Below are 57,212 nucleotides of genomic sequence, written 5' to 3'. Positions count from 1 at the left end.
TCACCCGTCAGCCAGAGGCGGAGATAATCCTTGGGCAGCAGCACCCAGCGGACTTTCGCGAAGGTATCGGGCTCGTTGTTCTTCACCCAGGCAAGCTTCGGCGCGGTGAAGCCGGGGAAGACGATATTGCCGGTGATTTTCCTGAAGCGCGGATCGGCGTCGAGCGCGGCGGCTTCCTTGTGGCTGCGCGTGTCGTTCCACATGATGCAGGGGCGCAGCACCTTGTCATCCGCATCGATCAGCGTCGCGCCGTGCATGTGGCCGGAAAGGCCGATGCCGCGCACGGCGGAGAATTCCGCGGGGTGGGTGGCGCGAAGGCTGGCGATCGCCTCCTCCGTGGCGCGGATCCAGTCGGCCGGATCCTGTTCCGACCAGCCGGCATGCAGGCGCGCGGTCTCGACATCCTTGCCGGAGGCCGAGCCGACGACCCGCTGGTCCCCATCGATCAGCATGGCTTTCACGCCCGACGTGCCGAGGTCGATCCCGAGATACATGGCTGTCTCCTAGTTTTCCTCGTCCGGGCCGGCCGGGAGGTTGTCCTTGATGAAGATGTCGAGGCGGATGCGCTCCTGCGCGGCATTGACCGGCAGGCCATCCGCCTTGGCGCGCAGCACGCGGATGGCGCTGCGCACCTCATGGCCGGCATCCTGGTTGAGCACGGCATCGACGACGCCGCTTTCCAGCGCCGCCCGGGTCTCGCCCGTCAACTCGTGCACGATCACGCAGAGATCGCTCCTGCCGCTTTCCGCGAGCGCTGCAAGCAGGCCGCGATTACCGGCGCCGAGGCTGTAGATGCCGGCAAGGTCCGGCACATTGGCGAGGCAATCGGCGATCAGCGAGAAGGAAAGCTCCGGATCGTCCTGCCCTTCCAGCACCGGCAGGATGGCGCGGGCCTCCGGCATGGCCGACATGGCGGCGAGAAAGCCTTCGAGACGCTCGCCATGGTCGCGCACGCGCATGGAGCCGGCGAGCACCGCGACCGGGCCGGGCCGGCCGCCGAGGAAGCGGCCCATCAGGCTGCCGGCGGTGCGGCCGGCGGCGATGTTGTCGACACCGACGAAATGATCGCGGCCGGAAGCAGCAAGGTCGGAAACGAGGGTGACGACGGGAATGCCGGCCTCATGCGCGCGGGCGATGGCGTCGGAGACCTCCGGCGCATCCACGGCAACAGCGGCAATGCCGGAAACGTCTTCGGCGATGGCGGCATCGATGGCCTTCGCCAGCGCCGCCGCGTCGAAGGCCGGCACCGTCGCCACGGAAAGGCGGGTGCGCTCGGCGGCGGAATGGAGGCCGGCGCGGCGCACCTCCGCCTCCAGCCCGCGCATGAAGGGATTGTCGCCCTCCGGCAGGATGAAGACGAGCGGGTAGACGCGGCTCTTGGCAAGGTTCGCCGCCGCGACGTCGCGCACATAGCCGAGCGCGGCGATCGCCGCCTCCACCCTCGCGCGCGTGACGCCGCGCACGCCCGGCCGGTCGTTCAGGACGCGGTCGACCGTGGCGAGGCTGACGCCCGCCTTGTCGGCGATATCGTGAACCGTGGGTCTCATCTCTCCTCCGTGGCGAGAGCCTTAGAGGATTTTTTGATGTACGTAAATCAGAAATTTTCAGGCAAGGTCCGGAGGCCGGTTTTACGGGCCCTAGAGACGCTTGCTGAAGGCGTGGGTAAAGAGGAGATCGGCGGGGTTCTCGCCGGCCTTCGCCAGGGCGACGTCCATGAAGGTGTCGGTGACGCGCACCAGCGCGAGGCCGCCGAGGAAGGCGGCGATGGGCTTGAAGATATCGTAGCCCTCGCGGTTGTAGATCATCGGCGTCGGATGCTCGTGGCCATGGAAGATGCCGGCGACATTGTAGCCCTTGAGGGCGGCAAGGAGGGCGGCGCGCTCCTCGTCGCTCCACCAGTGCGCGGGACCCGCGCCGGTCGGATCGAAGGTCTTCGCCGCCGGGTCCCAGTGCTCGGTGGAGAAATGGTCCCAGCCGTAATGCTGGAAGAGCACGACGGGCCGGCCGTCTGCGGCATAGGTTGCAAGGTCCTGCTGCAGCCAGTTGAGGCCGCTGATCGCCCCCTTCGTATCGTCTCCGCCGAAGCGCTGGAGCTGGATGAGGTGCAGCCCGCCCCAGTCCCAGGAATAGTTGTCCGAATCGAGATCGTAGTTCGTCACCGGCACCGGCGCCTTATAGAAGACCGTGGAGCGATGGTTGAGCTCGACATAGTCGCGCAGCTCCCGGCGATACCAGTCGACATGTGGCGGCACGCCGTCCTGGTCGAGGTCGTGATTGCCGAGGCCGTTATAGACCGGGTAGTGCACCCGATCCGGCCCGGTGCCCTGCTGGTAGCGGCTGGTGAATTGCTGGAGCTGCCACCCCTCGCCCGGCACCTTCACCTGCCCGCCGCCATCATCCGTCATGTCGCCGCCAAGCACGAGGCCGAGGGGCGCGGCGATGGGCGCGCCGGCGCTCGCAAGGCCGGAGGGCTTGCCGTCGATGACCGCCGGCCAGACGAGGCCGCCGACCGCATTGACCGCCGCGACATGCCGCAGCAGCGCGGCATCCGTCTTGCCCTCGGCCGCGCAATCCGGACTGAGGCCGTCAGCGGAAACGAGGCAGGCATGGACATCGCAGGAGAAGAGGAAGGTCGCGTCCGTCACGGGACGCTGCGCCCCGGCGGCAATCGCGAGCCTCGGCAGGGCGAGGGAAAGGCCGAGGCCGCCCGCGGCTGTCAGGAGATGGCGGCGGGTGGGATTGAACGGCATGCGGGCCTCCGGGCATCGATCACGCCGCCATTCTGGCGGACGGACCGATGTCCCGGCAAGAGGGTTTCGGGCGGGCTCAGTGCCCGCCCCCGCCCCCGACACCCGATTGCGGTTTGCTGATCGCGAAGGCGCAGACGACGAGCGAGCCGAAGAGGACGGTCAGGAGCAGGAAGATATCGATGAAGGACAGGATATAGGCTTGCTGCTGCACCATGCCGGCCATCTGCTTGATGGCGATGGTCGGCCCGTCGAGGCCATGGGCGGAGAAGTTCGAGGCCATGTTGCGCAATTGCTCGACGGCGACCGGATTGCCCCACTGCACATGCTCGGACAGGCGCAGATAATGCTCCTGCGAACGCTGGGTGAGGATGGTGTTGATGACCGCAAGGCCCACGGCGCCGCCGAGGTTTCGCGTCAGGTTGAAGAGGCCGGACGCATTGCGGATGCGGTCGGGCGGCAGCGTGCCGAGCGCCACGTTGTTGATCGGCACCATGCAGATCATCAGCGAGACGCCGCGCAGGATCTGCGGCACAAGCAGCTCGTAGAAATCCCAGTCGGCGGTGAGCTGCGTCATCGACCATGTGCCGAGCGCAAAGCCGCCGAAGCCCATCATCATCATGACGCGCGGATCGAGCCGCGAAGACATCATGCCGGCGATCGGCGCGGTGCAGAACATGGCAAGGCCCGAGACGAACATCGTCTCGCCGATCATCAGCGAATCGTAGCCGCGGATGCGCCCGAGATAGAGCGGATAGAGATAGGTGAGGCCATAGAGCCCGATGCCCATGACGAAGGAGAAGACCGAGCCGAAGGCGAAGTTGCGGTTGGCGAAGGCGCGCAGGTCCACCACCGGGAACGGCACCTTGAAGGCCCGCCAGAAGAAGACGATGGCGCCGATGGCGACGGCGACAGAGCCGAGCACGATATGCTCGTCGCTGAACCAGTCTTTGTTGTTGCCCTCTTCCAGCACGTATTCGAGCGAGCCGAGGAACACCGCCATGGAGATGAGCCCCCACCAGTCGAAGCGCTTCATCAGGCCGAATTCCGGCTTGTCGAAATCGATCAGGTTGAAGGTCAGGACCGTGACGATGATGCCGGGAATGATGTTGACGAGGAACAGCCAGTGCCAGGAGAAGGCATGGCTGAGATAGCCGCCGACCGTCGGGCCGATGGTCGGCGCGAGCGTCGCGACGAGGCCGATCATCGGCGAGACGACGGAACGCTTGGAGGGCGGGAAGATGGTGAAGGCCGCCGCGAAGACCGACGGGATCATGCCGCCGCCGATGAAGCCCTGGATGGCGCGGTAGACGATCATCTGGTCGATATTCGTCGCGGTCGCCGCAAGGGCGCTGGCGATGGTGAAGCCGGCGGCCGAGAAGCTGAACAGCACGCGCGTCGAGACGATGCGCGCCAGCGTGCCGGACAGCGGGATCATGATGACTTCGGCGATCAGGTAGGAGGTCTGCACCCAGGCGATCTCGTCCGCGCCCGCGCCGAGGCCCGCCTGGATCTCCGACAGCGAGGCCGAGACGATCTGGATGTCGAGGATCGACATGAACATGCCGAAGACCATCGCGAAGAACGCGATGACGCGGCGGACGGGAACCTTGTCGGCATGGGCGGGCGCGCCCGCAAATGCGCCGGCAGTCGGTTGAGCGGTCGCGGCCATAGCCCGCGCTCCCTTGCTGGAGCATCCTGCGGCCGGGTGTCGTCACCCGGCCGCAGGATGCGGTAAACGTTGGATCCGAAAGTTACTCGGCCGTCGCGGCGACCGCCGAGCCCGCGGGGGCCGTGCGGCTGTCGACATCGACGACCACGCTCAGGCCCGCACGAAGCTTGCCGCTGTCCAGCGCTTCCTTCGGAAGGGCGATGCGGACCGGCACGCGCTGCGTGACCTTGGTGAAATTGCCCGTCGCGTTCTCCGCCGGCAGCAGCGAGAAGACCGAGCCGGAAGCCGGCGCGATCGAGGACACGGTGCCGAGGATGTCATCGTCCTCATAGGCGTCGACATGCAGGTGCACCTTCGAGCCGGGCACGAGATGGGCGATCTGCGTTTCCTTGAAGTTCGCCTCGACATAGAGGTCCGTCACCGGAACCAGCGCGGCAAGGCGCTGGCCGGCCGAGACGAGATCGCCGACCTGCACGGAGACATTGCCGACGACGCCGTCATAGGGCGCCTTCAGCACGGTGAAGCCGAGGTCGCGCGCGGCCTTGTCGCGGGCAAGCTCGAGCGTGCGGATGCCGCTCTCGGATTCGGCGCGCTGGGCCTGGAGGACAGCGATATTCGCCTTTGCGGACACGATATTGGCATCCGCGCCGACGAGGTTCGCCTTGGCCTGGTCGAGCGCCACCGTGGCGCTGTCGAGCGAGGCGGTTGTGCCGACGGCCTTGGCATTCAGTTCCTTGGCGCGCTTTTCGGCGACTTCCGCGCCGTTGAGCGCGGCCTGGTAGGCGGTCTTCTGGGCTTCCGCCTGGGCAAGGCTCGCCTTCGCGCCGTCGATCTGCGCGTCGATGCGGTCGAGCGCGAGCTTCTGGGTGGCGATCTGCGCCTCGGCCTGCTCCTTGGCAAGACGATAGTCGCCGTCGTCGAGCGTGACGAGCGGCTCGCCCGCCTTGACCGTCTGGTTGGCGACGACATTGACCGCGGCCACATAGCCGGAGACCTTCGGCGAGATCGAGGCGATGTCGCCCTCGATATAGGCGTCGTCGGTCGAGATCATGAAGCGACCATGCGTCCACCACTGGTAGCCGTACCAGCCGGCGGCGGCGAGCAACGCAAGACCGAGGATCGGCAGCATCATGCGGCGGCCGCCCTTCTTCTTCTCGGGCTGCGCGGCCACGGCCTCGGGCGCCGCGGCCTCCGCCGTCGTCACCGGCCGGGCCTCCGCGGTCTCGGCCTCAAAATCGTCGTTGACCGGGCGAACCTTCGCCGTGCCGGCGCCATGGGAAGTCGACATGCGCATGCCACCATTCTCGGGGTGAAATTTAAAAATTAACTGAACTGAACCGTTCGGTTCGATTTGACATAGTCCTCTTTTTCCCGCATATCAAGTGAAATCGAACCGGGTGGTTCGAAATACTTCACATCAGGCTTTGCGCACGGGAACGGAGATGCATACGACGGAAGACAAGATGGCTGCCCCCCATGCGGGTCGCCGCGTGGCGGGCGAGGACCCCGCCAAGCGCGAGCAGATCCTCGACGGGGCCAAGCGCGTGTTCATGGAGCAGGGCTTCGAAGCGGCCAGCATGAACGACATCACGCGCGCCGCCGGCGTCTCCAAGGGCACGATCTACGTTTATTTCGAGAACAAGGAAGACCTGTTCGGCTACATGATCGAGCGCGAGCGCAACCGGATCACCGAGACGGTCCGCCACGTGCTCGACGGAAAGAAGCCGATCACCGAGACGCTGGCCGATTTCGGCGTGCTCTTCGCCACCCACATGACGGCGGACCAGACGATCCGCGCCATGCGCATGGTGATCGCCGCCAACCATCGCCTGCCGATGCTCTGTAGTCGCTTCTTTTCCGCGACGCCGATCAATCCCGTCTCGGTGCTGCAGGAATATCTCGACCGCCAGGCGGCCGAGGGCATCATCGCATGCGAGGATACCACGCATGCCGCCAAGCAGTTCATCGAGCTCACCACGGTCGGCCTCTTCAAGCCGCGCATCTTCGGCGCGATGGAAGAGGTGCCGTCGCGGGCGACGATCGAGAAGAACGTCACCTCCGCCATCCGCATGTTCCTCGCCGCCTACGGCGCGAAGCCTTGAGAAGCGCCGGAAACCCGCGCATCGGATGACGAAATCGTGATATTCGCCGGAACGGCGGCCCGCTCGCTTGTCAGCGGCCGGATTCTGCATAAATACGGAAGTCCATACCCGTATTCATGGAGAGGAAAGACCGGATGGACAGCATTCTTGCGCTCGTGCAAGACCCGGCCGCCTGGATCGCACTCGTCACGCTCGTCGTGATGGAAGTGGTTCTCGGCATCGACAACCTCATCTTCATCTCGATCCTGACCAACAAGCTGCCCGCCGAACATCGCGTGCAGGCCCGCCGCATCGGCATCGGCCTTGCGCTTGTCATGCGTCTTGCGCTGCTCGGCACCGTCGCCTGGATCGTCCAGCTGACGACGCCGGTCTTCACGCTGTTCGACCACGGCTTCTCGTGGAAGGACATGATCCTGATCGCCGGCGGCCTCTTCCTCGTCTGGAAGGCGACGAAGGAGATCCACCACAATGTCGACCCGGTCGACCACAAGGAGGACATGGTCGGCGGCGCGGTCACCACGTCGTTCGCCGCCGCCATAGGCCAGATCCTGATCCTCGACCTCGTCTTCTCGATCGACAGCATCATCACCGCCGTCGGCATGACGCCGCACCTGCCGATCATGGTGGTCGCCGTGCTCGTGGCCGTCGCCGTCATGCTGCTGGCCGCGACGCCGCTCGCCAACTTCATCGAGAAGAACCCGACCATCGTCATGCTGGCGCTGGCCTTCCTGCTGATGATCGGCACGACGCTGATCGCCGAAGGCATGGGCTTCCATGTGCCCAAGGGCTACATCTACGCCGCCATGGCCTTCTCGGCACTCGTCGAGTTGCTGAACATGCTCTCGCGCAATGCCCGGCAGAAGAGCAGGGGCGCGGGCCATTGAAACAGGAACGGCGGGGCCTTCACCCCGCCGGTTTGTTTTGGGAACCGTCGAAGACGGGCCGGACGGGTTGGGAGCTCGCCTGCCGTTTCGTCGGCCACGGGGAGAAACCGGAAAAATCCCCGTGTTCTCCATCTCCGTCGTGTCCGGTTGACACGGCCCGCCTTCTCTTGGCAAATCTTCGGACGGGTGGATTGTTCCGCGAAAGTTTTGGACGGTTGCGCTGATCGCAGCGGAACCGGCAGGGCCTCAAGGGAATTCATGCCGCGCCTCACCCCGCCGCACGGACTGACATATGACCCTTGAGCAGACCTCCGCCTTCGTCGTCATCGGGCTCATGATGGCGGCGTTCATATGGGGAAGGTTCCGCTACGATCTCGTCGCCTGCTGTTCGCTGCTGCTGGCGCTCGCCGTCGGCATCGTGCCCTTCGACAAGGCGTTTTCCGGCTTTTCCGACGATATCGTCATCATCGTCGGCAGCGCGCTGATGGTGAGCGCGGCGGTCGCCCGCTCCGGCATCGTCAACCTCGCGGTCAAGCGCTTCTTCCCGAACCTCACCTCCAAGCGCAGCCAGCTCGCCCTGCTGCTGGTCTCCGTCGCGGTGCTCTCGGCCTTCATCAAGAATATCGGCGCGCTCGCCATCATGATGCCGCTCGCCTTCCAGTTTGCCCGCAAATCCGGCACGCCCGCCTCGAAGTTCCTGATGCCGATGGCCTTCGCCGCCCTCCTCGGCGGCCTGATGACGCAGATCGGCACCTCGCCCAACATCGTCGTCTCGCGCCTTCGCCAGGAGATCGGCGGCGAGAGCTTCACCATGTTCGACTTCACGCCGGTCGGCGCGACGCTGACGGTCTGCGGCATCCTCTTCATGCTGTTCTTCAACCGCATCGTGCCCGAGCGCACCAACAAGAACGCCAGCATCGAGGAATCGCTGGAAGCGGCCGCCTATTCCTCCGACGCGACGGTGGTGGAAGGCTCGCCCGCCATCGGCAAGTCGCTCAACGAGGTGCTGCGCAACGGCGACGGCGACGTGATCGCGACCTCGATCATCCGCGGCCATGTGCATCTGACGCCCCTGCCGGACGTGCGCCTCATGGCGAACGACACGATCCTCATGGAAGGCACCGCGAGCGCCCTCGACAAGGTCGTCTCCACCGCCGGCCTGACGCTCTCCGGCCAGCCGATCCGTGCCGGGCGCGGCGAGGCCGGCGAGATCAGCGCCATCGAGGTCGTCGTCGGCAACGAGTCCCGCCTCATCGACATTTCCGCGCGCTCCATCGCGCTGTTCCATTCCTACGGCATCAACCTGCTCGCCGTCAGCCGGCAGGGCCAGCGCCTGCGCGAAAAGCTTTCCGAGGTGCGCCTTCGCCCCGGCGACGTGATCGTGGTGCAGGGCAACAACCGGGCGCTGCCGACGCTGCTGCCTGAACTCGGCCTGCTCCCCCTCGCCCAGCGCGAGATCCTGCTCGGCGCGCCGCGCAAGGCGATCATCCCCGTCCTGGTGCTGATCGCCGCCATGGCCTCCACCGCGCTCGGCCTCGTGCCGGTCGCCACCGGCTTCTTCGCCGCCGCCGTTGCCATGGTGCTGTTCCGCGCCGTGCCGCTGCGCGAGGCCTATGCGGCGCTGGACGGGCCGATCCTCGTCATGCTGGCCGCGCTCATCCCCGTTTCCGACAGCCTGCGCACGACGGGCGCCAGCGAACTCATCGCCGGCTGGCTCGGCGACATCGCCGTGCATCTGCCGCCCTTCGGCGCGCTCACTCTCATCCTGCTGACCGCGATGGCGGTGACGCCCTTCCTCAACAATGCCGCGACGGTGCTGGTGATGGCGCCCATCGCGGCGAGCTTCGCAGGAGCCCTGCACTACAGGCCAGAGGCCTTCCTGATGGCCGTGGCGATCGGCGCGGGCTGCGACTTCCTCACCCCCGTCGGCCACCAGTGCAACACGCTGGTCATGGGCCCGGGCGGCTACAAGTTCGCCGACTATCCGCGCGTCGGCCTGCCGCTCTCCGTCCTCATCGTCATCGTCAGCGTACCGACACTGCTCTACGTCTGGCCGGTGCAGTAGCCGGGCCCGAGTTTTTCTTGACGCGCCGGGCTGAATATGGTCTCACCCAGCCCAATGGATAGCCTTTTGCCGCCATTCGAAACGGCGAAAAACCGGGCTCTCCCCTCCTGAAATGTCAAGACAGGCCCAACCATGAGCACTTCCGGCGTTCGCGTCCGCATCGCACCCTCTCCGACCGGCGAGCCGCATGTCGGCACCGCCTATATCGCGCTGTTCAACTACCTCTTCGCCAAGAAGAACAACGGCACCTTCATCCTGCGCATCGAGGACACGGACGCCACGCGTTCGACGCCGGAATTCGAGCAGAAGGTGCTGGACGCGCTGAAATGGTGTGGCCTGGAATGGTCGGAAGGCCCCGATATCGGCGGCCCCTACGGTCCCTATCGCCAGTCCGACCGCAAGGATATCTACCGTCCCTATGTCGACAAGATCGTCGCCAACGGCCACGGCTTCAAGTGTTTCTGCACGCCCGAGCGGCTGGAGCAGATGCGCGAGGCGCAGCGCGCCGCCGGCAAGCCGCCGAAATACGATGGCCTGTGCCTCCACCTTTCCGCCGAGGAAGTGACGAAGCGCGTCGACGCCGGCGAGCCGCATGTCGTGCGCATGAAGATCCCCACCGAAGGCTCGTGCAAGTTCGTCGACGGCGTCTACGGCCCGGTGGAGATTCCGTGGGATGCGGTCGACATGCAGGTTCTGCTGAAGGCCGACGGCATGCCGACCTACCACATGGCGAACGTGGTCGACGACCACCTGATGAAGATCACCCATGTGGCGCGCGGCGAGGAATGGCTCGCCTCGGTGCCCAAGCACATCCTCATCTATCAATATCTCGGCCTCGAGCCGCCGGTCTTCATGCACCTGTCGCTGATGCGCAATCACGACAAGTCGAAACTCTCGAAACGCAAGAACCCGACCTCGATCTCCTACTATTCGGCGCTCGGCTACCTGCCGGAAGCGCTGATGAACTTCCTCGGCCTGTTCTTCATCCAGATCTCCGAAGGCGAAGAACTGCTGACCATGGATCAGCTCGCCGAAAAGTTCGACCCGGAGAACCTTTCCAAGGCCGGCGCGATCTTCGACATCCAGAAGCTCGACTGGCTGAACGGCCGCTGGCTGCGCGAGCAGCTCACCGAAGAAGACTTCATGCAGCGCGTGCTGGAATGGGCGATGGAGAACAACCGCATCCGCGACGGCCTCAAGCTGTCGCAGTCGCGCATTTCCAAGCTCGGCGAGCTGCCGGACCTTGCCGGCTTCCTCTTGAAGTCGGACCTCGGCCTGACGCCGGAGGCCTTCGCCAAGGTGAAGTCGACGCCGGAAGAAATCCTCGAAGTGCTGAACCAGGTGCAGCCGGACCTCGAAAAGATGCCGGAATGGACCGTCGAGAGCATCGAGGCGGAACTGCGCGCAAGCGCCGACCGGCTCGGCAAGAAGCTCAAGGTCGTGGTGGCCCCGCTCTTCGTCGCCGTCTCCGGCTCGTCGCGCTCGCTGCCGCTCTTCGACTCGATGGCCATCCTTGGCCGCTCCGTCGTGCGCCAGCGCCTGAAGGTCGCCGCGCAGGTCGTGGCCTCCATGGTCGGCAGCGGAAAGTAAGGAACGAACAAGAATGAACGACAAGACAGAAACCGCCCTCTCCTCCGATCCGACGGAAGTCCGCCGCCAGAAGCTCGCCCAGCTGCGCGAGACGATCGGCGACGTCTATCCGGCGCATTTCCACCGCACGATGACCAATGCGGAGCTTGCGGAAAAATACGAGGGCCTGGAGCTCGACACGGAGAGCGGCGACATCGTGACCGTCGCCGGCCGCGTCTATTCCTCGCGCAATTCCGGCATGTTCATGGATATCCATGACGCCTCGGGCAAGATCCAGATCTTCAGCCACAAGGACACGACGCCGGAGGAGGCCCGCAACCTGCTGCCGATGATCGACCTCGGCGACATTATCGGCGTGACCGGCGCGGTGCGCCGCACCAAGCGCGGCGAGCTGACGATCAATGCCCATGAGATCGTCATGCTGACGAAGTCGCTTCTTCCCATGCCGGAGAAGTGGAATGGCATTGCCGACATCGAGATCCGCTATCGCAAGCGCCACCTCGATATCATGAGCAACGAGGAGTCCAAGCTCCGCTTCCAGCAGCGCTCGAAGATCGTTTCCGGCATCCGCCGCTTCATGGAGAACGACGGCTTCATGGAAGTCGAGACGCCCATGCTGCATTCGGTCTATGGCGGCGCGACGGCCGAGCCCTTCAAGACGCACCACAACACGCTGAAGCTGGACATGTTCCTGCGCATCGCGCCGGAACTGTTCCTCAAGCGCACGCTGGTCTCCGGCCTCACCGACAAGGTGTTCGAGATCAACCGCAACTTCCGTAACGAGGGCGTGTCGACAAGGCACAATCCCGAATTCACGATGATGGAGTGCTACTGGGCCTATGCCGACTACGAGGACATCATGGACCTCGTGGAACGCCTGTTCGCCGAGCTTGCGGTGAAGATCCACGGCTCGACCGAATTCGCCTATGGCGACAAGGAAATCTCCTTCAAGGGTCCGTTCAAGCGCGTGCCGATGCCCGATGCGGTGAAGGAAGTAACCGGCATCGACTTCCTCGCCATCAAGACGGACGAGGAAGCCCGCGCCGCCGCCAGGGCCGCCGGCTTCGAGATCGAGAAGGACTGGACCTGGGGCGAATGCCTCGCCTTCATTTTCGAGGAGAAGGTCGAGCCGGCGCTGATCCAGCCGAGCCACGTCACGCATTTCCCGAAGGACATCTCGCCCTTCGCCAAGGAAGTGCCGGGCGAGCCGCGCCTCGTCGAGCGTTTCGAGACCTATTGCAACACCTGGGAACTCGGCAACGCTTTCTCCGAGCTGAACGACCCGGAAGAGCAGCGCGCCCGCATGGTCGAGCAGCTTGAGCAGGCCCATGCCCGCGGCGAGAAGGCCAAGCAGCTCGATGACGAGTTCCTCGACGCCATCGACCAGGGCATGCCGCCCGCCGGCGGCCTCGGCATCGGCGTCGACCGCCTGATCATGCTGTTGACCAACGCGCCGTCGATCCGCGACGTCATCCTCTTCCCGGCGCGCCGGGCGAAGGCGGACTGACACGCTTCGTTGCGGAAGGGAGGACGCGTCCTCCCCTTCGTCATAGTCGAGCTTGACCCGACCATGCATCCCCACGGCATGGCCTCGCTCGTGACGTGGATCCTCGGGTCGAGCCCGAGGATGACGGCAGTGAGTGAGGCGAGGCTCACCGCAAGAGAGCGTCTTCATAACGAAAAAGGCCGCGGGTTGCTCCGCGGCCTTCTTGCTTAACGACGCCCTGTCCCTTCTCCTTCGTCATGCTCGGGCTCGACCCGAGCATCCATCCGCACGGCATGACCACGCCGATGGAAGAGGAAGCGCGGCCTCACGCCTCGATGGAGACATCCCCGATGGGCCGCGAGCAGCAAGCGAGGATATAGCCCTCCTCGATCTCGTCATCGAGAATGCCGCCATTGTGGCGCATGTCGACTTCGCCCGAGACCTTCATGACGCGGCAGGTGCCGCACAGGCCGCCCTCGCAGGCCGCGCCGATGCGCACGCCCGCCGCGCGGGCCGTCTGCAGGATGGTCTGGCCGGGTGGGCATTTGGCTTCCTTGCCGGCCATGGTGAAGGTGATGGTGGCGACCGCGTCGGCATCCACCTCCGCCTCGCCGGCGCCGGCGCGGATGGCGATCTCTTCCGGGGCGGGCGCGGCGGCCGGCTGGAAGCTCTCCTCGTGGTAGCGCTCCATGTCGAAGCCGCAGACCTTCAGCATGTCGCGAACGCCGCGCATGAAGGGCTCCGGCCCGCAGCAGAAGATGGTGCGCTCGCGGAAATCGGGCGCCATCAGCGTCAGCCGCGCCGCATCGATGCGGCCGCGCAGCCCGTGCCAGCCGTCGCGCGGGTTATGTCCCTCGACGACGAAGCCGAGCGAGAGCTGCGGCATGTGCGCGGCGATATATTCGAGCTCCCCCTTGAACAGGAGATCCTCCGGCTTGCGGGCGCAGGTGACGAAGGCGACGTCGGACTGCGGCGCACAATCGGCCATCCAGCGCGTCATCGACATCATCGGCGTGATGCCGGAGCCGGCGGAGATGAAGAGGTATTTCTCGCCCGGATGGCGCACGAAGGAGAAGTCGCCGAGCGGCCCGAAGGCCTTCAGCTTCACGCCGGGGCGCAGATTGTCGAACATCCAGCGCGTGCCGATCGAGTTCTTCTGCGCCTTCACCGTCACGGAGACGGCATAGGGGCGGGAGGGCGTCGAGGACAGCGTATAGGTCCGCATTACCGGCTCGTCTTCCGAGACCGGCAGTTCGAGCGTGACGAACTGGCCCGGCAGATACCGGAACCAGTTGTCGCGATCGGAGCGGAAGGTGAATGTCATCACGTCCGCCGTCTCCACCGTGGCGGCGATGCATTCCAGCAGGTTCTGCCGGTCGTTCCACGGATGGAGTTCGTCGAAGTGGCGGAAGTGGCTGGCACTCATGTCATGCTACCCGCGAGAGCGTCTGCTTCGAGCCGTCGAGCCGGTCGACCATGAAGTTCGAATACCATTCGACGAACTGCATGACGCCGCCTTCGTCGACGGGCGAGTACGGGCCGGGCTCGTAGGCCGGGGAGCGGATGCCGAAGGCGTTTTCCTCGACGATCCGGCGGTCCTGGTCGTTGGTCTCGGTCCAGACATGGGTGAGCTCGTCGAGACGGTAGTCGACGCCTTCCACCGCATCCTTGTTGACCAGCCACTTGGTCGTGACCTGGGTCAGTTCGGGACCGAGCGGCAGCACGCGGAAGGTGATGGCATGGTCGGCCAGAACGTGGTTCCAAGTCGTCGGATAGTGGAAGAGCAGCAGCGCGCCGATATGGCTTTCCAGAACGTCGCTGGAGAGCGGGCGCTGCACGGCGCGGGCGCCGGACATGGTGTAGCTCTCGGCGTCCTGGATGAGCGGCATGCGCGCGGCGCGGAACTGGCCGGTCGGCGACATGCGGAACTGGCTCGGCAGGCCGGCGGCCTCGCACTTGGCCCAGTGGCCGGAGATTTCCGGATCGTCCTGCGCGCCCTGCACGCCGGTCGCGCTCGGCGCTTCCGGATAGGTGCGGCAGAGCTCCGGATGGTTGGCCGCGCAGTGGTAGCACTCGCGGTTGTTCTCCCAGACGAGCTTCCAGTTGCCCTTCTCGACGATGGTGCTTTCGAAGGCGATCTTCGTCTCGCCGAGACGGTGGCGGGCGATATAGGGCTCGACGAGCGAGACGAAGGGCGCGAAGTCCGGCGCTTCCTCGGCGAGACAGATGAAGATGTAGCCGCCGACCGTCTGGCAATGGACCGGCTTCAGGCCATGCTCGCTCTTGTCGAAATTCTCGTCCATGTGGCGGGCGAAGAGCAGCGAACCGTCGAGTTCATAGGTCCACTGGTGATAGGGACAGACGAGCTTGGCGGCGCTGCCCCTGTGCTGCGAGCAGACGCGCGAGCCGCGATGGCGGCAGGCATTGTGCAGCGCGCGCACGGTGCCAGCGCGGTCGCGGGTGATGACGACGGGATAGTCGCCGACCTGCACGGTGAAATAGTTGCCGGCCTTCGGGATCTCGCAATCGTGGCCGACGAACAGCCAGTCGCGGTACCAGATCGTCTCCAGGTCGAGCTTGTAGTAATCGGGGTCGGTGTAGAAGGCCTGCTCGAGGCTGTAGCCTTCGCGCCGGTTCTTGAGCTTGCGGAGCACGTCGCTGCGAATGTCCATGCCGGGATCCTCAGATATCCAAATTCGCCGAGGCGTACGGAAGGAGACGGCCCCCGGGCGCCAGGCCCGGAACTGCACGCTTCCCGGCCGCCCGCCGCAGCCGTCACGATCGTTCCTCCAGGCTGGTTTCCGGGCTGAGGAGCGTCCTTTCGGGACTGTCGCGGCGCCTTCCGGGTTCCTCCTCCGTCGGCCTCTCCACGCCTCCAACACCGTTGCGGGGGCAGCGCCGGAATTCAACCGGCTTCCCAATTTTCGCGCCCTCTGCCGAGGGTGACGCCTTGAGTAGACCTATCTAAGCGCAACTACGCCCGAACGGCATGCCGGAAAACGACACGGCCTCTTGATTTGACGACAGGCCACAACCATGGAGATCGATACCTCCGGCCTCTATTTCACCTGATATCTCATATGGATAGGCTTCAAATCCGGGAGCTTTTCCCGCTCTTTCGACCCACCGGCACCGGAGCGACGACCCTTGTCATATTGCGACCATATTCCTTACGGGTTTGCGACGTCGCGGGTTGAAACAAATACTTAACGACGTTTCCATAAACTTTTGCCGGACAGGACGCGTGGATGGAGTGCCCGAGGCGTGCAGCAGACGAAATTCCGGTACTACGACGCCGTCGCCTTCAAGCGGGCCAATCCGCCCCGATCCGCCGTGCACACGGAGTTCCTGCGCACCGGCCGCATCGACCGGAGCATCGCCTGGAGCCCGAGCGAGAAGCGCTATCTCAGCTACCAGGAAGTGGCCGAGCGCACCGGCCGCAAGCTGGAGCGCGCCGGCGACATCACCCATGAGCGCATCAACGGCTTCCATCGGTCGATCCGCTTTCCCAAGCTGGTCTTCCACCGCACGCTGGCCGGGACGCCGCATCTCGGCTATTGCCACATCACCGTCGCCAACAGCCGCTTCGCGGAATTCGAAAACGTGCAATGGGCCTTCTACATGGCCAATTTCCTGGCCGAGATCGGCGACGAGGACCAGTTCTTCGCCGGCATATCGCGCAAGCCCGGCCGCATGTATTTCGCCGTCGCCATCGCCCCGACGCAGGAGGAAGGTCGCCTCACGATCGACCGCACGGTGCGCGGCAACGGCGTGATCTTCCGCACGGACGATCCGAAGCTGGCGATGAAGAACGTGCTGATGCTCGGCGCGCGCGACGAGGCGCTGCGCAAGGTCATCCAGACGCTGTAGTCCATTCACGACGCCCGGTAGAGCATCCATTCCTTGCCGGCCGGCACCTCGTCGCCGCGGCCGTAGACGACCGTCTGGTCGCCGCCCGCCGCCTTCGCCTCGGCAAGCGCCCGCTCGCAGGCGGATGTCAGGTCGAGCGCGCTTTCCGCCCGGTCCGACATGCAAAGCCCCGTCGACAGCGTGAGGTTGCCGAGATTGCGCCCGGTGCGCGGATCGCGCAGCGCCACGGTCTGGAAGGCCGCGCGCAGGAGATCGACGAGCCGCGTCGCCTCGCCCTCGTCCGCCGTCTGGAAGAGGAAGCCGAAGCGCAGGCCGTCGAAGCGCACGGCAAGGTCGCTTGCCGGGAAGGCCTGGCGGATGAGCCCGCCGTAGAAGGTCACGAGATGGTCCGAAAGCGCCTCGATCTGGCCGGACGTGAAGCGGCGCTCGGCATCGACCTCGGCGATCGCCACGCCGCAGAGCATGGGCAGCTCGGGATTGGCATAGACGCGGGCGAGCGCCTTGTTGAAGGCGCGGCGGTTGCCGAGCTTCGTCGGCGGATCGACGAATTTCATCGCCTCGAATTCCGCCATCTCCTTCTGGATGCCGTCCATCACGGCCGATTGCGCGGCGACCTTCTCCGCCATTTCCGCCGTGTGGCTGACGCGCAGCTCCGTCGCCCGCTGCAGGGCTTCGAGCGAGCTGCCGAGCGCGCCCTCGCCAAGGCCGCCGGCATTGCGGATGACCTGCGAGGCCTCGCCGATCAGGCGGCCATAATCGTTGAGCGAGGACCGTTCCTGGCTGAGCAGGTCCATGAAGTTGCTCATCTCGTTGCTGATGGCGCCCGCCGAGCGCTGCAAAACGCTCGCCTCGTGCTGGTGCGGCAGGTACTTGCGGCCGAGCTCGTCGAGCGCCGCCTGGGTCTTGTACTTGCCGAGCGCGATGAAATCGCGCACGAGATCCGGATTGCTGCCCGCATAGGCCTCGTAGACCAGCTCGTAATTGCGCGGCAGGCCGTCGATGCCCATCTGCTTCATCGCCGCTGCGATCCGGAGCGTGATATCGGTCGTCGAGGATTTCTTCTGAGCCATGGGACGGGAACCTGCCTGCGGGAATTCTCAGCCTTCCATAACAGGCGGCTCTTTCGACCGCTCTAATCCGGTCGCTCGAATTTTAGCCAAGCGCTTCGGCCTTGGCATTGCCGGCCAAAGCCCTGTAAAGGAAGCCGAAAGCGACGGAAGGACGACATGGCGGATATCGTTGATACGCGGACGGATGCGGAGACGGCGCTGGCGCGCGCCGTGGAAATCCTCGGGCGGGGCGTGCCCGTCGCCATTCCGACGGAGACCGTCTACGGCCTTGCCGCCGACGCCACCAATCCGCAGGCGATCACCCGCATCTATGAAATGAAGGGCCGCCCGCGCTTCAACCCGCTGATCTGCCACATGGCGGATCTCGCCATGGCGGAGCGGCACGCGGTCTTCGACCCGCTGTCGCGCCGCCTCGCCGAAGCCTTCTGGCCCGGCCCGCTGACGCTGGTCGTGCCCGTCCGCCCCGAAAGCCCCATCCATCCGCTGGCCCGCGCCGGGCTCGACACCGTCGGCATCCGCGTGCCGACCGGCATCGCCAGCCGCCTGCTCGCCGCCTTCGACCGGCCGCTCGCCGCCCCGAGCGCCAACACCTCCGGCCGCATCAGCCCAACCACCGCCCGCCACGTCGCCGACGATTTCGGCGACCGGCTGGAACTGGTGCTCGACGGCGGCGCGGCGAAAGTCGGCCTCGAATCCACCATCCTCAAGGTCGAGGGCGAGACGATCCGGCTGCTGCGGCCCGGCGGGCTCGACGCCGCCGAGATCGAGCGCGTCATCGGCCGCCCCGTCACGCGCAACGACAAGGCTGGCGCGACGATCGTGGCTCCCGGCATGCTCGCCTCGCACTATGCCCCCGATGCGCCGGTGCGGCTCGACGCAAGCGACGTGAAACCCGGCGAGGTGCTCATTCGTTTCGGCGGCAAGGCGCTTCCCGGCGAGGCCGAAGCCGCGCTGGTGCTCGACCTCAGCCCGGCCGGCGACCTTGCCGAAGCCGCCACCAACCTCTTCGGCTACATGAAGAAGGCCGATGCCGTGGGCGCGCGCTCCATCGCCTTCTCGCCGATCCCGGCGACCGGCCTCGGCGAAGCGATCAACGACCGCCTGCAGCGCGCCGCCGCCCCGAGAAACTGAGAGAAACAAGATGGTCCAGGCAAAGCTCTCCCCCGATCTCATCGCCCGCTTCGCGGACATCACCGGCCCCGGCTATGCGCTCTCCGACGACAGGGACATCGCTCCCTATCTCGTCGAAAGCCGCGGGCTCTATCACGGCACATCGCCGCTGGTGCTGCGGCCGGGCTCGGTGCGGGAAGTCTCGGCGATCCTCGCGCTCGCCACCGAAACGCGCACCGCCATCGTGCCGCAGGGCGGCAATACCGGCCATGTCGGCGGCAGCGTGCCGCGCGAGGGGGCGGCGGACGTGGTGCTCTCGCTCTCCCGCCTCAACCGCATCCGCGACGTCGATCCGGTCGGCAACGTGATCGTCGCGGACGGCGGCTGCGTGCTGGCGGAGATTCACAAGGCGGCCGAGGCCGTCGACCGGCTCTTCCCCCTGTCGCTCGGCTCGGAGGGTTCCTGCCAGATCGGCGGCAACCTCTCCACCAATGCCGGCGGCACCGCCGTGCTCGCCTATGGCAACATGCGTCACCTCTGCCTTGGCCTCGAGGTCGTGCTGCCGACCGGCGAAGTCTGGAACGGCCTTCGCCGGCTGAAGAAGGACAATACCGGCTACGACCTGCGCGACCTCTTCATCGGCGCGGAAGGCACGCTCGGCGTCATCACCGGCGCGGTGCTGAAGCTCTTCCCCCGCCCGCTCGGCCACGAGGTCGCCTTTGCCGGCCTGAAGTCGGTGAAGGACGCGCTCGCCCTTTTCGAACGCGCCTCCAGCCGCTGCGGCACGGCACTCACCGGCTTCGAGCTGATGCCGCGCCTCGGCGTCGATTTCACCACGCGGCACATTCCCGGCGTGCGCGATCCGCTCGCGACGCGGCACGACTGGTACGTGCTGATCGACATATCGACCTCCGACGCCGCCGAGACGGCGACGCGCATGATGGAGGCGCTGCTGGCCGAAGGCGTCGAGGCGGGGCTGGTGGAGAACGCCGTCATCGCCTCGAGCGAAGAGCAGCGCAAGGCCCTGTGGCACATGCGCGAGAGCATGTCGCCGGCGCAGAAGCCCGAGGGCGGCTCGATCAAGCACGACGTTTCCGTGCCGGTCTCCTCCATCCCGGATTTCATGGCCGAGGCGGATGCGGCCGTGATGGCGGCGATCCCCGGCGCGCGCATCTGCTCCTTCGGCCATATGGGCGACGGCAATATCCACTACAACATTTCCCAGCCCGTGGGCGCGGACAAGCAGGCCTTCCTGGACCGCTGGCGCGAGATCAACCATCTCGTCCACGGCATCGTGCTGAAATATCACGGCTCGATTTCCGCCGAGCACGGCATCGGCCAGTTGAAGCGCGACGAGCTTGCCGCCGTGCGCGAGCCGATCGAGATGGACCTGATGCGAAGGGTCAAGCACGCCTTCGACCCCGCCGGCATCATGAATCCCGGCAAGGTCGTGGCCGGCTGATCAGGACCCGCCCGGGCGCAGCTGCGCCAGCGACATCATGAGGTCGGCGCTGATGCCGGAGGAGCCGGAGCTGGTCAGCACCGAAAGGGCGGGATCGGTATTCGTCTGGTTGTCGAGGTCGTAGAGGACCGAGAACTTCACGATCATCTTCGAAACCGCTTCGGGGTCCTGCAGGTCCTTGAGCTCGAGATGGCGCTTGATCATCTCCGCCTGCGCATCGATATCGGCGCTGCCGATCTCGTCGGGCAGCTGGTAGATCACCTTGAAGACCTCGAACAGCGCGTCGTCGGCGAGGATGTCGTAGGGGCTGGTGATCGTCTCGGCCTTGCGCTGGAAATAGAGCGCGAGGCGCACGCCGGCATTGTCGTCGCCGGCCTCTTCCTCCAGCATCTGCTGCACATGGCTGTCGATCGTCTCGTAGATGCCGCGGCGCGACTGGATCTCCGCGTCGTCCGGCTGCGTGACCTTGCCCTCGGCATTGAAGTTGAAGGAGGCGACGATCTTGCGATAGGCGCGGTCCGCCTGCTGGTTGGCGAAACTCTTCGGGTCGTCGAGGTCGGAGGTGAAGATCTTCTGCATGAAGGTGGCGTCGACGCTTTCCGGATCGATGCCGTTCGCCGTCAGCACGAAGGAGACGAGGCGGTCGTCGGCAAGGAAATCCTCGACGGACTCCACCTTCTGCATCTGCGTGGAGTAATATTTGGCCTCCTCTTCCGCCTTCTTCTTGTCATCCTCCGTTCCGAAACGGGATTTCACCGTCACATAGGCGCGGGACATGACGAGGATTTCGGCTTCCGACTGTGCCAGCTTCGGCGCGGTGATATTGCCGTCCGAACCGAAATTGAACGCCTTGGCGAGCTGGACGAAACGATCGTCCTTGAGCTGGTACACATAGCTCTTGGGATCGTTGAGGTCGCTTTGCATCACCTTCTTGATGGTGAAGGCGGAAACCTTCGCCGGATCGATGCCGAAGGCCTTCAACGCAAAGTTATAGATGGAGGCTTCGCCGACGAAGTCCTTCACGGTCTTCACCGCGCCGATCTGGCTCTTGAACTGCTTGATGGCGGTCGCGTCGGCCTCGTCGTCCTTGTCGTTGTAATGGATCATGTAGGCGTTCGTGGCGGTGGCGGTCTGCGCCGCCGTCTGCGCGGCCTGGCCGGCGGCGAGCGTGCCGTCCTCCTGGAAGTTGAAGGCGGCGCGCAGCGCGACGTATTTCGCCTTGTCGGCACCGCCGAACAGGTTGATGTAGCTGGTCGCGTTGTCCGGGTCGGGGTCGCTCGTCAGGATATTGGCGATCGTGGAGCTGACGACGGACGCCTTGTTGAGGTCGAAGGCGACCTTGATGTAGTTCAGCAGGCGCGGGTCGTTGACGAGCTCGCTCGCCGTCGTCACGCTGCCGATGCGGCTTTCGAAATAGTCCTTGTTGATCAGCGCCGCCTCGGAGGTCACGCGCGGATTGGAGAGCGTGTAGAGCTGGTTCGTGGCCGCCTTCTGGTCCGCGTCCTGCACGGTGCCGGCCGTCGCCGTCCCGTCGCTGGCGAAATTGTAGGCTTCCGCCAGCGCGCGATATTTCTCGGCCGTGACGATGATGGCGCTCTGCCGGCTGATTTCCGCCTTGAGCTCGGCGATCCGCGCCTTGTTGGCATCGTTGGAAGGAAGGGTCGACAGCTCGCTGTTCGCAGCCTGGATCGCCGCCACGGCATCCGTCTCGCGGGCGCCGAACTCGGTGCTGAAATAGCTGGCCGGATCGTCGGGATCGCTGCCGAGGACCCCGCGCACCACCTCCCGCGAATAGGTGTTCGGGTCGATGCCGAAGGCGGTGAACACGTAGTTGCGCAGGCGGTCGTTGTTGATGAGCTGGTCGGCACTCGTCACCGTGTCGATGACGACATTGTAATAGCGGGTCTCCTCCTTGAGCGCCGCGCCGGCATTGGCGGCGGTGGCGGAATAGAGGCCGATGATGGAATCGAGCTGCGTTTCGGTCTGCGCCGTCGCGGTCGAGGGCGTGAAGCTGAAGGCGCTGGCGAAATCGCGGTAGCGCGTGTCCGTCAGCTTGTTGGCGAAGCTGTTGGCATCCGTCAGGTCGCTGTCCAGCACCTGGCGCATGAAGGCCTTCGCATAGGTCATCTCCTCCAGGCCATAGGCCTTCATGGCATAGGAATAGAGCCGGTAGTCGTCGAGGAATTCGTCGACCGAGGAAACCTTGCCGATATTCTCCCTGTAGTAATCGGCATCGCGCGCGTTGGTCGCCTCGGCCGCGGTGCGGTTCAGCGACTTCAGCATGTCCTTCGCGATGAGGTTGTAGCTCGTATAGGTCGACAGCATCGGGAAACCGTTCCTTCCAGTCACCGGCCGCGCGCGCAGGGGCCGATCGGCGCCATTGTCGCCCGCGAGGCTTGTCCCGGCCTGTCGGGCCATGGCTCGAATGCGCCGGCCCGCGTTCACCTCTCCTAAACCCTGACCCGTGCGGTTTTGCTAACCATCAGGAACTGCAAAGTTTTCTTAACCGCGATTTTTAAGCGGCATGGAAGGGGGCGCGCCTATTCTCCCCCTCAGAGGACGCAAAGTCCCGATGAGAAGACCGGACACCGGCTCTCAAGGAAAACAAGGGCGAAAGACATGCTGAATACCGTTTCCAAGCCGGCCTGGGCCGGCAGCACGCTCCGGCTCGATCCCAAGCGCTTCCCGCAGCAGGTGACCTTCGAGCTGCGCACCGAGGGAACCGACGCCACGATCACCCTCGACGAGCGCGGCGCCGTGCTGCGCAAGGTGCTTCCCTCCAGCGGCCTGCCGCTGTCCATCGCACTGCCGGCCCGCGCCTTCAAGGGCGTCGCCGCCCGCGCCATCGACCATGGCGACGGCGACGTGACCGTCACGCTCGAGTTGCATCACGACGACCCGGACCTCTGCATCCCGCTTCTGGTGGCGCACGATCTCTGCGACATCGCCGCCGACTGGCGCAGCTGGGCCGAGGCCTACCGCATTCCCATGCTGATGGTGGAAGCCGACGGCGTCGCCCGCCCGCTCGACGACAACCTGACGGTCGGCAGCCGCCCCGCGAAACCGCGCCGCCGCCATTCCTACTTCGCGGATCGTCGCCCCCGCTTCCTGGTGCGCCGCACGACCGGCAAGCTCGGCGTCCAGATGAAGATCGACGGCCGGGAGATCATCGCCCGCCGTTGAGCCTGCGATGACGATTTGACCTCCGGAAAGCCGGCCGTTCCCTGCGGCCGGCTTTTCCGCGTCCGGCTCAGGCGAAGGGAATGGCGACCGCCAGCGCGAGGAAGATGGCGAAGCCGACGACGTGGTTGAACTTGAACAGCGCAAGGCACTGCACCGGATCGTCGATATCGAGCGATCGGATCTGCCAGGCGAGCATCAAAGCGGCGGCCGCAAGGCCGAGCCAGCCGATGACGCCGACGCCGGCCAGCCAGAAGGACAGCGCGATGAGCGCCACCGTCAGGCCGTAGAGGCCGACGAGCCATTGCCGGGTCTTCTCGCCGAAGAGGCGGGCGGTGGAGCGCACGCCGATCAGCGCGTCGTCCTCCTTGTCCTGGTGGGCATAGATCGTGTCGTAGCCGATGGTCCAGGCGATCGCGGCGATGTAGAGCGCGACGGGCGCGAGCGACAGCGCGCCGAAGACCGCCGCCCAACCCATCAGCGCGCCCCAGGAAAAGGCCATGCCGAGGAAGAACTGCGGCCAGTCGGTGAAGCGCTTGGCGAAGGGATAGACCGCGACGATCAGCAGCGAGGCCACGCCGAGCCCGATGGAGAAGAGATTGAACTGCAGGAGGACGACGAGGCCGACGAGCGCCTGCAGCACGATGAAGATCTTCGCCTGGCGGCGCGTGACGCGGCCGGACGGCAGCGGGCGCGAGCGGGTGCGGGCGACCGCCTGGTCGATATCGTGGTCGACGAGGTCGTTATAGGTGCAGCCCGCCCCGCGCATGGCGACCGAGCCGATGAAGAACAGCAAGAGATGCGCGAGGAACCGCAGCCAGTCGAAGCTGCCGGCCGCCGCCGCGACATTGGCCGCCAGCGCCGCCGACCAGAAGCAGGGCCACATCAGCAGCTGCCAGCCGATCGGCCGGTCCCAGCGGGCAAGCTGCGCATAGGGCCAGGCCCCGCGCGGCAGGACGCGGTAGACCCAGTTATCGGAAGGCGCGTCGGAAACGCGGCCGGAATCGGAGGAGGTGCTGATCATGCACCTAGATCGCAAGCGGCCACGCCCCGGTCAAGCCGGCGCATGGCCGCAGATGGGATTCAGCGCAGCGTGAAATCGAAGCGGTAGGTGGCTGCAACGCCGATCAGGAATTGATCGCGCTCGCCGCGCTGCTTGACGAGGCTCGAATCCGCCGCCGGGCCCATGAGGCGCTTGTATTCGGCGAAGGCGCTGGTCTCGATCTTCTCATTGACCTGCCAGGTGATCGCCGCGCCCGCGCCGACCGACTGGATGCCGCCGCCCGGATCGTAGGCGGCAAGGCCGGAGGCCGCGACCTGGCTCGGCTTCACCCGGTAATAGGCGTCCATATAGTCGTTCGACGCGACGGTAAGGCGCGGACCGGCGGACAGGCGCACGTCCGGCGTGATATCGACGAAGGCGTCGGCCGCCACATCCGCCACGATGCCGTGGTGGCTGCGGATGCCATGGCGCACCTCGCCGCGCACGCGCAGCCAGTCCGTCGGATAGGCTTCCGCGAACGCACCGAGTTCGCCACCCAGCTTCACCGGCGTCAGGCCCTTGAGGTCGGCGCTGTCATCCTCGTCGCGCGGCATGACCAGCTTGCCGGTCGCCCCTGCGCGAAAAGCGCCGTTGTCGATCAGCGCGAAGGAGGGATTGTCGTTGCGCGAGGAGAAGCGCACCGTGCTGCCGGCCTTGCCGAGCGAGATCAGCGGCGTGACCTGGAACAGATGGCCCTTGGCGCCCTCATAGCGCGGCGCGGCGAAGCCGGCGGCCCCCACCTTCAGATACCAGTCGCCGGACCAGAAGTGCTCGCCGTCGCCTGCAAGGGCGGAAATGGGCGCAAGAAGAAGGGCGGCCGCAGTCATTGCGGCCGGGAAACGGATACTCAAGACACAATCCTCGCTTTGCCGGCGCACCCGCCGCGGGGCGCCGAAACCTTTGATTGCACGAACATTAGCCACGTTTCATTACCGATTCGCTAACCATTCGCCAGCTTTCGAAGGTGAAACGATTCGTTCGAATTCCCGGCACCGAGCGGGAATTCCTTCATCGTACCACCGAGGAAAAGGGCGCCGCAATGCTCCCGAGCGCCGCGGCCCTTGACCTTTCGCCCCCGTCCCCTTAACCCGCCAGCAACAAGCATCAGGTCGAGGGTACGGGCATGAAGGTTCTGTTGATCGGATCGGGCGGACGCGAGCACGCCCTTGCCTGGAAGCTGGCGCAATCGCCCCTCCTCACCACGCTCTACGCCGCCCCCGGCAATCCCGGCATCGCCGAATGCGCGACGCTGGTCTCCCTCGATATCGAGGACCATGCGGCGGTCTCCGCCTTCTGCCGCGAGAACGGCATCTCCTTCGTCGTCGTCGGCCCGGAAGCCCCGCTCGTCGCGGGCCTTGCCGACGTGCTGCGCGCGGCCGGCATCGATGTCTTCGGGCCTTCGGCGGCCGCCGCCCAGCTCGAAGGCTCCAAGGGCTTCACCAAGGACCTCTGCGCCAAATACGACATCCCGACCGGCGCCTACCAGCGCTTCACCGACGCCGCCTCCGCCAAAGCCTATATCGAGGCCGAGGGCGCGCCGATCGTCATCAAGGCGGACGGGCTTGCCGCCGGCAAGGGTGTGACCGTCGCCATGACGCTGCCCGAGGCTCTGGCGGCCGTCGACGACTGCTTCGACGGCGCTTTCGGTGCGGCCGGCGCGGAAGTCGTCGTGGAAGCCTTTCTCGACGGCGAGGAGGCGAGCTTCTTCTGCCTTTGCGACGGCGTGAACGCCTTGCCGCTCGCCTCCGCGCAGGACCACAAGCGCGTCGGCGACGGCGATACCGGCCCGAACACCGGCGGCATGGGCGCCTATTCGCCGGCCCCGGTGATGACCCCCGGCATGGTCGAGCGCACGATGAAGGAGATCATCGAGCCGACGATCCGCGGCATGGCGGCGGACGGCCATCCCTTCCAGGGCGTGCTCTTCGCCGGCCTGATGATCACCGCCAAGGGCCCCGAGCTCATCGAATACAACGTGCGTTTCGGCGATCCGGAGTGCCAAGTGCTGATGATGCGGCTCGAAAGCGACCTGCTGCCGATCCTCCACGCTGCCGCCATCGGCCGGCTTGACAAGGTTTCCGCCGAATGGCGCAACGACCCCGCGCTCACCGTGGTCATGGCCTCGAAGGGCTATCCCGGCGCCTACGAGAAGGCGACGCCGATCCTATCGCTGCCGGCCGACGACGCCGCGACGAAGGTGTTCCATGCCGGCACAGCGCTGAAGGACGGCCAGCTCGTGGCGACCGGCGGGCGCGTGCTGAACGTCACCGCCGTCGCGCCGACCGTCGCCGAGGCGCAAAAGGCGGCATATGCGGCGCTTGACCGGGTGAAATGGGAAAACGGCTTCTGCCGCCGCGACATCGGCTGGCGCGCGGTCGCCCGCGAAAGGGCCTGACGGCAACCGGCGAAAAACGCCGTTTCATCAAATTTTACCATTTCCCCTGACGGGCTCGTAACCGACGGGCGCTATTCTCCCCTCACCGATGAGGAGAACCGTCGATGCGTATCCTGTTGCCGACCCTTGCCTTCGCGCTTCTTGCCGCCCCCGCCTTTGCGGGTTCGATCCGTCCCGTCGAGGATGCCGTCTCGGCGGACAGCATCGAGACGATCCGGTGCGGCGACTGCCCGGCGCTGAAGCCCAAGATCAAGGCCGCGACCTATCATGTCGACGCCATTGCGCCCGGCACGCAGAAGGTCGAGGTCCGCGAGGAGAACGGCGAGCGCAAGATCTTCCGCACGGAAGCCTGGATGGGCGGCTCGCCCGTGGTCTTCGTCAGCAAGGCGCCGGCAGAGACCACGCAGGCCGCAAGCACGGACACCGAAGAGAATGCGGTGACCGTGGATGCCGGCACCCAGACCGGCGCGCTCGACGAAGGCGCGGCACGGCATGCGAAAACGGCCGCGATCGCCTCTTCACGCGAGTTTGATCCGGGAAAATTTGAACTTCGGCTGGATTGACCCCATATTAGGGAGGCCCTGCCTCTCAGTCCCTCCAGGCTGACAGGAATCCGCGAAAGCGGACGTCTGCGCCCCTGACCTCAAGCAGGGGCGCACGCGTATCAGCCGCTCTCCCCCATATCGCTGACGAGCCGGTCGACCTCGCGGTCGGAATAGACGGCAATGCCGCTGCGCCGCAACAGCGCCGCCGTCACGCCCTGCCCGGCATGCCGGCTACCCGAAAACGAACCGTCATAGACGAAACCGGAGCCGCAGGACGGGCTGCCGTCGATCAGAAGCGCATGGCGGCAATCGTTCTTTCGCGCGACGTCGAGCGCGATGCGCGCGCCGTCGATATAGGCGGCGGACACGTCCCCGCCGGAAATTTCCAGCACCCGCGCCCGTCCGTCGAGCACGTCGTCGCCATCGAGCCCGTTCTCGATTTCCGCCGGCGGCCGCGGCACCTGGAAGCCGCCCGCAAGCTCCGGACAGAGCGTCACCAGCCGCCCCTCCGCCATCCAGCGGTCGACGGCCGCATGGACGAGCGGCTTGGCCGACCCGTTGTAGCGGACCGGCAGACCGGCAAGACAAGCGCTGATGAGGATCCTGCCGGCCATCAGCGCCCGCCCCTTACCCCGTGATCCTGGAGAAATCCGCGACCGTGCCGGTCGCCGCGCGGATGGCGGAGAGCAGCGCGAGGCGGTTGGCGCGGATGGCCGGGTCCTCGTCATTGACGAGGACGTCGTTGAAGAACTGGTCCACCGGCGCGCGGAGCGTCGAGAGGGCTTCCATGGCCGCGCGGAAATCCTCGCCGGCGACGGCCGCGGCCGCATCCTTCGAGGCGGTTTCAACGGCCGCGTGAAGCGCCTTCTCGGCATCCAGCTTCAGAAGGTCGACCGAGACGGCGCCCTCGACGACGGTGCCCTTCTTCTCCTCGGAGGCGAGAAGCTGCGTCGCGCGCTTGGTACCGGCGAGCAGGTTCTGTCCCTCCTCCGAGGTGATGAAGGCCGTCAGCGCCTCGACGCGGCGGGCAACCGTCAGGAGATCGTCGGCCTCCGGCGTCAGCACGGCGTCGATGAGGTCGTGGCGCGCGCCCATGTCGCGGAGATAGACCTTCAGGCGATCATGGAAGAAGGCAAGCAGATCTGCGCATTTCTCATCAAACGCCGCACGCTCCAGAACGCTGGTCTGCGTGCCGCCACCATAACGCTTGGAGACCAGAACGCCGCCGTCATAAGCCTGCGCATCGGCCCAGGCGCCGAAGGCAGAGCCGAGCGAAAGGCGAAGGCCACCCTCCAGCAACATGCGAATGACGCCGAGGGCGGCGCGGCGCAGCGCATAGGGGTCCTTCGAGCCGGTCGGCTTCTCGTCGATGGCCCAGAAGCCGATCAGCGTGTCGAGCTTGTCGGCGAGCGCTACGGTGAGGCCCACCTTGCCGCCCGGCACGCGGTCGGAAGGGCCCTGCGGCTTGTAATGATCTTCGATGGCTTCGGCGACAGCGGCGTCCTCGCCCTGCAGGAGCGCATATTTGCGGCCCATGATGCCCTGCAGTTCCGGGAATTCGCCGACGGCTTCCGTGCGCAGGTCCGCCTTGGCGAGCACCACGGCGCGATCGACGAGAGCGGCATCGGCGCCGGTGACCTTCGCAAGCTCGGCAGCGAGCTTGCGGATGCGCGTGACGCGTTCGCCCTGCGTACCGAGCTTGGCATGGAAGGTGACGTTCAGCGCGTCGAGCTTGGCCATGCGCTGGTCGAGCGGCTTTTTAAGATCGAGACCGAACTTTTCGGCCGAGGCCTTCAGCGTGTCGAGGTCGGGCAGGTCGTGCTGGTCGCGCAGCCAGAAGTGCTTGGCGTCCGAAAGGCGGGCACGCACCACCTTGCCGTTGCCATGCACGATCTCCTTGCCGCCGTCCTTCGCCTCGATGTTCGAGATCAGGATGAAGTGGTTGGAGAGCGTATCGGCGCCCGGCTTGCGGGTGACGAAGCATTTCTGGTTGGTCTTGATGGTGAGGCGGATGATCTCCGAGGGGATCGCCAGGAACTCCTCGTCGAAGGTGCCCATCAGCACCTGAGGCCATTCGACGAGGCCGGAGACCTCCTCCAGCAGGGCCTCGTCCTCGACCAGTTCGAGGCCGCTGGCGAAGGCGATGTTGTTGGCATCCGTCGCGATGATCTGCTTGCGGCGCTCGGCATCGAGAACGACCTTCGCCTTCTCCAGATTGGCGACATAGTCCTCGAAGCGGCGCACGGTGATGGCCTCGGGCGCATGGAAGCGGTGGCCGTAGGTGACGTTGCCGGCAGTAAGCCCGTCGACCTCGAAGGGCACGACGCGCGTCTCCTCCGTCTCCGAGCCGAAGGTACAGACGATGGATTGCAGCGGACGCACCCAGCGAATCGCGCCGGGTTTTGCAGAGGCCGCACCCGAGCGCATCGACTTCGGCCAGGGGAAATTGCGGATGATGCCCGGCATCACCTCGGCGATGATCTCGTCGGCCGTACGGCCCGGCTTGACGATATGGGCGACGTAGAAATCGCCCTTCTTCGGATCGGAATGCACATGCGCTTCGGAAACCGAGCCGAGGCCCGCCTTGCGCAGGAAGCCCTGGATTGCCTGTTCGGGGGCGGAGGTTGCCGGGCCCTTGATCTCCTCGCGCACATCACTCGAACGGGCGTTGAGGCCGCGGATATCGAGCGTCAGGCGGCGCGGCGTCCAGTATTCGCGCGCGCCTTCATAGGTGAGGCCAGCCTCGACGAGCGCGTCGGTGACGAGCTTCTTCAGGTCGCCGGCCGCCTTGCGCTGCATGCGGGCGGGAATTTCCTCGGAGCGGAGTTCAAGCAGGAGATCGGGCATGTCAACTTTCCTCACCCTCCCCTCTCGGGAAGGGTCGGCACGAGCGTGCCGGTATGGGGTGAAAATCGTGCTCTCTGCTAGCAAAGTTAGGTGGTGCTGTACAACGGCAAATATGCCGTACGGCAGAGACGAGCGCGGTCAGTGACCGCTGGACGCGACCTCGTGCGTGCCTTCGGCGGCGGCATGCTCGCCTTCCGCGCCATGGCCGCCTTCCTCCTTGGCCTCGCCATGGCCGGAGGCCGCCGTCTCGACCGCATTCGGGTCGATGCAGTCCGTCCGTTCCTTCATCGCCGTGACGATGGTCTTGATCTCGTCGAGCGAAAGCTCCTTGCGCTCGCCGTAGAATTCCCCGTTGGCGGCCGGCACGCCATCCGTATAGCGCGCGACGAAGGGCGCGCTCATGCCGGGAACGGCGGAGGGATCGCGGGCGAAGAGCACTTCCGCGCCGATGGCCCGGCCGCGCATGTCGGCGCGATATTCGGGCCCGGCGGCATCGATCAGGATGATCTGGTAGAGATCGGCGTCCTCGGCATTCGAGACGGCCCCGGCGACGCGCAGCGCCGTCTTGACGCGCACCTCGCCGTCCGTGGCATCCGAGCGCACATATTTGCGCAGCCATTGCTGGCCGTCCTGTTCGAGGCGCACGGTGGTCACCGTCGTGCAGGCGGCGCCGGACACCGTTTCCGTCGACGGGCCGAGCAGCACGTCGCGCCCGACGAAGATCGCGGCAGCGCCCGAGGCGCCGGTCAGGACCAGCACGCCGGCGGCGATGATCAGCAGCTTCCGGGACAGGCGGAACGAGGTCGGAAGGAACTTCACGGGCGACGAACTTCTCTTTGAACGCAGAACAGGGAACGCGCCGAGAGCGCGCGAACGTGCCGCACTGTAGCCTGCGGGCGTTTCGGAAGTTTTAAACCCGCCTGTCCGATTTCGGGCCATTTCTGCGAATGATTTGCAATTGCGTTGACAGGCTTCAAAACCGCTCTATATTTTATTGCAACTCATTCGCAAAAGCAGCTCAGGAGAGCCGATGCTCCGCCGTTCCTTCAATGCCCTGCTTCTCAGCCTGCCGCTTCTGGCCACCGCCCCCGCCTTCGCGCAGGAAAAGCCCAAGGTGGTGACGACCTTCACCATCATCGCCGACATCGCGGCGAATGTGGCAGGCGATGCGGCCACGGTGGAATCCATCACCAAGCCGGGCGCGGAGATCCACAACTACCAGCCGACGCCGCGCGATATCCTGAAGGCGCAGGATGCGAAGCTGGTGCTCTGGAACGGCCTCAACCTGGAGCTCTGGTTCCAGAAGTTCCTCGCCAATCTCGGCGACGTGCCGAACGTCACGGTCAGCGACGGCGTCGCGCCGATGAGCATCGTGGAAGGCCCCTATCAGGGCAAGCCGAACCCGCATGCCTGGATGTCGCCGGACAATGCGCTGATCTATGTCGAGAACATCCGCAAGGCGCTCGGCGCACTCGACCCCGCCAATGCCGCGACCTACGACGCCAACGCCAAGGCCTATGGCGAGAAGATCAAGGCTCTGGGCGAAGAGATGAAAGCCAAGATCGGCGCGCTGCCGGAGGAAAAGCGCTGGCTCGTCACCAGCGAGGGCGCCTTCTCCTATCTCGCCCGCGATTTCGGCCTCAAGGAGCTCTTCCTCTGGCCGATCAACGCCGACCAGCAGGGCACGCCCAAGCAGGTGAAGGCGGTGATCGATGCAGTGCGCGAGCACAATATCCATGTCGTCTTCAGCGAGAGCACCGTTTCCGCCGATCCCGCCAGGCAGGTCGCGGCCGAAACCGGCGCGGCTTACGGCGGCGTCCTCTATGTCGACTCCCTGAGCGAGGCGGACGGCCCCGTGCCGACCTATCTCGACCTCCTGCGCGTGACATCCGAAACCATCGTGAAAGGTCTTTCGCAATGAGGATGGGCGGCAAGCCGAAGACGGTCGACGGCATCGTCGCCGAGGACGTGACCGTCACCTACCGCAACGGCCTGACGGCCTTGCGCCATGCCAGCTTCTCCGTGCCGAAGGGCACGATCACCGCGCTGGTCGGCGTCAACGGCGCGGGCAAGTCCACTCTCTTCAAGGCGATCATGGGCTTCGTACCGGTCGCGGGAGGCAAGGTGACGATCCTCGGCCTGTCCGTGCGCGAGGCGCTGAGGCAGAACCTCGTCGCCTATGTGCCGCAGGCCGAGGAGGTGGACTGGACCTTCCCCGTGCTCGTCGAGGACGTGGTGATGATGGGCCGCTACGGCCATATGAACTGGCTGCGCATTCCGACGAAACGCGACCACGAGATGGTCGAGGAGGCGCTGGCGCGGGTCAACATGGCCGGATTCCGCAAGCGCCAGATCGGCGAGCTCTCCGGCGGGCAGAGGAAGCGCGTCTTCCTCGCCCGCGCCCTGGCGCAGGAGGGACAGGTGATCCTGCTCGACGAGCCCTTCACCGGCGTCGACGTGACCACGGAGGAGCAGATCATCGAGCTGCTCGGCAAGCTGCGCGACGAGGGTCGCGTCATGCTCGTCTCCACCCACAATCTCGGCAGCGTGCCGGATTTCTGCGACCGCACGGTCTTCGTCAAGGGCACCGTCATCGCCTCCGGCCCGACGGCGGAGACCTTCACCGAGGCCAATCTGGAGCGCGCCTTCGGCGGCGTGCTGCGCCACTTCATCCTCGGCGGCCGCGACTTGCACGACGACGAGGACAGGCGCTCGGTCAAGGTCATCACCGACGACGAGCGCCCCTTCGTCATCTACGGCGAGGAGAAGAAACCGTGATCGACGCGCTGCTGGAACCCTTCGGCTACGGCTACATGGTCAACGCCATGTGGGTGAGCGCGCTGGTCGGCTGCATCTGCGGCTTCCTGTCCGCCTATCTGATGCTCAAGGGTTGGTCGCTGATCGGCGATGCGCTCTCGCATTCCATCGTGCCGGGGGTCGCCGGGGCCTACATGCTCGGCCTGCCCTTCGCGGCCGGCGCCTTCCTGTCCGGCGGGCTCGCCGCCGCCGCCATGCTCTTCCTCAACCGCCAGACGCAGCTCAAGGAGGATGCGATCATCGGCATGATCTTCTCCTCCTTCTTCGGCCTCGGCCTCTTCATGGTCTCGCTCTCGCCGACGCCGGTGAACATCCAGACCATCGTGCTCGGCAATATCCTCGCCGTCACGCGGGAGGACACGATCCAGCTCGCCATCATCGGCGCGGTCACGCTCGCCGTCCTGCTCTTCAAGTGGAAGGACCTGATGGTCGCCTTCTTCGACGAGAACCATGCCCGCTCCATCGGCCTCAACCCGACGGGCCTGAAGATCCTGTTCTTCACCCTCCTCAGCGCCTCGACGGTCGCGGCCATGCAGACGGTCGGCGCCTTCCTCGTCGTCGCCATGGTGGTGACGCCGGGCGCGACGGCCTATCTCCTCACCGACCGCTTCCAGCGCCTCATCGTCATCGCCGCCGCGCTCGGAGCCGGCACCAGCCTTGCCGGCGCCTATCTCTCCTATTTCCTCGACGGCGCGACCGGCGGCATCATCGTCGTCCTGCAAACCGCGATCTTCCTCCTCGCCTTCCTCTTCGCGCCCAAGCACGGCCTCATCGCCGCGCGCCGCAGGGGCAGGCAGGCGCTCAATGCCACGGAAGGCAGCACGCCATGAACGAGACGCTCGAACTCGCGCTCCTGCCCTTCCAGCTCGCCTTCATGCAGAACGCCTTCCTAGTGACGCTCGTCATCGCCGTGCCGATGGCGCTGCTCTCCTGCTATCTCGTGCTGAAGGGCTGGTCGCTGATGGGCGATGCGGTCTCGCATGCCGTGCTTCCCGGCGTCGTCATCGCCTATGTCCTGGGCCTCCCCTTCGCGGCCGGCGCCTTCGTCGCGGGCCTCTTCTGCGCGCTCGCCGCCGGTTACCTCAAGGACAACAGCCGGGTGAAGGAGGACACGATCCTCGGCATCGTCTTTTCCGGCATGTTCGCCCTCGGCGTCGTGCTCTATGTGAAGATCCAGCCGGATATCCACCTCGACCATATCCTCTTCGGCGACATGCTCGGCATCGCGGCCTCCGATCTCGTCGAGACGATAGCCATCGCCAGCGCCTCGACCGCCTTCATCCTCCTCTTCCGCAAGGACCTTCTGGTGCAGGCCTTCGACCGGCAGCATGCCTCGGCCATCGGCCTGCCGGTGCGTCTCCTGCACTACGGCCTTCTCGCCGTGCTCTCGCTCGTCGTGGTCGGCGCGCTGAAGGCGGTCGGCATCATCCTCGCCGTCGCCATGCTGGTCGCGCCGGGTGCCATCGCGGCCCTTCTCACGCGGCGTTTTCCGAGCATGCTGATGGTCGCCGTCGCCGTCGCGCTCGGCACGTCCTTCTGCGGCATCTGGCTGAGCTTCATGATCGACAGCGCCCCCGCGCCGACCATCGTGCTGCTGATGGCGATGCTCTTCGTCCTCGCCTTCATCCGACGGATGCTGCAGAACCGCCGGCCCGCGCAGGCGGCCTGAGAGCCACCGGCCCTCTGTCGACAGAGGGCCGGTTTCCGTCTAACGTCCGGCGCGAACGGCCAGCCTGCTTCGGCCGAAATCAACACAAACGCAACGGGACGGCATGGCGCATATCGGTATCGTCGGCGGCGGCCTCATGGGCTGCGCCACAGCGCTCAATCTCATGGAACGGGGCCATAGCGTCACGATCCTCGAACGGGACGCGGGCGGCCTGCCGGCCTCGGTCGGCAATGCGGGCATCCTCGCCGTGCCCGAGATCGACCCGCTCGCCCGGGCCGACATGCTGCTTTCCGTGCCGAAATGGCTGCTCGACCCGCTGGGCCCGCTGACGCTGCGCTGGCAGGACCTGCCGGCGCTCACGCCCTGGCTCGTCCGCCTCCTGCTCTCCGCCCGCCCCGGCAAGGTGGCGGAAGGCCGCGCCGCCCTTCTGACGCTGATGAAGACGGCGGAAGCCGACCATGCCCATCTCGGCGCCCTGGCCGGCATTTCCGGCCATATCCGCGACACCGGCGCGCTGACGATCTTCGACAGCACTGCGGCGCGCGACAAGGCGTTCGCCCACGAGACGGAGAATGCGAAGCTGCTCGGCTGCAATGTCGAGAAGCTGGATGCCGAAGAGGCCCGCCGCCGCGTGCCGGCCTTGCAGGGCGCCTTTGCCGGCGCGGTCTTCAACGACGGCTATAAGACCTTCGAATATCCGCTGACCCTCTTGCGCCGGCTGCAGGCGGCGCTGCGCGAACGCGCGACGTTGCTCGACGCCACCGTTTCCTCGGTGGCGCAGGCGGAAAGCGGTATCGTCGTGCGCACGGAGGGCGGCCGGGAATTCACCTTCGACAAGCTGGCGATCACCTCGGGCGTCTGGTCACGCCGCTTCGTCGCCGATCTCGGGCTCAAGGTGCTGCTGGAAACCGAGCGCGGCTACAATACGACCTTCATGAATCCTTCGACCACGCTGGAAATGCCGGTCTTCTTCTCCGAGCACGGCTTCGTCGCCACACCCTTCGAAAATGCTCTGCGCATCGGCGGTGCGGTCGAGCTCGCCTCGCCCGAAGCCCCCGCCAACTACAGGCGCGCCGCCGCCATGCGCCGCAAGATGCGCCGCTACGTGCCCGATCTCCAGGAGGAAGGCGGCACGGAATGGATGGGCCGGCGTCCCTCCACGCCGGATTCGCTTCCCGTCATCAGCCTGCATCCGCGCGACCCGCGCATCGCCTTTGCCTTCGGCCACGGCCATGTCGGCCTGACGCTTTCGGCAACGACCGGCCGCCATGTCGCGCGTCTCCTCTCCGGTGAGACGGACGCCGCGCTCGCCCCCTTCTCCATCGCCCGCTTCCAGTAAGTTCCCAGAACAATAAAAAGAAAGAAACCGACCATGCATAAGGTTATTTTCGACACGGATCCCGGCGTCGACGATGCCATGGCGCTGCTTTTCCTGCACAACCATCCGGAAATCGACCTGATCGGCATCACCACCGTCTTCGGCAATGCCGCCATCGAGACCACGACGCGCAACGCGCTGTTCCTCAAGCGCGAATGGGGCATCGACGCGCCGGTCGCCCGCGGCGAGGGCAAGACCTACAACCCGATGCGCAACCCCACCGACTGGCCGGTGATGATCCACGGCCATGACGGTCTCGGTAATATCGACGTGCCGGAGACGATCGACCTGCCCGTCGATCCGCGCCCGGCGCATCGCTTCATCATCGAAACCGTGCGCGCCAATCCCGGCGAGGTAACGCTGATCGCCGTCGGCCGCATGTCGAACCTTGCCTATGCGCTGAAGGAAGACCCCGATATCGCCGGCCTCGTCAAGCAGGTCATCATCATGGGCGGCGCCTTCGACGTGCCGGGCAACATCACGCCCGCCGCCGAAGCCAATATCCACGGCGATCCGGAAGCCGCCGACGTGGTGATGGGCGCGGCCTGGAAGGTGATCGTCGTCGGCCTCGACGTAACGATGAAGACCGTGATGACGCGCAAGCGCCTTGCAGAACTGACCGCGAAGAACGGCAGGCACCTCAAGCTGCTTTCCGACATCTCGCAGTTCTATATCGATTTCTACGGCCAGCACGTGAAGGACGAGGGCATGGTGGTGCACGACAGCTGCGCCTGCATCTACCTCGTCGCGCCGGAACTCTTCGAAACGCGCCCGGGCGCGATCCGCGTCGTCGCCGGCGGCATCGCCGACGGCCAGACCATCCAGAAGCCCGACGCCCGCAGCTTCCCGCCCGGCAACTGGGACAGCCTGCCGAGCCAGCACGCCTGCATCGGTATCGATGCGGAAAAGGTGATGGCGCTGCTGGACGAGACGCTGGTGCGCTGAAGCGGACGTAGCCGCCCCTCACCTGCCTTTATGACGCCGGTGCAACACCCCCCTTCCCCCCGCTTGCGGGGAGAAGGTCCCGGCAGGGGGATGAGGGGCCGTTCCTCCCCGTCAGTCCACCGTCTCCGGCAACTGCCAGTCGATCGGCGTGCGGCCGTGCTTTTCGAGGAATTCGTTCGCCTTGGAAAACGGCCGCGTGCCAAAGAAGCCGTTATGCGCCGAGAGCGGCGAAGGATGCGGCGAACGCAGCACGAGATGGCGGCTCCTGTCGACGAAAGCCGCCTTCTTCTGGGCGTAGGAGCCCCAGAGGATGAAGACGACGGGCTTTTCCTGCTCGTTGACCGCACGGATGACCGCATCCGTGAAGCGCTCCCAGCCACGCCCCTGATGGGAGGCCGCGCGGCCCATCTCCACCGTCAGCACGCTGTTGAGCAGCAGCACGCCCTGTCTTGCCCAATGTTCGAGAAAACCGTGGCGGGCCGGCGCGATGCCGAGGTCCGACTGCATTTCCTTGTAGATGTTGACGAGCGAGGGCGGGGTGCGCACGCCCGGCTGCACGGAAAAGCACAGCCCATGCGCCTGCCCCTCGCCATGATAGGGATCCTGCCCGAGGATGACGACGCGCACCTCGTCGAGCGGCGTCAGGTCGAGTGCGCGGAAATATTCCGCGCCTTTCGGGAAGATGCGCCGCCCCTCCTGTTTCTGCTCCAGAAGGAAGCTCTTCAGATCGGCCATGTAGGGGCTGGAGAATTCCGCCGCCAGCGGCGCCTTCCAGCTCTCGCCGATTTTGATATCCGTCGCTGCCATCGTGCTCTCCTTGACGGGGAGAGTTTAGCGCCGCACGGCGGCAAGGGCCGGCCAAACCGCCGGTCATCCACAGCTAATCTCAGGCGACGCCGAGCACCGCCATGAGGTTTTTCATGCGCGCGGCGGCAAGGTCGGGCTTGTCGAGCACATTCGCCTTGTCGGCCAGGCGGAAGACATCGGCATAATGCGTGACACCGCGGGCGGACTGCATGCCGGCCGGCATCGTGAAATGATCCTGATGGCCGTTCAGCCAGGCCAGGAACACGACGCCCGCCTTGTAATACTGCGTCGGCGCCTCGAAGATTTTCCGCGACAGCGGCACGGTCGGCTCGATAACGGCGCGGAAGGTGGCGACATCGCCCGCCGCCAGAGACGCCAGCGCCCTGGAGGCCTGCGGCGCGACCGCATCGAAGATGCCGAGCAGCGCGTGGCTGTACCTGCGCCCGTCGCCCTCGATCAGTTCGGCATAGTTGAAATCGTCGCCGGTGAAGCAGAGCACGCCCTCCGGCAGCCGGTTGCGCAGCGCCACTTCACAGGCGTTGTCGAGCAGGGAGATCTTGATGCCCTCGACCTTATCGCGGTTCTCCTCGATGATCGAAAGCACCGCATCGAGCGCCGGCTCGAAGGTGTCGGAGCCCCAATAGCCCCCAAGTTGCGGATCGAACATATCGCCGAGCCAGTGCAGCACGACCTTGTCCTTCGCCTGGCCGAGAATGCGGCCATAGACCTTGCGGTAATCGTCCGGCGACTGCGCGATGCGGGCCAGCGCGCGGCTCGCCATCATGATCGCCCGGCCGCCGTGCTTTTCGACGAAGCCGATCTGCTCCTCATAGGCCCTGACGACGTCATCCAGCGAGCGGGCATCGGCGGGGTTGAGGTGATCCGTGCCGGCGCCGCAGGCAAGATCCGCGCCGGGCACCGTCTTCGCTTCGGCAAGCGAGCGGCGGATCAGCTCCTGCGCGCCGGCCCAGTCGAGCCCCATGCCGCGCTGCGCGGTGTCCATCGCCTCGGCGATGCGGAAACCGAGCGACCAGAGATGATGCCGGAAGGCCATCGTGCGTTCCCAGTCGACGGCCGGCGCTTCCCATGGGCGCGTGTCGCGGCGCGGATCGGAAACCACATGGGCGGCGGCATAGGCGATGCGGCTGAAACGCGGTGCGGCGGCGGGACGCTCCGTCGGCGTGCCCACGAGCGCATAGGCTTCGACGCCACCATCGGCGCGCGGCAGGGAAAGGCTGATCGGCATGGAGTCCTCCCGAGGGTTTGGAAGGGCAATAATTTAGATCGTTCCAAATTTCAAGGGTGATTTTGAGGGCAGCGCTCGGCGCACGGAGAAGATCAATACGCCAAGGGCGCCGCCGAGGCCGGCGGATCTGCATGAGCGAAGGGGAGATGGAAAGCAGTCGAAGCCGGCACGCCATCGCCCGAATTCACGCTTGACAAATTTGGAACGATCCAATTAATTACCCAACAACAAGCGGGCGGCCACACCCGCGCAGGGAGGATGATCGTGAACAAGAGCCGGGTGACCGTTGTCGATATTGCGCGCGCCGCCGGCGTGTCGAAATCGACCGTGTCGCTCGTCCTGCAGGCGAGCCCTCTCGTCAACGAGGCGACGCGCGCCAGGGTGAATGCGGTCATCCGCGAGCTCGGCTATGTCTACAATCGCGGCGCGGCAAACCTACGCCAGGCCGCCGCCTCGCGGATCATCGGCATCATCGTCAACGACCTCACCAACTCCTTCTTCGCGGAGCTTGCCGTCGGCATGGACATGGTCATGCAGTCGGCCGGCTATGTGCAGTTCCTGTCGAATTCCGCCGAAAGCGTCGACCGCCAGCGCGAGGTCATCGCCTCCATGCGCGAGCACGGCATTTCCGGCCTGATCCTCTCACCCGCCCGCGGCACGGAAGCGGCGGACCTGAAGCCGCTCGCGGCGAGCGGCATTCCCGTCGTCGCCGTGGTGCGCAACGTGGTTGGCGCGAAGATATCCTCGCTTCTTTCCGACAACTATGCCGGCGCGAAGGATGCGGTTCGCCATCTCGTCTCGCTCGGCCACAGCCGCATCGCCTTCCTCGGCGGGATACCCAACACCACGGTCTTTGCCGAACGCGTGCAGGGCTGGCGCGACGCGCTTGCCGAAGCGGGTCTCGAAGCACCGGATGCACTGATCGTCGGCACGACGGCCTCGCGCGCCGGCGGCGTCGCGGCCATCGAACGCGCCCTGCTGCTGGCGAACCAGCCGACGGCGGCACTCTGCTTCAACGACGCGGCTGCCTTCGGCGTCTGCGACGGGCTGCGGTCCGCCGGCAAGGAGCCCGGCCGCGATTTCGGCGTGGTCGGCTTCGACGACGTGATCGAAGCCGAGACCGCGGTACCGGCGCTGACGACGGTTTCCGTCGATCCGCAGGGCATGGGCCGGCGGGCGGCGCAGCTTCTCTTGAAACAGATCAATGCGGGCCGCGTGGAGCCCGAGGCCATCGTCAGCTCCGTACGCCTCGTCGTGCGCCAGAGCTGCGGCGCCGGCCAGAAGACAAGGAGGATGTCGGCATGACGCGATGGGGACTGATCGGCGCGAGCACGATCGCAAAGGAATGGGTGACAAACGCGATCCGCGCGACGGGCGGCGAGGTCGTCTCGGTGATGAGCACCAGCGCCGAACGCGGCAAGGCCTATGCGGCCGAACAGGGCATCGCGAAGTCGGTGACGACGCTCGATGCGCTGGTGAACGATCCCGAGATCGACGCCGTTTACATCTCCACCACCAACGAACTGCACCGCGACCAAGCGCTCGCCGCCTCGAAGGCCGGCAAGCATATCCTCTGCGAAAAGCCGCTCGCCATGGCGCTTGACGATGCCCGGGCCATGGTGAAGGCCGCGAAGGATGCCGGCGTTGTCATGGCGACCAACCATCACCTGCGCAACGCCGCCACGCACCTGAAGATGCGTGAGGCCATCAAGGCCGGCCGCATCGGCACGCCGCTTTCCGCCCGCGTCTTCCACGCCGTCTACCTCCCGCCGCACCTGCAGGGCTGGCGGCTCGACAAGCCGGAAGCCGGCGGCGGCGTGATCCTCGACATCACCGTGCACGATGCCGATACGCTGCGCTTCGTGCTGGACAGCGACCCGGTGGAGGCCATCGCCTTCTCGCAGGCCGGCGGCATGGGCCAGGCCGGGCTGGAGGATGCGGTCATGGGCGTGCTGCGCTTCGAGAACGGCGTCATCGCCCAGTTTCACGACGGCTTCACCACGAAATTCGCCGAAACGGGCCTCGAGGTGCACGGCACGGACGGCTCGCTGATCGGCCGCAACGTGATGACGCAGCGCGCCGTGGGTACTGTGACGGTCCGAGATGCGGAAGGCGAACACGACCTGCCGCTCGACCATAAAAATCTCTACGAAACCGCCCTTTCCGCCTTCCACGCCGCCGTCGCCGGCAAGGGACAGCCCTCCGCCACGGGCGAGGACGGCGTCTGGTCGCTGGCGACCGGCCTTGCTGTCGTCGAGGCAGCTCGCACGGGCAAGACCGTCCGCATCGAAACCGGATTCTGAAGCATCATGAGCAAGCATATCACCCCGCGCCAGGCCGCAGACCTCATTCCCGACGGGGCCGTCGTCTCGGTCTCCTCCTCCTCCGGCCTTGGCTGCCCGGACCTGACGCTGAAAGCCATCGGCGAGCGCTTCGACGAGACCGGCCACCCGCGGAACATCACGACGCTGCACCCCATCGCGGCCGGCGACATGAGCGGCATCAAGGGCATCGACTACATCGCCAAGCAGGGCCTGCTCGCCAAGGTGCTGGCCGGCTCCTATCCGTCCGGCCCGTCCTCCTCCGAGCCGCCGCTGATCTGGCAGATGATCACCGGCAACGAGATTCCCGCCTATAACATCCCCTCCGGCATCCTCTTCGACATGCATCGCGAAGCCGCCGCAAAACGCCCCGGCGTCATCACCAAGGTCGGGCTCGATACCTTCGTCGATCCGAGCCGCGAGGGCTGCGCGATGAACGACAAGGCGGCGGCCGAAGCTATCGTCGAGAAGATCACCTTCGGCGGCGAGGAGTGGCTGTATTTCAAGGCCATCGCGCCGCAGGTCGCCATCATCCGCGCCACCACCGCGGACGAGCGCGGCAATCTCACCTATGAACATGAGGGCGCCTATCTCGGCGGTCTCGACCAGGCGCTCGCCGCGCGCAACAATGGCGGTATCGTCATCGCGCAGGTCAAGCGTCTCGCCAAGGAAGGCTCGCTGAAACCGCATGACGTGCGCGTGCCGGGCGTCCTCGTCGATTACATCGTCGTCGATCCCGAGCAGAAGCAGACGACGCAGACACTCTACGATCCCGCCATATCGGGCGAGATCTTCCGGCCACTCGACAGTTTCCGCGTGCCGGAATTCAACATCCAGAAGGTCATCGCCCGCCGGGTGGCTGAGGAGCTCGAGGCCGGCAGCGCCGTCAATCTCGGCTTCGGCATTTCCGCCAACGTGCCGCGCATCCTCATGGAAGAGGGCCTGCACGGCGCCGTGACCTGGGTGATCGAACAGGGTGCCGTCGGCGGCGTGCCGCTGCTCGACTTCGCCTTCGGCTGCGCCTCCAATGCCGACGCCTTCATGCCCTCGCCCTACCAGTTCACCTATTTCCAGGGCGCGGGCTTCGACGCCTCGCTGCTCTCCTTCCTGGAGATCGGCAGGGACGGGTCGGTGAATGTCTCCAAACTCTCCTTCCGCCCGCATGTGACGGCCGGCTGCGGCGGCTTCGTCGACATTACGGCGCGGGCGAAGAAGGTCGTCTTCTCGGGCATGTTCAATGCCGGCGCGAAGCTCACTATAGCGGACGGCAGGCTTGTTATCGAAAAGGAAGGCAAGCTCAAGAAGCTGGTCAACGCGGTCGAGCACGTCACCTTCTCCGGCCCGCGCGGCGTGGCGCAGGGACAGGACATCACCTATGTCACCGAGCGCTGCGTGATGAAGCTGACGCCCGAAGGCATCGTGCTCACCGAGATCGCGCCGGGCGTCGACCTCAAGACGCATATCCTTGACCAGTCGGAGTTCCCGCTGATCGTCTCGCCGGACCTCAAGGTGATGGATGCACGCCTCTTCACGGATGCGCCGATCGGCCTGACATTGCCGGAAAAGGCGCCGCGCCGGCTTACGGGGAAAAACCATGGCTGAGCCGCGCATCCGCATCGCAATCGACGGCTCCGTCGCGACGATATCGGTCGCGCGGCCGGAAAAGCTGAACGCCTTCGACATCGACATGCTGAAGGAGCTTTCCGCCGCCTGCGACACGGTGGAGGCCAATGCGGCCGTGCGCGTCGCCATCCTCACCGGCGAGGGCAAGGCCTTTTCCGCCGGCGGCGACATCCGCGCCTGGGCGGGTATGGAAGCCAACGAATTCGGTCATGCCTGGGTGCGCTTCGGCCACCGCGTCTTCGAGCGGCTGGCGACGCTGCGCATGCCGCTGGTCGCCGCCGTCAACGGCCATGCGCTGGGTGGCGGCCTGGAACTGGCTGCCGCCGCCGATATCCGCATTGCCGAGACGCAGGTGAAGATTGGCCTGCCGGAAGCCGGCCTTGGCATGGTGCCCGGCTGGTCCGGCACGCAGCGGCTGGTGAAGCGTTTCGGCGCGCAGGCGGTGCGGCGCATGCTGCTGGGCGGCGAGGTGCTGACGGCAGCGGAAGCGGCAACGCTCGGCATCGTCGATCAGGTCGTTGAGACCGGAACGGCCGTCGAAGCCGCCCGGACCTACGCGGCGCGCATCGCCTCACGCGGGCCGGCGGCGACGGAGATTTCCAAGCTGATGATTTCGGTGGCGAATGGCGAGGACAACGGCGCGGCGGTGGAAGCCCTCGGCTCCATCCTCGTCGCCAAGACCGGGGACCTCAAGGAAGGCGTCGCCGCCTTCACGGGAAAACGCCCCGCAGACTTCAAGGGAGAATGGTAATGACCGCGCATGTGAAACCCAAGGCGCTCGACGACTTCAAGGCGCGCGATTTCCGCATGCTGATCGACGGTGTGTGGACGGAAGGCACCGGCAGCGCGCTCGAACGCGTCGCGCCAGGCCATGGCGTCGTCGTCAGCCGCTATCCGGCTGGCACGAAGGCCGATGCCGAGCGCGCCATCGCCGCCGCCCGCAAGGCCTTCGATAACGGTCCGTGGCCGCGCATGACGGGTGCGGAGCGCTCCAATATCCTGCTGAGGGCCGCCGATCTCATCGCGGCGAAGGCCGACGAGCTTGCCTTCCTGGACTGCATCGAAAGCGGCAAGCCGATCAGCCAGGCCAAGGGCGAGCTTGGCGGCGCGGCCGATATCTGGCGTTATGCCGCGGCGCTGGCGCGTGATCTCCACGGCGAGAGCTACAACACGCTCGGCGAAGGCACGCTCGGCGTCGTGCTGCGCGAGGCGATCGGCGTCGTCTCGATCATCACGCCCTGGAACTTCCCCTTCCTGATCGTAAGCCAGAAATTACCATTCGCGCTCGCCGCCGGCTGCACGACGGTCGTCAAGCCTTCCGAGCTGACGTCAGGCTCGACGCTTCTTCTCGGTGAAATCCTCATCGAGGCCGGCGTGCCGGCTGGCGTCGTCAACATCGTCACCGGCACCGGCCCGGAGGTCGGCGCGCCGATGACGACGCATCCCGATGTCGACATGGTCTCCTTCACCGGCTCCACCGGCGTCGGCCGCCTGACCATGGCGAACGCCGCCCAGACCCTGAAGAAGGTGTCGCTGGAACTCGGCGGCAAGAACCCGCAGATCGTCTTCCCCGACGCCAATCTCGACGAGTTCATCGACGCCGCCGTCTTCGGCGCCTATTTCAATGCTGGCGAATGCTGCAATGCCGGCTCGCGGCTGATCCTGCACAAGTCCATCGCGGCGGACGTGACCGCGCGCGTGGCGGAACTGGCGAAGAAGGTGAAGGTCGGCGATCCGCTCGACCCGACGACGCAGGTTGGCGCGATCATCACGCCGCAGCATCTCGAAAAGATCGGCACCTATGTCGATGGCGCGGCGAAGGCCGGGGCATCCGTCGCGCTCGGCGGGACTGCACTCGATCTCGGCCTCGGCCACTTCATGGCCCCGACGATCCTGTCGGGCGTGAAGCCGGACATGGCGGTCGCCCGCGAGGAAGTGTTCGGCCCGGTCCTCTCCGTGCTGACCTTCGAGACGACGGACGAGGCGATCCGCATCGCCAACGCCATCGACTACGGCCTTTCGGCCGGCGTCTGGAGCCGCGATTTCGATACGTGCCTGACCATCGGCCGCAAGGTGCGCGCCGGCACGGTCTGGATGAACACCTTCATGGACGGCGCGTCGGAGCTGCCCTTCGGCGGCTACCGCCAGTCCGGCCTCGGCCGCGAACTCGGCCGCCATGCGGTGGAGGACTATACGGAAACCAAGACGCTCAACATGCATATGGGCGCGCGCACCGGCTGGTGGATGCCGCGATGAACCGAAACATCTTCTCCATTAAAGGCGAGGAAATTGAGCAGCGCCGCAAGCGCCGCTCGATCTCCCCCCTTGTGGGGGAGATGTCGCCGAAGGCGACAGAGGGGGGTAGCGGCGGCGCGGCAAACCGAACCGTTTCAGAAGACGGTAAGCTCCACCCCCCTCTGCCCTGCCGGGCATCTCCCTCACAAGGGGGGAGATCGGCAGGCGCCAACCGCTGTGCCTCACGGCGTCGGGAAGCTGAATTGCGGGCTTTGCAGCAGGGTGAGATCCTCCACCGGCTCGCCGGCGATGCGCCGCAGCAGCAGCCGGCCCATGGCCTCCCCTGCCGCCGGCAGGTCCTCGTGGATGGTCTCGACCTTCGGCTGGATCTGGCTGAGCAGGCGCGAGGTCTGCTTGCCGACGATGTCGTATTCGACGCCGAGCGAAAGCCCGTTGTCGCTCATGCCGGTAATGGTCGCGAGTGCGGAGACTTCGCCGGGACAGGTGATGCCGTCAGGCGGGTCGGGTTCGCCGCTGCGGCGGCGCATGGTGTCGCGGATCGTATCGGCGGGGCTGTCGAGGTCGAGCGTATCGGGAATCTCATAGGCGACGCCGGCCTCGCGCACGGCGGTCATGAAGCCGTGCAGCATGTGCTGGTGGAAGGTCAGTCGCTTCGGCGGCAGGATGATCGTCACCTTGCGCCGTCCCTTGGCGATCAGGCGCTTCGTCGCCGCGTAGGCGAAGGCGAAGTTGTCGTAGTCGACGAAGGCATGCGGGGTGGAGAATTCCGTGCGACCGTGGGTGACGAAGGGAAAGCCGTTTTCCAGAAGCAGCCGCACGCGCGGATCGAACGGCTCGGTGCGCGAGAAGATCAGGCCATCGGCCATGCCGTTGCGGATGATGTAGTTGACCGCATCGACATTGCTGCCGTCGAGGAAATTCGGCGTGACGATGAGGTGGTAGGGCGTCGCCTGCAGGGCGCGCGCCAGGCCATGCATGATGGACGTGCCGAAGCCGAGGATTTCCTCATGCGGGTCGAGCAGCACGGAAATGACATTGGTACGGCCGGTCTTGAGGCGCTGGGCCGCGCGGTCCGGCAGGTAGCCGATCTCGGCGGCGACCTCGTGGACCCGGCGGCGCGTCGCCTCGGAAATCTGCGGCGCATTGCCGAGCGCGCGGGAAACCGTGGTAATGGCAAGTCCCGTCATTTCCGCAATGGTCTTCAGCGTCGGCTTGCCGGCTCGAAGCATGTTGCGGGCGGGATCGTTGTCGGCGGGCTTGTCGATGCGGGACACGGATACGCTTCTTCGGATGGCGTCAGTCAATGGGCGGCACCATATCGACGCGCCCGGCATTCGGCAATCTTGCGCCGCACAGAATTTAAAACGATTTCAGTGCGTCGCACAAAGCCGTTCGGAACGGCTTACCTGCCTGCACTTCCGGAATTTACCGCATTTATCAAGAGAGCCTTCACCGCGCTCCATCCCGGCTTGACTCCGCAAATTTACAACGTTTTAAATTGGCGCGGCGCTTTGAGCCATGGACCAAATTCCGACGCGCCTTCGGGCCTCGGGGAAATCGGCGGGAGGAGGCTCTCGCCCATGAACTTGCAAACGGGAGGAATACGATGCGCAAGTTTCTGACGACCACTGCAGCGATTGCGGTGCTGATGGGCATGGGTGGCACCGCCGCCCGCGCAGCCGAAAACGTGGAAGTCCTCCACTGGTGGACTTCGGGCGGTGAAGCCGCCGCGCTCGACGTTCTCAAGAAGGACCTCGAATCCAAGGGCATCACCTGGACCGACATGCCGGTTGCCGGCGGCGGCGGCACGGAAGCGATGACCGTCCTGCGCGCCCGCGTTACGGCCGGCAACGCACCGACCGCGGTGCAGATGCTCGGCTTCGACATTCTCGACTGGGCCAAGGAAGGCGCGCTCGGCAATCTCGATGAAGTTGCCGCCAAGGAAGGCTGGGACAAGGTAATCCCGACCGCCCTGCAGCAGTTCTCGAAGTATGACGGCCACTGGATCGCCGCCCCGGTCAACGTCCACTCCACCAACTGGATGTGGATCAACAAGGTCGCGCTCGACAAGGCCGGCGGCAAGGAACCGCAGAACTGGGATGAACTCGTCGCCCTTCTCGACAAGTTCAAGGAACAGGGCATCACGCCGGTCGCCCATGGTGGCCAGCCGTGGCAGGACGCGACGATCTTCGACGCGGTCGTGCTCTCCTTCGGCAACGACTTCTACAAGAAGGCTTTCATCGACCTCGATCCGGAAACGCTGGGCAGCGCCCAGATGAAGGAAGCCTTCGACCGCATGACGAAGCTGCGCTCCTACGTGGACGACAACTTCTCGGGTCGTGACTGGAACCTTGCTTCCGCCATGGTCATCGAAGGCAAGGCCGGCCTGCAGTTCATGGGCGACTGGGCGAAGGGCGAGTTCATCAAGGCCGGCAAGAAGCCGGGCGGCGACTTCGTCTGCATGCGCTTCCCCGGCACGCAGGGCTCCGTGACCTTCAACTCCGACCAGTTCGCGATGTTCAAGGTTGCCGAAGACAAGGTTCCGGCCCAGCTCGCCATGGCCTCGGCCATCGAGAACCCGGTCTTCCAGTCGGCCTTCAACGTGGTCAAGGGCTCGGCCCCGGCCCGCACGGACGTCTCGGACGAGGCCTTCGACGATTGCGGCAAGAAGGCCATCAAGGACCTGGCCGAAGCCAACACCAACGGCACGCTGTTCGGCTCCATGGCGCACGGCCACGCCAACCCGGCCTCCGTCAAGAACGCGATCTATGACGTCGTGACCCGCCAGTTCAACGGCGAGCTTTCCTCCGAGGAAGCCGTGACGGAACTGAAGGCCGCCGTCGAGGCTGCAAAGTAAGCAACTGCCCCTCACCCGACCCTCTCCCCGTTCACGGGGAGAGGCAGACGGAGAGGTCACGGCAACATCCTTCTCCCCGCCTGCGGGGAGAAGGTGCCGGCAGGCGGATGAGGGGCGCGGCCCCGCCGCCGCAAACACACACTAACGGTGGTATCGACCATGGATAGCCGAAGCCGGCTGCAGGAGCTTCTGCCGAAGCTCGTGCTGGCACCCAGTTTCCTCATCGTGCTCGTCTTCGTCTACGGCTTCATCGCCTATACGGGCTTCCTGTCGCTGACGGACAGCAAGATGCTGCCCTCCTACAATTTCGTGGGACTGAGCAACTATTCCAAGCTCTGGGCGCTGCCGCACTGGTGGCGGGCGATCTCCAACCTTGCGATCTTCGCCTCGCTCTACATCGTCATCTGCTCGGTGCTGGGCCTGGCGCTCGCCATCCTGCTCGACCAGAAGATCCGGGCGGAAGGCATCCTCAGACCGATCTACCTCTACCCGATGGCGCTCTCCTTCATCGTGACGGGCACCGCCTGGAAATGGTTCCTCGACCCCGGCATCGGCCTCGAGAACACCATGCATCTCTGGGGCTGGGAAAGCTTCGCCTTCAACTGGATCAAGGACCGCAACTACGCCATCTACTGCGTGGTGATCGCCGCCGTCTGGCAATCCTCCGGCTTCGTCATGGCCATGTTCCTCGCCGGCCTGCGCGGCGTCGACAACGAGATCATCAAGGCCGCGCAGATCGACGGCGCGACAACGGGCACCATCTACCGCCGCATCATCATTCCGCTGATGCGCCCCGTCTTCCTCTCCGCCTTCGTCGTGCTCGCCCACCTCGCCATCAAGGCCTACGACCTCGTCGTGGCGCTCACCGGCGGCGGGCCGGGACAGGCGACCGAACTGCCGGCGACCTTCATGTATTCCTACACCTTCACCCGCAACCAGATGGGCATCGGCGCCTCCTCGGCGATCATCATGCTGGTCATGATCTTCTCGATCATCATCCCCTATCTCTATTCCGAAATCCGCGGAGGCAAAGGCCGATGAGCGCTCCCAGCCCCGACAACATCATCACCCACGGCAAGCTGACGCGCGCCCTCATCTACACCGCCCTCACCCTCTTCGCGTTCTACTACCTGCTGCCGCTCTATGTGATGCTGGTGAACTCGCTGAAGCCGCTGGAGGAAATCCGCCAGGGCGGCATGCTGAACCTGCCGCAGCAATGGACGATCGAACCCTGGATCTCGGCCTGGTCGACGGCGCAGATCGGCGTGCAGCCGACGGGCTTGCGCCCGTTCTTCATCAACTCGATCCTGATGGTCGTGCCGGCCGTCGCGATCTCCACGATCATCGGCGCGCTGAACGGCTACGTGCTGACCAAGTGGCAGTTCAGGGGCTCGAACGTCTTCTTCGGCCTGCTGCTGCTCTCCTGCTTCATTCCGTTCCAGATCGTGCTCATCCCGATGGCGCGCATTCTCGGCATGATCGGGCTGGCCGGCTCGATCTGGGGCCTGACCTTCGTGCACATCATCTACGGTCTCGGCTTCACGACGCTCTATTTCCGCAACTACTATGAGAACTTCCCGACCGAGCTGGTGCGCGCGGCACAGATCGACGGGGCGAGCTTCTTCCAGATCTTCTACCGCATCCTGCTGCCCTCCTCCGGTCCGATCATCGTCGTCTCGGTCATCTGGCAGTTCACCAATATCTGGAACGACTTCCTGTTCGGCGCCTCCTTCTCCGGCGCGGACACGACGCCGATGACGGTGGCGCTCAACAACCTCGTCTCCTCCTCGACGGGCGTGAAGGAATACAACGTGCACTTTGCCGGCGCGATCCTCGCGGCCCTGCCCACCCTCATCGTCTACATCGTCTCCGGACGCTACTTCGTGCGCGGCCTGATGTCCGGCGCCGTGAAAGGATAACGCTCATGTCGTTCCTCAAGATCAGCAATCTGCGCAAGTCCTACGGCGCGCTGGAAATCCTGAAGGACATCAACCTGGAGATCGAGCAGGGCGGCTTCCTCGTGCTCGTCGGCCCCTCCGGCTGCGGCAAGTCCACGCTGCTCAACACCATCGCCGGGCTGGAGCCGATCTCCTCGGGCGACATCGCCATCGACGGGCGCTCGGTCGCGGGCCTGCACCCGTCCAAGCGCGACATCGCCATGGTGTTCCAGTCCTATGCGCTCTATCCGAACATGACGGTAGCCGGGAACATCGCCTTCGGCATGGAGATCCGCGGCGTTCCGAAGGAGGAGCGCGACAAGGCGATCAAGCAGGTTGCCGACATGCTGCAGATCGGCCATCTGCTCGACCGCAAGCCCGGCCAGCTCTCAGGCGGCCAGCGCCAGCGCGTCGCCATGGGCCGGGCGCTGGTGCGCGACCCGAAACTCTTCCTGTTCGACGAGCCGCTGTCGAACCTCGACGCCAAGCTGCGCGTCGACATGCGCACGGAAATCAAGCGCCTGCACCACCGCATGAAGACCACCATCGTCTATGTGACGCACGACCAGATCGAGGCGATGACGCTCGCCACCAAGATCGCCGTGCTGAAGGACGGTGTGCTGCAGCAGTTCGGCACGCCGGCGGAGATCTACAACAACCCGGCCAACACCTTCGTCGCCGACTTCATGGGCTCGCCCGCGATGAACCTGCTCAAGGGCAAGGTCGAGAACAACGGCTCCGGCCTTGCCGTCTCGCTCGCCCGCCATCAGGCCGAGCCGCTGGTGCTCTCGGTGCCGAATGCCCCGGCCAGCCTTTCGGCCTACGGCGGCAAGGAAATCATCTTCGGCATCCGCCCTGAAGCGCTGACCGACCCTGATGGCGCGGACCGCAATGCCCGCACCGTGGCCGAAGGCGATTGCCTGATCGAAGTGGTGGAGCCGGCCGGCGCCGATACCTTCGCCGTCACCCAGCTCGGCGGCAAGGAGATCGTCGCGCGGCTTCGTGCCGATGTGCGGATATCCGCCGGCCAGACCGCGCGCCTTGCCTTCAACCTCGACAAGGCCGTGTTCTTCGATCCGGCCAGCCAGCTTCGCATCGCCTGAGAACTTCCATGACCACGCAGCCGGACATCGTCATCATCGGATCGGGCATCGGCGGCTCCACCATGGCCGCCGCACTCGCCCCGACGGGCGCAAGGATCGTCATCCTCGAAGCGGGCGACCACCTGCCCGACCGCCCGGAGAACCGCGACCAGCGCGCGATCTTCCAGCGCGGCCATTTCCGCCCGAAGGAGATGTGGTACGAGGCCGACGGCACCGCCTTCAACCCCGGCAACTACTACAATGTCGGCGGCAATTCGAAATTCTACGGCGCAGTTCTCGTGCGCTACCGGAAGGAAGATTTCGAGGAGATGCGCCACCGCGAGGGCATCTCCCCCGCCTGGCCCTTCCCCTATGAAGAGCTTGAGCCATGGTATTCCGCAGCCGAAAAGCTCTACAACGTGCGCGGCACGCTCGGCGAAGACCCGACCGAACCGCATCATTCCGCGCCCTACCCCTTTTCGCCCGTGCCGGACGAGCCGGCCATCGCGACAGTCCGCGCGAAGATGAGGGCGAACGGGCTGCACCCCTATTCCCTGCCCCTCGGTGTCGATATCGACCGCTGGCTCGCCAAGGCGAAGACGCCGTGGGATGCGCATCCGAACTGCAATGACGGCAAGATGGATGCGGAAAGCACGGCGCTTGCCGAAGCGCTGAAACATCCGAATGTCGAGCTTCGCACCAATTGCCGGGTGACACGGCTCGCCACCGCTCCGCATGGCCGCACCATCTCGACCGTGCACTACAAGCGTGGCGACACAGCGGAAAGCCTTTCGCCGAAGCTGGTGATCCTTTCGGCCGGCGCGGTGCAATCGGCCGTGCTCCTGCTGCGCTCTGCCTCGGAGGCCTTCCCGAAGGGGCTTGCCAACAGCTCCGATCAGGTCGGCCGCAACTTCATGAACCACAATTCGAGCGCCGTGATCGGCCTCTCGCCCTTCTACCGCAACACCTCGGTCTACCAGAAGAGCTTCGGCTTCAACGACTACTACCTCTCGGACGGCAACGGCGGCCCGCCGCTCGGCAATGTGCAGCTTCTCGGCCGCGTCTCGGGAAAGATCCTGAAGGCCAACATGCCCTCCGTGCCGGAATGGCTGCTGGAGCAGGTGGCAAGCCGCGCCATCGATTTCTACGCGATGAGCGAGGACCTGCCGCATCCCGAAAGCCGCATCATGGTCGACCGCGACCGCATCGTCATGAAATGGACCCGCACCAACTGGCAGGCCCACCTCGACCTCGTGGCGAAACTGAAGGGCGCGCTGAAGAAGGCAGGCTTCCCGATCGTACTCGCGCGCGCTTTCGACAAGCGCACGCCCTCGCACCAGTGCGGCACCGTGCGCATCGGCAACGATCCGAAGGATGCACCGCTCGACATCTGGTGCCGCGCCCATGACCATCCGAACCTCTTCGTGGTCGACGCCTCCTATCTGCCCACCTCGGCCGCGGTGAACCCCGCGCTGACGGTCGCCGCGCAGGCGCTGCGGGTGGCGAACCACATCCAATCGAGGGACCTTGCCGCATGACGACCACACCACGCCCCGTCGCCATCGTCACCGGCGGCCGCCGCGGCATCGGCCTCGGCATCGCCAGGGCCCTTGCCGCCGAAGGCTTCGATATCGCCATTACCGGCATCGGCGAGGCGGATGCTGCGACCGACGCCATGCTCGGCGAACTTGGCGCGCTCGGCGCCCGGGCGATCTACCTGAAAGGCGACCTTGCCGACGTTTCCGGCCATGCGGCGACCGTAGCAAGCATCGAAGACCGGCTCGGCGCTATCGGTTGCCTCGTCAACAATGCCGGCATCGCCTCGGTCGTGCGCGGCGATTTCCTCGATCTCGCACCCGACAATTTCGACACCATCGTCGCGACGAACCTGCGCGGCACCGTCTTCTTCACCCAGGCCGTGCTGAAGGCGATGCTGCATTCGAAACAGGCGAGCGGCCCGCGCTCCATCATCAACATCACCTCGATTTCGGCCGGCCTCACCTCGCCCGAACGGCTCGACTATTGCATGACCAAGGCGGGACTGGCCGCCTTCAGCCAAGGGCTGGCACTGCGGCTGGCGGAGACCGGCATCTCCGTCTTCGAGATCCGCCCCGGCATCATCCGGTCCGAAATGACGGCCGGCGTCTCGGCGAAATACGACGCGCTCATCGAAAGCGGCCTCGTGCCGATGAAGCGCTGGGGCGAGCCTGGCGATATCGGCAACGCCGCGGCGGCGCTCGCCGCCGGCAAGTTCGCCTTCGCCACCGGCTCGGTGATCAATCTCGACGGCGGCCTCGCCATCGGGCGGCTTTAGGCCGCGCATTCTGAGGACAGAGCATGACCTACGACTATATCATCACCGGCGCGGGACCGGCGGGCTGCGTGCTGGCGAACCGGCTCTCGGAAGACCCTGATATCCGCGTGCTGCTGCTGGAAGCCGGCGGCGGTGACTGGAATCCGCTGTTCCACATGCCGGCGGGCTTCGCCAAGATGACCAAGGGCGTGGCGAGCTGGGGCTGGGAGACCGTGCCGCAGAAGCACATGAAGGGCCGCGTGCTGCGCTATACGCAGGCCAAGGTCATCGGCGGCGGCTCCTCGATCAACGCCCAGCTCTATACCCGTGGCAACGCGGCGGACTACGATCTCTGGGCCAGCGAGGACGGCTGCGAGGGCTGGAGCTACCGGGAGATCCTGCCCTATTTCAAGCGCGCCGAGGACAACCAGCGCTTCGCCGACGACTACCATGCCTATGGCGGACCGCTCGGCGTTTCCATGCCTGTCTCGGCCCTGCCGATCTGCGACGCCTATATCCGCGCCGGCCAGGAGCTCGGCATTCCCTACAACCACGATTTCAACGGAAGCCAGCAGGCCGGCGTCGGCTTCTACCAGCTCACCCAACGCAACCGACGCCGCTCCTCTGCCTCGCTTTCCTATCTTTCGCCGATCCGGGAGCGGAAGAACCTCACCATCCGCACCGGCGCCCGCGTGGCCCGCATCGTGCTGGAGGGAACCCGCGCCGTCGGCGTCGAGGTCGTGACGGGCAACAGCGTCGAGACGATCCGGGCGGAGCGCGAGGTGCTAGTCACGTCGGGCGCCATCGGCTCGCCCAAGCTGCTGCAGCAATCGAGCATCGGCCCGGCCGATCATCTGCGATCCGTCGGCGTCGAGGTGAAGCACGACCTGCCGGGCGTCGGCTCGAACATGCAGGACCATCTCGACCTCTTCGTCATCTGCGAATGCACCGGCGACCACACCTATGACGGCGTCGCGAAGCTGCACCGCACGCTCTGGGCCGGCCTGCAATATGTGCTCTTCCGCTCCGGTCCCGTCGCCTCCTCGCTCTTCGAGACGGGCGGCTTCTGGTATGCCGACCCGCAGGCCCGCTCGCCGGATATCCAGTTCCATCTCGGCCTCGGCTCCGGCATCGAGGCGGGCGTGGAGCGGCTGAAAAATGCCGGCGTGACACTGAATTCCGCCTATCTCCACCCCCGCTCGAAAGGCACGGTGCGCCTTGCCTCCGCCGATCCCTCGGCCGCGCCGCTGATCGACCCGAACTACTGGGAAGACCCGCACGACCGGAAGATGTCGATCGAGGGGCTGAAGATCGCCCGCGAGATCATGCAGCAGGCCGCGCTAAAACCCTATGTCATGGCCGAGCGCCTGCCCGGACCGAAATTCGCCACCGACGAGGACCTGTTCGAATACGGCTGCGCCAATGCCAAGACCGACCACCACCCGGTCGGCACCTGCAAGATGGGCACGGGCGCGGATGCGGTCGTCGGGCTGGACCTGAAGGTGCACGGACTTGAAGGTTTGCGCGTCTGCGACAGTTCCGTCATGCCGCGCGTTCCCTCCTGCAACACCAATGCGCCGACCATCATGGTGGGCGAGAAGGGCGCCGACATCATCCGCGGCCTGCCGGCGCTGCCGGCGCAGGTCTTCTCATATGAGCGCAACGACACGCGCCCGCGTGCCCGCGCCGATATCCGATAGGGGTTTGCCATGATCCGCCACTGCGTCTTCATCCGCTTCAAGCCGACCATTTCCGTCGCCTACAAGACCGAACTCTTCAATGAGATCGACGCTTTGAAGGATCGCCTGCCGGGCATGGTCGCCGTGCATATCGGCACCAATGTCAGCCCGGAAACGGGCATGGACAAGGGCTTCAGCGACGGCTTCATCGTCGACTTCGCCGATAGCTTCTCCCGTGACGCCTATCTGGAAGACCCCGGACACAGGGAAACCGGCGCCCGGCTCGTCGCCGCCGCGGAAGGCGGGGTCGCCGGCATCCTCGTCTACGATCTCGAAACCGACGACTAGACCCGGCCTACCCGCCGCGAAAGAACGCGCTCAAGTGCGGAGAAGGCATCGTAGATCAGCACCGCCAGCGCGGCGACGACGAGGCCGCCTTGCAGCACGAAGGCGAGATTGTTCGATTGCAGGCCCGCGATGATGACCTCGCCGAGGGTCCTCGCCGCCACCGTCGAGCCGATGGTGGCCGTCGCAAGGCTGATGGTCACCGAAAGGCGGATGCCGGCGAGGATGACCGGCAGGGCGAGCGGCAGTTCCACCTTGGTTAGCCGCTGCCGGGCCGTCATGCCCGTGCCGCGCGCCGCCTCCATGATGGCGGGCGGCAGGGTGGAAAGGCCGGTCATGGCATTCTCGAAGATCGGCAGAAGGCCGTAGAGGAAGAGCGCGATCAGCGTCGGCTTCTCGCCGAAACCGATGACGGGCACGGCCAGCGCCAGCACGGCGACCGGCGGAAAGGTCTGGCCGATATTCACGAGGCTGCGCGAGAGCGGCAGGAACTCCGCGCCGATCGGCCGCGTGACGAGAATGGCAAGGCCGACGGCGACGATGGTCGCGGCCAGCGTGGCGATGAAGACCGTGGCGAGATGCGACAGCGTCAGCGACAGGAGGCTGCCCTGATTGTAGACCGCCGGCGCATTGGCCTGCACCAGCGGCTTCAGCAGCGGCTCGAAAAGCGCCGGCTGCACGAGGAACGTGACCAGCACGACAAGCACCGCGAAACGCAGCAGATTGGGCAGCAAGCGCCTCATTCCGGCCTCGCGGCGCGGCGGGCAAGGCCGGCAAGCGTGACGCGGCCGATGGGCGCGCCATCGGGCCCGACGACGGGCAGCACCTCCCGGCCGGACCAGAGCAGCGCGGACAGGGCATCGCGCTGGCTCGTCCCGGCCGCAAGCGGCTCGCCTTCGGCTGTGCCGCTTTCCACGGCGTCGCCCACCGTGCCGATGGACAGCAACCGGAAGGGCCGCTCAACCGCGCCGATCAGCGTCTCCACGAAACCGGAGGCGGGCTTCACCAGCATTTCCTCGGGTCTGGCATATTGCACGATCCGCCCATCGTCCATCACCGCGATCCTGTCCGCGAGGTGGAACGCCTCTCCCATGTCGTGCGTGACGAGCACGATGGTCGTGCCGAAATGTTTCTGGATCGCCAGCAGGTCATCCTGCGCCTTGGCGCGGATGACGGGATCGAGCGCGCCGAAGGGCTCGTCCATCAGGAGGATGTTCGGCTCCGCGGCAAGCGCCCGGGCGACGCCGACACGCTGCTGCTGGCCGCCCGAGAGTTCATGCGGATAGCGCGGGCCGAAGGCGGCGGGATCGAGCTGGAAGAGCGATAGCAGCTCCTCGACCTTGGCCTCGATGCGCGCCCTCTCCCAGCCGAGCAGCGCCGGCACGGTGGCGATGTTCTCAGCGACCGTGCGGTGCGGGAAGAGACCGTGGCCCTGGATGGCGTAGCCGATGCGGCGGCGCAGCTCGTAGCCGGGAATGGCGGTGTTGGGCGCGCCGTCGATGCGGATCTCGCCCGAGCTCGGCTCCACGAGGCGGTTGATCATGCGCATCAGCGTCGTCTTGCCGGCGCCGGAGGTGCCGACGATGACGGTGATCGTGTGCGGGGCGATGGTCATCGAGGCATTGTCGACGACGACCGTATCGCCATAGCGCTTGGTGATGCTGTCGATCTCGATCATGCGGCCCCGCCGGATTTGTTGCTGGAGATTTCCGTCGCGGCATCGAGCAGGACGGCGGCGGCGAAAGCGAGCGCGACGGTCGGCGCCGCGCCGAGCAGAACGAGGTCCATCGCCGTCTGGCCGATGCCCTGGAAGACGAAGACGCCGAAGCCGCCGCCGCCGATGAGGGCGGCGATGGTCGCAAGCCCGATATTCTGCACGAGCACGATGCG

50 protein-coding genes and 1 riboswitch (2 of these 51 cut by a window edge) are annotated in these 57,212 nt (G+C 65.7%); of the genes, 30 read left to right on the top strand and 20 right to left on the bottom strand.

The window, feature by feature from the left end:
- From xylB to DSD28_RS11810, 5 genes are all read right to left on the bottom strand, one after another.
- On the bottom strand, window positions 1–494 hold the 5' end (the start) of the coding sequence (gene xylB, locus DSD28_RS11830) for a xylulokinase (protein WP_119256600.1). 961 nt of this gene lie to the left of the window's left edge; only the first 494 of its 1,455 coding nucleotides appear in the window; the start codon lies at window positions 492–494; the stop codon falls past the left edge of the window.
- Between the two features lie 9 nt (window positions 495–503).
- Complete coding sequence (locus tag DSD28_RS11825) at window positions 504–1,547, bottom strand: LacI family DNA-binding transcriptional regulator (RefSeq protein WP_119256599.1); 1,044 nt, start codon at window positions 1,545–1,547, stop codon at window positions 504–506.
- Between the two features lie 90 nt (window positions 1,548–1,637).
- Window positions 1,638–2,720 carry a metallophosphoesterase gene (locus tag DSD28_RS11820; RefSeq protein ID WP_432430857.1) on the bottom strand — a complete coding sequence of 361 codons (1,083 nt, stop codon included), beginning with the start codon at window positions 2,718–2,720 and terminating at the stop codon, window positions 1,638–1,640.
- Window positions 2,721–2,826: 106 nt separating this feature from the next.
- Window positions 2,827–4,419: a DHA2 family efflux MFS transporter permease subunit gene (locus DSD28_RS11815; protein ID WP_119256597.1), complete on the bottom strand. Its 1,593-nt coding sequence runs from the start codon at window positions 4,417–4,419 to the stop codon at window positions 2,827–2,829.
- 82 nt (window positions 4,420–4,501) lie between these two features.
- The gene (locus DSD28_RS11810; protein ID WP_119256786.1) at window positions 4,502–5,707 is read right to left on the bottom strand and encodes an HlyD family secretion protein; all 1,206 of its coding nucleotides are present in this window, start codon (window positions 5,705–5,707) and stop codon (window positions 4,502–4,504) included.
- Window positions 5,708–5,882: 175 nt separating this feature from the next.
- Between DSD28_RS11810 and DSD28_RS11805 the strand changes: the two genes are divergently transcribed.
- The 5 genes from DSD28_RS11805 (at window position 5,883) to lysS (ending at window position 12,567) form a co-directional block, all read left to right on the top strand.
- A complete protein-coding gene (locus DSD28_RS11805; protein WP_245424816.1) occupies window positions 5,883–6,521 on the top strand; it encodes a TetR/AcrR family transcriptional regulator in 639 nt (212 codons plus the stop codon).
- A gap of 134 nt (window positions 6,522–6,655) precedes the next feature.
- Window positions 6,656–7,405 (top strand): TerC family protein, encoded by a 750-nt coding sequence (locus tag DSD28_RS11800; RefSeq protein WP_119256595.1) that lies wholly within the window; start codon window positions 6,656–6,658, stop codon window positions 7,403–7,405.
- 292 nt (window positions 7,406–7,697) lie between these two features.
- On the top strand, window positions 7,698–9,470 hold the full coding sequence (locus DSD28_RS11790) for an SLC13 family permease (protein ID WP_119256594.1): 1,773 nt from the start codon (window positions 7,698–7,700) through the stop codon (window positions 9,468–9,470).
- Window positions 9,471–9,602: 132 nt separating this feature from the next.
- Window positions 9,603–11,060, top strand: coding sequence for a glutamate--tRNA ligase (gene gltX, locus DSD28_RS11785; RefSeq protein ID WP_119256593.1), 1,458 nt, complete (start codon window positions 9,603–9,605; stop codon window positions 11,058–11,060).
- 13 nt (window positions 11,061–11,073) lie between these two features.
- On the top strand, window positions 11,074–12,567 hold the full coding sequence (lysS, locus tag DSD28_RS11780) for a lysine--tRNA ligase (RefSeq protein WP_119256592.1): 1,494 nt from the start codon (window positions 11,074–11,076) through the stop codon (window positions 12,565–12,567).
- 304 nt (window positions 12,568–12,871) lie between these two features.
- On the opposite strand, the gene DSD28_RS11775 is transcribed toward lysS, so the two are convergent.
- Entirely contained in the window at window positions 12,872–13,972 is a 1,101-nt protein-coding gene (locus DSD28_RS11775) for a hybrid-cluster NAD(P)-dependent oxidoreductase (RefSeq protein WP_119256591.1), read from the bottom strand.
- A 1-nt stretch (window position 13,973) separates the two neighbouring features.
- Window positions 13,974–15,218: an aromatic ring-hydroxylating oxygenase subunit alpha gene (locus tag DSD28_RS11770; RefSeq protein WP_119256590.1), complete on the bottom strand. Its 1,245-nt coding sequence runs from the start codon at window positions 15,216–15,218 to the stop codon at window positions 13,974–13,976.
- Window positions 15,219–15,321: 103 nt separating this feature from the next.
- A riboswitch (cobalamin riboswitch) is annotated at window positions 15,322–15,514 on the bottom strand.
- Window positions 15,515–15,810: 296 nt separating this feature from the next.
- On the opposite strand from DSD28_RS11770, the gene DSD28_RS11765 reads away from it, so the two are divergent.
- On the top strand, window positions 15,811–16,416 hold the full coding sequence (locus DSD28_RS11765) for a DUF6656 family protein (RefSeq protein WP_119256589.1): 606 nt from the start codon (window positions 15,811–15,813) through the stop codon (window positions 16,414–16,416).
- A 5-nt stretch (window positions 16,417–16,421) separates the two neighbouring features.
- Here DSD28_RS11765 and DSD28_RS11760 read toward each other — a convergent pair whose 3' ends face one another.
- Window positions 16,422–17,486: a diguanylate cyclase domain-containing protein gene (locus DSD28_RS11760; RefSeq protein ID WP_119256588.1), complete on the bottom strand. Its 1,065-nt coding sequence runs from the start codon at window positions 17,484–17,486 to the stop codon at window positions 16,422–16,424.
- A 156-nt stretch (window positions 17,487–17,642) separates the two neighbouring features.
- On the opposite strand from DSD28_RS11760, the gene DSD28_RS11755 reads away from it, so the two are divergent.
- Entirely contained in the window at window positions 17,643–18,617 is a 975-nt protein-coding gene (locus DSD28_RS11755) for an L-threonylcarbamoyladenylate synthase (protein WP_119256587.1), read from the top strand.
- A 10-nt stretch (window positions 18,618–18,627) separates the two neighbouring features.
- Window positions 18,628–20,058, top strand: coding sequence for an FAD-binding oxidoreductase (locus tag DSD28_RS11750; RefSeq protein ID WP_119256586.1), 1,431 nt, complete (start codon window positions 18,628–18,630; stop codon window positions 20,056–20,058).
- Here the strand turns inward: DSD28_RS11750 and DSD28_RS11745 are convergent, their stop codons facing one another.
- The gene (locus DSD28_RS11745; protein WP_119256585.1) at window positions 20,059–22,383 is read right to left on the bottom strand and encodes a DUF1217 domain-containing protein; all 2,325 of its coding nucleotides are present in this window, start codon (window positions 22,381–22,383) and stop codon (window positions 20,059–20,061) included.
- Window positions 22,384–22,677: 294 nt separating this feature from the next.
- On the opposite strand from DSD28_RS11745, the gene DSD28_RS11740 reads away from it, so the two are divergent.
- Window positions 22,678–23,241, top strand: coding sequence for a DUF6101 family protein (locus DSD28_RS11740; RefSeq protein WP_119256584.1), 564 nt, complete (start codon window positions 22,678–22,680; stop codon window positions 23,239–23,241).
- A gap of 67 nt (window positions 23,242–23,308) precedes the next feature.
- Here DSD28_RS11740 and ubiA read toward each other — a convergent pair whose 3' ends face one another.
- A complete protein-coding gene (gene ubiA / locus DSD28_RS11735) occupies window positions 23,309–24,262 on the bottom strand; it encodes a 4-hydroxybenzoate octaprenyltransferase (protein ID WP_119256583.1) in 954 nt (317 codons plus the stop codon).
- Window positions 24,263–24,321: 59 nt separating this feature from the next.
- A complete protein-coding gene (locus DSD28_RS11730; protein WP_119256582.1) occupies window positions 24,322–25,107 on the bottom strand; it encodes a MipA/OmpV family protein in 786 nt (261 codons plus the stop codon).
- A gap of 296 nt (window positions 25,108–25,403) precedes the next feature.
- On the opposite strand from DSD28_RS11730, the gene purD reads away from it, so the two are divergent.
- Window positions 25,404–26,675, top strand: coding sequence for a phosphoribosylamine--glycine ligase (gene purD, locus DSD28_RS11725; protein WP_119256581.1), 1,272 nt, complete (start codon window positions 25,404–25,406; stop codon window positions 26,673–26,675).
- 104 nt (window positions 26,676–26,779) lie between these two features.
- The gene (locus DSD28_RS11720) at window positions 26,780–27,238 is read left to right on the top strand and encodes a plant virulence effector HPE1-like domain-containing protein (protein ID WP_119256580.1); all 459 of its coding nucleotides are present in this window, start codon (window positions 26,780–26,782) and stop codon (window positions 27,236–27,238) included.
- Between the two features lie 101 nt (window positions 27,239–27,339).
- Here DSD28_RS11720 and DSD28_RS11715 read toward each other — a convergent pair whose 3' ends face one another.
- The 3 genes from DSD28_RS11715 to DSD28_RS11705 all read right to left on the bottom strand — a co-directional run bounded on the left by DSD28_RS11715 (window position 27,340) and on the right by DSD28_RS11705 (window position 30,886).
- Window positions 27,340–27,834 carry a DUF523 domain-containing protein gene (locus DSD28_RS11715; protein ID WP_119256579.1) on the bottom strand — a complete coding sequence of 165 codons (495 nt, stop codon included), beginning with the start codon at window positions 27,832–27,834 and terminating at the stop codon, window positions 27,340–27,342.
- 13 nt (window positions 27,835–27,847) lie between these two features.
- The gene (gene glyS, locus DSD28_RS11710) at window positions 27,848–30,067 is read right to left on the bottom strand and encodes a glycine--tRNA ligase subunit beta (RefSeq protein WP_119256578.1); all 2,220 of its coding nucleotides are present in this window, start codon (window positions 30,065–30,067) and stop codon (window positions 27,848–27,850) included.
- Between the two features lie 138 nt (window positions 30,068–30,205).
- Window positions 30,206–30,886 carry a hypothetical protein gene (locus DSD28_RS11705; RefSeq protein ID WP_119256577.1) on the bottom strand — a complete coding sequence of 227 codons (681 nt, stop codon included), beginning with the start codon at window positions 30,884–30,886 and terminating at the stop codon, window positions 30,206–30,208.
- A gap of 211 nt (window positions 30,887–31,097) precedes the next feature.
- On the opposite strand from DSD28_RS11705, the gene DSD28_RS11700 reads away from it, so the two are divergent.
- From DSD28_RS11700 to DSD28_RS11675, 6 genes are all read left to right on the top strand, one after another.
- On the top strand, window positions 31,098–31,988 hold the full coding sequence (locus DSD28_RS11700) for a metal ABC transporter substrate-binding protein (protein WP_119256576.1): 891 nt from the start codon (window positions 31,098–31,100) through the stop codon (window positions 31,986–31,988).
- Window positions 31,985–32,845, top strand: coding sequence for a manganese/iron ABC transporter ATP-binding protein (locus tag DSD28_RS11695; RefSeq protein ID WP_119256575.1), 861 nt, complete (start codon window positions 31,985–31,987; stop codon window positions 32,843–32,845). The genes DSD28_RS11700 and DSD28_RS11695 overlap by 4 nt, the downstream gene beginning before the upstream one ends.
- Complete coding sequence (locus DSD28_RS11690) at window positions 32,842–33,714, top strand: metal ABC transporter permease (protein WP_119256574.1); 873 nt, start codon at window positions 32,842–32,844, stop codon at window positions 33,712–33,714. The genes DSD28_RS11695 and DSD28_RS11690 overlap by 4 nt, the downstream gene beginning before the upstream one ends.
- Entirely contained in the window at window positions 33,711–34,553 is an 843-nt protein-coding gene (locus DSD28_RS11685; protein WP_119256573.1) for a metal ABC transporter permease, read from the top strand. Before DSD28_RS11690 ends, DSD28_RS11685 begins: the two co-directional genes overlap by 4 nt.
- Before the next feature lie 103 nt (window positions 34,554–34,656).
- The gene (locus DSD28_RS11680) at window positions 34,657–35,892 is read left to right on the top strand and encodes an NAD(P)/FAD-dependent oxidoreductase (RefSeq protein WP_119256572.1); all 1,236 of its coding nucleotides are present in this window, start codon (window positions 34,657–34,659) and stop codon (window positions 35,890–35,892) included.
- Window positions 35,893–35,925: 33 nt separating this feature from the next.
- Window positions 35,926–36,876 carry a nucleoside hydrolase gene (locus tag DSD28_RS11675; protein WP_119256571.1) on the top strand — a complete coding sequence of 317 codons (951 nt, stop codon included), beginning with the start codon at window positions 35,926–35,928 and terminating at the stop codon, window positions 36,874–36,876.
- Window positions 36,877–36,987: 111 nt separating this feature from the next.
- On the opposite strand, the gene ung is transcribed toward DSD28_RS11675, so the two are convergent.
- Both ung and DSD28_RS11665 read right to left on the bottom strand, forming a co-directional pair.
- Window positions 36,988–37,683 carry a uracil-DNA glycosylase gene (ung, locus tag DSD28_RS11670; protein WP_119256570.1) on the bottom strand — a complete coding sequence of 232 codons (696 nt, stop codon included), beginning with the start codon at window positions 37,681–37,683 and terminating at the stop codon, window positions 36,988–36,990.
- 79 nt (window positions 37,684–37,762) lie between these two features.
- Window positions 37,763–38,929 (bottom strand): dihydrodipicolinate synthase family protein, encoded by a 1,167-nt coding sequence (locus tag DSD28_RS11665; RefSeq protein ID WP_119256569.1) that lies wholly within the window; start codon window positions 38,927–38,929, stop codon window positions 37,763–37,765.
- A 264-nt stretch (window positions 38,930–39,193) separates the two neighbouring features.
- Between DSD28_RS11665 and DSD28_RS11660 the strand changes: the two genes are divergently transcribed.
- From DSD28_RS11660 to DSD28_RS11640, 5 genes are read left to right on the top strand one after another with little or no spacing between them, the layout of a single operon-like run.
- Entirely contained in the window at window positions 39,194–40,234 is a 1,041-nt protein-coding gene (locus DSD28_RS11660) for a LacI family DNA-binding transcriptional regulator (RefSeq protein WP_119256784.1), read from the top strand.
- On the top strand, window positions 40,231–41,232 hold the full coding sequence (locus tag DSD28_RS11655) for a Gfo/Idh/MocA family protein (RefSeq protein WP_119256568.1): 1,002 nt from the start codon (window positions 40,231–40,233) through the stop codon (window positions 41,230–41,232). The genes DSD28_RS11660 and DSD28_RS11655 overlap by 4 nt, the downstream gene beginning before the upstream one ends.
- Window positions 41,233–41,238: 6 nt before the next feature.
- Window positions 41,239–42,852, top strand: a complete 1,614-nt coding sequence (locus DSD28_RS11650; protein ID WP_119256567.1) for an acyl CoA:acetate/3-ketoacid CoA transferase — start codon at window positions 41,239–41,241, stop codon at window positions 42,850–42,852.
- The gene (locus tag DSD28_RS11645; RefSeq protein WP_119256566.1) at window positions 42,845–43,624 is read left to right on the top strand and encodes an enoyl-CoA hydratase/isomerase family protein; all 780 of its coding nucleotides are present in this window, start codon (window positions 42,845–42,847) and stop codon (window positions 43,622–43,624) included. The genes DSD28_RS11650 and DSD28_RS11645 overlap by 8 nt, the downstream gene beginning before the upstream one ends.
- Complete coding sequence (locus DSD28_RS11640) at window positions 43,624–45,129, top strand: aldehyde dehydrogenase family protein (protein ID WP_119256565.1); 1,506 nt, start codon at window positions 43,624–43,626, stop codon at window positions 45,127–45,129. Before DSD28_RS11645 ends, DSD28_RS11640 begins: the two co-directional genes overlap by 1 nt.
- A gap of 221 nt (window positions 45,130–45,350) precedes the next feature.
- Here DSD28_RS11640 and DSD28_RS11635 read toward each other — a convergent pair whose 3' ends face one another.
- The gene (locus DSD28_RS11635; RefSeq protein WP_119256783.1) at window positions 45,351–46,358 is read right to left on the bottom strand and encodes a LacI family transcriptional regulator; all 1,008 of its coding nucleotides are present in this window, start codon (window positions 46,356–46,358) and stop codon (window positions 45,351–45,353) included.
- A gap of 377 nt (window positions 46,359–46,735) precedes the next feature.
- Between DSD28_RS11635 and DSD28_RS11630 the strand changes: the two genes are divergently transcribed.
- The 8 genes from DSD28_RS11630 to DSD28_RS11595 all read left to right on the top strand — a co-directional run bounded on the left by DSD28_RS11630 (window position 46,736) and on the right by DSD28_RS11595 (window position 55,325).
- The gene (locus DSD28_RS11630; protein ID WP_119256564.1) at window positions 46,736–47,986 is read left to right on the top strand and encodes an ABC transporter substrate-binding protein; all 1,251 of its coding nucleotides are present in this window, start codon (window positions 46,736–46,738) and stop codon (window positions 47,984–47,986) included.
- Window positions 47,987–48,145: 159 nt separating this feature from the next.
- Window positions 48,146–49,027 (top strand): carbohydrate ABC transporter permease, encoded by an 882-nt coding sequence (locus DSD28_RS11625; RefSeq protein ID WP_119256563.1) that lies wholly within the window; start codon window positions 48,146–48,148, stop codon window positions 49,025–49,027.
- Window positions 49,024–49,905 carry a carbohydrate ABC transporter permease gene (locus DSD28_RS11620; RefSeq protein WP_119256562.1) on the top strand — a complete coding sequence of 294 codons (882 nt, stop codon included), beginning with the start codon at window positions 49,024–49,026 and terminating at the stop codon, window positions 49,903–49,905. The genes DSD28_RS11625 and DSD28_RS11620 overlap by 4 nt, the downstream gene beginning before the upstream one ends.
- Before the next feature lie 5 nt (window positions 49,906–49,910).
- A complete protein-coding gene (locus DSD28_RS11615) occupies window positions 49,911–51,026 on the top strand; it encodes an ABC transporter ATP-binding protein (RefSeq protein ID WP_119256561.1) in 1,116 nt (371 codons plus the stop codon).
- Between the two features lie 8 nt (window positions 51,027–51,034).
- On the top strand, window positions 51,035–52,543 hold the full coding sequence (locus DSD28_RS11610; RefSeq protein ID WP_119256560.1) for a GMC oxidoreductase: 1,509 nt from the start codon (window positions 51,035–51,037) through the stop codon (window positions 52,541–52,543).
- Window positions 52,540–53,319: a 3-ketoacyl-ACP reductase gene (locus DSD28_RS11605; protein WP_119256559.1), complete on the top strand. Its 780-nt coding sequence runs from the start codon at window positions 52,540–52,542 to the stop codon at window positions 53,317–53,319. The genes DSD28_RS11610 and DSD28_RS11605 overlap by 4 nt, the downstream gene beginning before the upstream one ends.
- A 23-nt stretch (window positions 53,320–53,342) precedes the next feature.
- Entirely contained in the window at window positions 53,343–54,998 is a 1,656-nt protein-coding gene (locus DSD28_RS11600) for a GMC family oxidoreductase (RefSeq protein WP_119256558.1), read from the top strand.
- A 9-nt stretch (window positions 54,999–55,007) separates the two neighbouring features.
- Window positions 55,008–55,325, top strand: a complete 318-nt coding sequence (locus DSD28_RS11595) for a Dabb family protein (protein ID WP_119256557.1) — start codon at window positions 55,008–55,010, stop codon at window positions 55,323–55,325.
- Here DSD28_RS11595 and DSD28_RS11590 read toward each other — a convergent pair.
- The 3 genes in view from DSD28_RS11590 to DSD28_RS11580 are tightly spaced (each overlapping or abutting the next) and all read right to left on the bottom strand, a layout consistent with a single transcriptional unit that may run on beyond the window.
- Complete coding sequence (locus DSD28_RS11590; protein WP_119256556.1) at window positions 55,322–56,065, bottom strand: ABC transporter permease; 744 nt, start codon at window positions 56,063–56,065, stop codon at window positions 55,322–55,324. The two genes, DSD28_RS11595 and DSD28_RS11590, sit on opposite strands and share 4 nt — an antisense overlap.
- Window positions 56,062–57,000 carry an ABC transporter ATP-binding protein gene (locus DSD28_RS11585; RefSeq protein WP_119256555.1) on the bottom strand — a complete coding sequence of 313 codons (939 nt, stop codon included), beginning with the start codon at window positions 56,998–57,000 and terminating at the stop codon, window positions 56,062–56,064. The genes DSD28_RS11590 and DSD28_RS11585 overlap by 4 nt, the downstream gene beginning before the upstream one ends.
- Window positions 56,997–57,212, bottom strand: the 3' portion of a protein-coding gene (locus DSD28_RS11580) for an ABC transporter permease (protein ID WP_119256554.1). The gene runs 945 nt beyond the window's last position; only the last 216 of its 1,161 coding nucleotides appear in the window; the start codon falls outside the window, past its right edge; the stop codon is at window positions 56,997–56,999. Before DSD28_RS11580 ends, DSD28_RS11585 begins: the two co-directional genes overlap by 4 nt.

Source organism: Shinella zoogloeoides (genome assembly GCF_003574625.1).
Classification (GTDB): Bacteria; Pseudomonadota; Alphaproteobacteria; order Rhizobiales; family Rhizobiaceae; genus Shinella; species Shinella zoogloeoides_A.
The sequence above is the reverse complement of the archived record's forward strand: the minus strand, read 5'-3'. Positions and strand labels throughout refer to the sequence as shown.

Coding starts and splice junctions, on each gene's coding strand:
- ung (WP_119256570.1), bottom strand. CDS start 37,683: ATGGCAGCGACGGATATCAAAATCGGCGAGAGCTGGAAGGCGCCGCTG.
- DSD28_RS11730 (WP_119256582.1), bottom strand. CDS start 25,107: ATGACTGCGGCCGCCCTTCTTCTTGCGCCCATTTCCGCCCTTGCAGGC.
- gltX (WP_119256593.1), top strand. CDS start 9,603: ATGAGCACTTCCGGCGTTCGCGTCCGCATCGCACCCTCTCCGACCGGC.
- DSD28_RS11720 (WP_119256580.1), top strand. CDS start 26,780: ATGCGTATCCTGTTGCCGACCCTTGCCTTCGCGCTTCTTGCCGCCCCC.
- DSD28_RS11640 (WP_119256565.1), top strand. CDS start 43,624: ATGACCGCGCATGTGAAACCCAAGGCGCTCGACGACTTCAAGGCGCGC.
- ubiA (WP_119256583.1), bottom strand. CDS start 24,262: ATGATCAGCACCTCCTCCGATTCCGGCCGCGTTTCCGACGCGCCTTCC.
- DSD28_RS11790 (WP_119256594.1), top strand. CDS start 7,698: ATGACCCTTGAGCAGACCTCCGCCTTCGTCGTCATCGGGCTCATGATG.
- DSD28_RS11805 (WP_245424816.1), top strand. CDS start 5,883: ATGGCTGCCCCCCATGCGGGTCGCCGCGTGGCGGGCGAGGACCCCGCC.
- DSD28_RS11760 (WP_119256588.1), bottom strand. CDS start 17,486: ATGGCTCAGAAGAAATCCTCGACGACCGATATCACGCTCCGGATCGCA.
- DSD28_RS11680 (WP_119256572.1), top strand. CDS start 34,657: ATGGCGCATATCGGTATCGTCGGCGGCGGCCTCATGGGCTGCGCCACA.
- DSD28_RS11685 (WP_119256573.1), top strand. CDS start 33,711: ATGAACGAGACGCTCGAACTCGCGCTCCTGCCCTTCCAGCTCGCCTTC.
- DSD28_RS11755 (WP_119256587.1), top strand. CDS start 17,643: ATGGCGGATATCGTTGATACGCGGACGGATGCGGAGACGGCGCTGGCG.
- DSD28_RS11595 (WP_119256557.1), top strand. CDS start 55,008: ATGATCCGCCACTGCGTCTTCATCCGCTTCAAGCCGACCATTTCCGTC.
- DSD28_RS11600 (WP_119256558.1), top strand. CDS start 53,343: ATGACCTACGACTATATCATCACCGGCGCGGGACCGGCGGGCTGCGTG.
- DSD28_RS11800 (WP_119256595.1), top strand. CDS start 6,656: ATGGACAGCATTCTTGCGCTCGTGCAAGACCCGGCCGCCTGGATCGCA.
- DSD28_RS11750 (WP_119256586.1), top strand. CDS start 18,628: ATGGTCCAGGCAAAGCTCTCCCCCGATCTCATCGCCCGCTTCGCGGAC.
- DSD28_RS11625 (WP_119256563.1), top strand. CDS start 48,146: ATGGATAGCCGAAGCCGGCTGCAGGAGCTTCTGCCGAAGCTCGTGCTG.
- DSD28_RS11775 (WP_119256591.1), bottom strand. CDS start 13,972: ATGAGTGCCAGCCACTTCCGCCACTTCGACGAACTCCATCCGTGGAAC.
- DSD28_RS11615 (WP_119256561.1), top strand. CDS start 49,911: ATGTCGTTCCTCAAGATCAGCAATCTGCGCAAGTCCTACGGCGCGCTG.
- DSD28_RS11810 (WP_119256786.1), bottom strand. CDS start 5,707: ATGTCGACTTCCCATGGCGCCGGCACGGCGAAGGTTCGCCCGGTCAAC.
- DSD28_RS11715 (WP_119256579.1), bottom strand. CDS start 27,834: ATGGCCGGCAGGATCCTCATCAGCGCTTGTCTTGCCGGTCTGCCGGTC.
- DSD28_RS11605 (WP_119256559.1), top strand. CDS start 52,540: ATGACGACCACACCACGCCCCGTCGCCATCGTCACCGGCGGCCGCCGC.
- DSD28_RS11815 (WP_119256597.1), bottom strand. CDS start 4,419: ATGGCCGCGACCGCTCAACCGACTGCCGGCGCATTTGCGGGCGCGCCC.
- DSD28_RS11590 (WP_119256556.1), bottom strand. CDS start 56,065: ATGAGGCGCTTGCTGCCCAATCTGCTGCGTTTCGCGGTGCTTGTCGTG.
- DSD28_RS11630 (WP_119256564.1), top strand. CDS start 46,736: ATGCGCAAGTTTCTGACGACCACTGCAGCGATTGCGGTGCTGATGGGC.
- DSD28_RS11695 (WP_119256575.1), top strand. CDS start 31,985: ATGAGGATGGGCGGCAAGCCGAAGACGGTCGACGGCATCGTCGCCGAG.
- DSD28_RS11620 (WP_119256562.1), top strand. CDS start 49,024: ATGAGCGCTCCCAGCCCCGACAACATCATCACCCACGGCAAGCTGACG.
- DSD28_RS11665 (WP_119256569.1), bottom strand. CDS start 38,929: ATGCCGATCAGCCTTTCCCTGCCGCGCGCCGATGGTGGCGTCGAAGCC.
- DSD28_RS11585 (WP_119256555.1), bottom strand. CDS start 57,000: ATGATCGAGATCGACAGCATCACCAAGCGCTATGGCGATACGGTCGTC.
- DSD28_RS11650 (WP_119256567.1), top strand. CDS start 41,239: ATGAGCAAGCATATCACCCCGCGCCAGGCCGCAGACCTCATTCCCGAC.
- lysS (WP_119256592.1), top strand. CDS start 11,074: ATGAACGACAAGACAGAAACCGCCCTCTCCTCCGATCCGACGGAAGTC.
- DSD28_RS11610 (WP_119256560.1), top strand. CDS start 51,035: ATGACCACGCAGCCGGACATCGTCATCATCGGATCGGGCATCGGCGGC.
- DSD28_RS11675 (WP_119256571.1), top strand. CDS start 35,926: ATGCATAAGGTTATTTTCGACACGGATCCCGGCGTCGACGATGCCATG.
- glyS (WP_119256578.1), bottom strand. CDS start 30,067: ATGCCCGATCTCCTGCTTGAACTCCGCTCCGAGGAAATTCCCGCCCGC.
- DSD28_RS11655 (WP_119256568.1), top strand. CDS start 40,231: ATGACGCGATGGGGACTGATCGGCGCGAGCACGATCGCAAAGGAATGG.
- DSD28_RS11740 (WP_119256584.1), top strand. CDS start 22,678: ATGCTGAATACCGTTTCCAAGCCGGCCTGGGCCGGCAGCACGCTCCGG.
- DSD28_RS11700 (WP_119256576.1), top strand. CDS start 31,098: ATGCTCCGCCGTTCCTTCAATGCCCTGCTTCTCAGCCTGCCGCTTCTG.
- DSD28_RS11635 (WP_119256783.1), bottom strand. CDS start 46,358: ATGCTTCGAGCCGGCAAGCCGACGCTGAAGACCATTGCGGAAATGACG.
- DSD28_RS11645 (WP_119256566.1), top strand. CDS start 42,845: ATGGCTGAGCCGCGCATCCGCATCGCAATCGACGGCTCCGTCGCGACG.
- DSD28_RS11770 (WP_119256590.1), bottom strand. CDS start 15,218: ATGGACATTCGCAGCGACGTGCTCCGCAAGCTCAAGAACCGGCGCGAA.
- DSD28_RS11825 (WP_119256599.1), bottom strand. CDS start 1,547: ATGAGACCCACGGTTCACGATATCGCCGACAAGGCGGGCGTCAGCCTC.
- DSD28_RS11745 (WP_119256585.1), bottom strand. CDS start 22,383: ATGCTGTCGACCTATACGAGCTACAACCTCATCGCGAAGGACATGCTG.
- purD (WP_119256581.1), top strand. CDS start 25,404: ATGAAGGTTCTGTTGATCGGATCGGGCGGACGCGAGCACGCCCTTGCC.